The organism is uncultured Psychromonas sp. (genome assembly GCF_947489755.1).
Classification (GTDB): Bacteria; Pseudomonadota; Gammaproteobacteria; order Enterobacterales; family Psychromonadaceae; genus Psychromonas.
On the sequence record NZ_CANLFB010000012.1, the window covers coordinates 57,672 to 115,342 of the forward strand.

Below are 57,671 nucleotides of genomic sequence, written 5' to 3' on the forward strand. Positions count from 1 at the left end.
ACTCACAAAACCAAATAAGGATTTCTTGGTAAAAATGTATTCGAGCAGTTTTTCTTTTTGTTGTGCAACACCACCTATTTTGTAAGACAATTGGCGCTCATAAGCGGATGTATATTCAGAGGTTTCAACGCTAGCTGCCATTTTTGCTCTCACAGGGTTTAAATCAACATAGGCCATACAAGTAAGCAATGTATCTTCGTCTAATAAAGCTTGCCTCACGATTTATAAGAAAGTAAAACGCCCTTCCCACTAATTTGTAGGGAACAAATTAGAACCGCTTTAGCTGGCCTGAAGGGTGAGCGCCATGGATGGCAGCGAATAAAAACGCCCAGTGCATTCATCTTCTTTATTCGCTTTACGCGCAATGAATTCATTTAAACAGCACATAAACCATGATATATCAGCTAGCCATCCTTCGATGATGGCTAATGCTGTTTTATTTTCTGCTTCTGAGATGGTTTGCTTTAATTCCCAACGTTGAACTAATACGGGTTTTGAATAAAGTTGACACCAACGTTCACAAACAGCTTCATGGCTTAATTGATTGCTATCTACTTCATTAACATGCAATACGAGGTGATAATGATTCGACATAATGGCATACACACAAATAAACACGGCGAACATAACGTGAAATACAATGGTAATAAGGCGTGTCAGTTAACGACACCTGTGATTGGCGAGATTGCGTCATAATAAACTACCTCCAACATGAAAAAAAAAGCATTTAAAAAAGATAGTTTAACTCTTCAATTAATTCAAAGTAGGTAGGTGTCCAGATCTATTTCTAAGAGGTAAATAATCAGTTCGTTAAAATAAGCGAGGCACGAGCAAAAAACAACTATCATTTGTCCTGTTTGAGCAACTTGTTATGCCTTGGTACTCATAGTCCGTGGACTTATAGTCCTCTTTATCTAATCATGTTCGGATGAATGAAAATACTAAAACATCAATAACTATTTCTTTTGGGAATAAAATCCGGGAACTAAGAAAATCACGTGGGCTATCTCAAGAGTCTCTTGCTGATCTTGCTGAGTTAGACCGAAGCTATATCGGTGGTGTAGAACGTGGTGACCGTAATATAAGCCTGAATAACATACAAAAATTATCAATCGCTCTAAAAATAGAGATTGCTGACTTCTTTAAGGACAAAAATGACTAATTTATCGGATACTTTTAAATACATCTCTCATTTTCGCCATGCAGGCCATCAAGTAGGACGAAAAGTCGGTGATATGCTTGAGGTTTTAACATATGCAGCTATTGCGAGAGATCAAGAAATGTTAACAAGGCTTCAAGTTGAGCCAAAACTTCATGGATTCTCTAATGCAGGTCATAAAGTAGAGTTTATTTTGTTGTCTTCCACTAATATTGATGAGAGTGGCAATCCTGTTGTTATAAATGGAGGTTCAATAACTGACCCATCTAATGTAATTAGTTTTATTGAATGTAAAAAGGTTGGTGTTGAGCAAACTGTAAACGGTAAGTTTAAAAAAACATTTCCTAAAAATGGAAACAACAAGGGCTATAAAGTTCCATACAATAATGAATTCACTATATCTTTTGCGCCTAGAGGTAAAGAAAGACACACTTATAATATTTGCTTCTCGAATGACAGAGCTATAAACATAACAAAAGCAGAAGACTCTACTTTTTCTTTTCAAGAAAATATAGCTGATGATAGTAGAATTATTTTTACACTAAGTACAGAAGGTGACTCTCAAATTATTGGCAATGAAAGTAGTTTACGAGATTATAATCCGTCATTATCTAATTGTAGGATTCTAGAAATAATATCCGTTAATGACGATCATGTGGTTGCTCTGTTAAATGACTGTTTAGCTGGCCCTCAAACTCCTGAAAAAGCTAAGCAGGCTTCTTTCGTAGCCTTAGATGTCAGAAAAAATAGATTTGATAGCTTTGATAAAAGAGAACCTGAAACAGAAATGGTTAGTGTTCTTGTGTTAACTGAATTCTCTCATTGGGAAGAAAAAAGTCAGAACATGATAAAGTCATGTATTGATAAGAATTTTGTAGTACATGACGATATCATCGTTGAAGCTTTCGAAGCCTTTGAGGAACGTTTCGGAGAATCCTTTTACGATAAAGTAACTAAAGAAAACTTTGAAAAAAATGCTGACGTACGTGATATTGCATTAGCTATTGTAAATCAGCATGAAGGTAAAATATTTTTTGATATTGAAGATAGTACTTATAAAAAGTTTGTTATAAATAACAATCTATTCACTACGGTTTCTTAAATATAAGTATTCCATCTTTTTTCTCTTCTTGATCACCGTGATAATCTGCACGGTGATTATATGCGTATTTACCTAACCCGTAATGAGTTGTTCTATAGTTTAATTCCTCAAGTTTATATCCTATGGATTCAACTATATCAATCGTTTTTTTAAGTACAGGAACTAACTTTCCATTTCTCGTACAATCACCTATCACGACAGCTAAAACCCCTCCCTGATTTTGTATTTTGAAAACTTCTTCATAGCATGACTTTAAATGATTAAAATATCTACCTTGAATGCTTTCATTTGCAGGGTGCGCCTTCATTTCAGTTTTATATAATTTACTATTACCTTGTGTATATTCATCCTCAAATACTTGCCCCCAATAAAACTCTAAATTGAACACTGGTGCATAATTAAAGCTATTTAGGTATGGGGGGTGACTAATAACTAGATAACATTTCCCGTCATCAAACTTTTCGGGAAGATTCAAATTATCCCCTAGACAGCATTCAGAACTCGTCTCTAATATATTTTTTTGAAAATCATCGTGGTCGCTACACATGTCATTAACTTTTTTAGAAAATGCAGATATTACATCACGTTGTTTTTTCTTTTTGTTAATATGGGGTCTTACTTCACCATTATGTGCTTTAGAAACTCTTCTAACAATCCCAATGAAAGCTACGATTAAGAAATCACGTATAGTAGACTTATCTAGAGTTAGGAGGTATTGCTGAATAACTAGTAAGTCTCGAGATGCCATGTCTTCAAACCACTTCTTAGTGAAGTCAATTTCAGGCACGTTAAAAGAACTCTTATTATTCTCAAACCAACTTACTAATTCATTAAGCTCTTTCTTAATGTTAGCGATATCGACAGTAGTTACTTTTACATTTGATGCAAGAACTGAGAGCCAACTAATATCTAAACCATAAGATTTAATTCCTCTTAATTTTGCTTCAACTAGTGTAGTACCCGAACCACAAAAATTATCTAATACATAATGCTCCTCTGAGGGTGAGGGGAATTGTTCAAGTATTTGTCCAGCAACAGCTGAAGGGAATTTCCCATAATATCTATAGTGACTATGAACAAAATATGATAATTGTTTAATCGTTGATGGGATATCCCATTCATTAATAATAGGTGTACTATCATTTAATCTAGTAATTGTAGGTAGAAACTGTTTAAAAATCGGTTGATTTTCAGGGAATAGTTCTAAGGATTCTTCTAGTGTTGACATATAAGTTGAACTCTGATTTATGGTACTTATAGTAATCATAACATCGTGAGCGATTATAGCAACCTATGCAGAGAGCCTAAGAAAAACATAACGAGGCTGTAGAATTTCTCCATTTTAGGAAAACACAGCCATTTTTGAAATTTAATAATCAATTAAAACAATATTTTAAAAACTTAAATTTACTATTTTTTGTAAAAAACTAGTTATTCTACAGCCTCAACGCCTCATTCAGAGGCTTAAAAAGTTAGCTATAGTATTGAGCGCAGCGAAAAAGCCAACTGTTTTAAGTCCACTGCAATGACTTGTTATGTGTGTACCCAAACTATCGCAGTTACGCGTGTAACTTGAGTGCTTGATTAAACACATAACAGATAATTAGACTCCTCCACCTAATCCTACTAATATAAAATTAGTAATTTAATCGCTTATGGAGAAATAATATGAACAATACTACGATTGGTGTTGATTTAACAAAGAATATTATTCGAGAGTTTTTCCTCATAAAAATAAAGTCATCTCTAGCTCTGAAATGAATATTATTGACTTCACTAGTTGGCTAGCTCAAAGAAAACCATAGACTATTGATTTGAAGTCCGTGGCACTTCAAGTTACTGAATCCTAAACTGGGGAGCTGAGTGGTAAGATTCAATTGTTTAGAAGACGAATATACATTATTGAACAACGCTACCTAATTAACCGTGAATAGCCATAATTAGCTAATTGCCACTTATATTATTATTTGAATCCAAGGGGCAAAATATCGCTGTACTTACTTTTTTAATACCATTCCGTCTAATTAGCTGATCAGATTAATCCAATCCCTAGCGCACATTTTTATTGCTCTTTGACTATCACTTACAAAGTCATTCCATGCATCACAAACAGCATCCACAATTGATTCATAGCCATTAAACAACGATTAGCTAAATGATGTTGACGCAACCAGCTCCATACTTGTTCTATCGGGTTTAATTCTGGCGAGTACGGAGGAAGCTTAATAACACTCACGTTATTAATCTCTGTAGCAAGAACTTCTGTGTGCCAACCTGCTCCATCTATAATGATGAATGATGAATGATGACAGCATGTCGATCTTCGGCGGTGCTCATGGATATTTCTTTAAGGTGAACATGCATAATATCTTTATTTACATAAGGTATCACCATCGCTTGTGACTACCCATTGGCAAACAAACAGAGTCAAATAAATAAGCATATTCAAACTGTTGCTGTTTTACGGCTAATGGCCAGGGATCTTAAGAATCGTTTTTATTTGGAATTTTTTTAACATCTTCTTGAACTTCAAGGGACTATTTTGGGTGTTTAGAGCGAGAGGTTATCCATGAAAAGCCTAAGCGGTAAAGTGATTTTTAGGCACTTGAAAGAGGGTATTTATGGCCAAAATTCTCAGCAATAAACAACTGGATATCAGTTCCTACTAATCGCCCACCCTTATCATTTTTTTTATATTCATTTATATATTCAATTAGTTGACGTGATTGGGCTTTAGATAATCGTAAGGGACGACCCGTTGTCTTTTTATCAACTAATCCAACCAATCCATTTTGATGATATTAAGATATCCATTTATTAACACTAGTCCGACTCACTTTAAGAAACTTAGCGATATCAGTACGAGAGCTGCCTTATTGAAAGTGTGCTAATGCAGAATAACGCAGTCTCATACAAACACTTTTATGTGTTTTGGCCAATTCAGAAAAGTCATGTTTTTTCATACGTCACCCAGAGAATACAATTAGTTAACAATTGAACACATTAGATCACATAATTAGGCGGAATGGTATTACCCCCTCTATACCGTTTATTGTGTATTGTTATTGTTATTACGTAATGCAGTTAACACCTTCATTGCAGTCGGTGATGGGGTTAATCGCATTTCTTGATAAGCCGCTTCTAATTTATTTAAAAATGCATCTGATGGCGGTCTTCCTGAAAAGTCATCGATACTCGCTGAAAACTTGAGCTCCAGTATTTCACACATGATTTTTTCTAAGCCCTGCGGCCTTGCTTCTACTAATTCAAATTTTGTCTGTTCTTCCGCACTTCTCCCACAGGGTGAATACCAATAACCAAAATCATCTAACTTTCGTCTGCGATCGCCCGCTAAACAGTAATGAGACAATTCATGTAATAGACTTCTTGGGTAATTATCTCTGAAATAAAGAACGGCTTTGACATTGCCTTTTGCTGCTTGATAAAAGGGTTCATCTGCTCCCCCTTCTATAATCAAGTGAGGGAAAATGCTTGCTAATATGTTAATTAAATATTGGCAATATTCATCATCGGTAAAACGGTCATGCATTTATCTATCATCCTAGTACGACTGAAATTAGGTCAAGTGTGTCATTTTATTGATTTAAAGAGCATTTTACGTAGATAAAAAACAATAAGTTCGACAAAAATTAGCACAAATTATACACTTCACTCACTGTTCAATCTAACTAATAAAGATAAACCATGTCATTACTCAGTAAACTTCGTTGCGCATTCACCTTAGGACAAGGTGTCTTAATTGAAAATAAAGCCCTCACAACCACGAGTGACCCGATTCAGTTTTTTGATACTTGGTTAAAAGAAGCTGAAAGTACAGGCGTTGTGCTGCCTGAGTCGATGTCGGTTTCAACTTGTACGGCTGAAGGACGCCCTTCTTCACGTATGGTGTTATTAAAGGAAGTCGATCAAAATGGTTTTGTGTTTTTTACTAACTATGGCAGTAGAAAAGCGGGCGAGTTAGAGGAAAACCCTTTTGCCGCTTTATTATTTCATTGGAATATTTTACAACGCCAAGTACGTATCGAAGGTAGAATTGAACGCATTAGCCATGAAGAATCTGAAGCCTATTTTCATTCTCGTGGGCGTGGCAGCCAAATTGGCGCGTGGGCTTCAAAACAAAGCCAAGTGTTAGATGAACGTCAATCATTGGTAGACAGTGTGAAGTTTTATGAAGAAAAATTAACAGGTAAAGTCGTTCCTTTACCTGAGTTCTGGGGCGGTTACCGCGTTATTCCTGAAAAAATTGAGTTTTGGCAAGGTAAAGCAGATCGACTACATGATCGCTTTGTTTATACTAAACAAGGTGCTGAATGGGCGATTACTCGCTTGAACCCTTAATTTTTATACTACAGGGATTTGATTCTCATCTTCATATACATTGTGCTTTATTCATTCCAATAAAGCACAAGCGTTGCACCACTGATTGAACTACCATAATTGATAGAGACACCAATACCAATATTATCTAGCAAAGGTATTTGGTTGTTGGTATCAATAACCCAACCAAAACTGGTTTCATAGTAATAGCCATTATCGGCAATCGCTGTTAAATCACCAATCAAATCGATTCGTTTAAAATCAATGGTCAAAAAGTCACCAACACCCCATAGATCTGGCACACCAACAGTAAATTCAACACCGTTAGTGATACGCCACCCTTCGGGATTAATGCTATAAGGGTCATTAATAGAGCCTGCTAAACCTTGCCCATAAATATAGTTATTATTATTATGTGCTCTCCATGATCCCCAGGTTTCTTCTCGTTCATAACCGATACCGACTTCAGGCTCTATAATCGCGGCAAACGTACTAATGTTAAATTCACTATCATCGTATAACGCTTTGGTTTCTTCAGGAAAACCGTCACCATAGTTATAATCATTTTTATAATAGATAAGATGCAACCCCAAAGCAGAGGTAACGTACCAATTATCCGTGACATGATAAAATTGAGAGTAACTGCCATAGATACCATAGGTATCTTGCTTTAACTCATCAGTAATGCCGGAAAATATCTCACTATCCCGCTCAGAATTAATATAAAAAGCACGCACGGTCAATGCATGATCCCAAGCTTCACTTTTAGGCGCTAAGTCCCATGTATAAGGGATAACAAACACACTTAAACTGTTTTTTAAATCAACGGTATTTTCATCACCAAATCCAGGATCATCAACTTCTAAATCAAAATTAGTAAAACCAAAAGTTAACGCCCCACTGTCTGACATTAACGTGGCAATGGCGAAAGCTTCTTCAACTGAATCGAAAGGTGAACTGTCAGCGGCTTGTGCATTACCAACCATCAATCCCGTTGATAAGGCAATCAGTGTCAGTTTATTGTAAGGTTTAATATTCATTGCTATAACCAACCGTGCTCTTCAAACATATTGGCTAATTTATCTAACTCTTGATCGATATGTGCTTTCCAACTAATACCATTTTGAGCTGCACCTAGTTGTTGCATAAACCAGTTATAAAAAACAGCGTTATCAAATAATCCATGTAGGTAAGAGGTATAAACGTTAGCTTGTTGCCACCCCATATTATCATTGATAAAGGGTTTAACGGCATCACTTAATACAAGACTTTCTCCGTGATGAATTTCATAAGCTTCTATTGTTTCACCTACCCAATCGAAGTTTCTTTGCAGTGTTGCTTTGTCATGGGCTAAGGTGGTACTCAAATCAATAATACCTAAACCTTGTTTATTGCCATCTTCAAGCTGTAATGGATCATTAATACTGTTACCGAGGATCTGTAATCCACCACAAATACCCAATATTAATTTATTGGTTTTGCTAAATTGTTGAATCGCTTTATCCAAGCCGGTTTCTTGTAGAAATGCTAAACTTTTACCGCTATTTTTACTGCCCGGTAGAATTACAGCATCAAACACCGAGAGGTCTTGGTTTTTCTGAACAGGCACTAAATTAATATCATTCTGGTAAGTTAGCGCATCAAACTCATCCATATTAGAGGCATAAGGATAATAGATAAGCGCAACATTGATAGCACCATGTTGCCAAGTTGTACCTAAACGGAAGCTATCTTCTTCTGGTAATTGATGACGATGATAAGGCAAGTTCGCTACCGTAGGAATACCGGTCTTTTCTTCTAACCAATCCATCGCATTACCTAACAATTTAGGATCGCCACGGAATTTGTTGAGTACAAATCCTTTAATCAGTTTTTGCTCTTCTTCTGCCAAACATGCCCAAGTCCCTAATAGATGTGCAAAGGAACCCCCGCGGTCGATATCTGAGACTAAATACACATCTGCCTGACAAGCTAGGGCGACACTCATATTGACGATATCACCTTGACGTAAATTGATTTCCGCAGGACTGCCCGCCCCTTCGATCACTATTTGTTGATGCTCACCTTGCAGCGTTTCTAATGCTTCTAGAACCTTTGGCCAAAGCAGTTTTTTACGCGCCATCCAAGGCATATTAGAAATCTCAGTATCGACTTTACCGTTAATGATAACTTGGCTAAAGGTATCAGCACTTGGTTTTAATAATATGGGGTTCATTAATGCAGAAGGAGTGACTTTAGCGGCGATCGCTTGTAGATATTGTGCACGACCTATTTCTAAACCATCTTCTGTAATAGCGGCATTATTACTCATGTTTTGTGCTTTAAAAGGCGCAACATTAACACCTCTATTGGCCAGTAACCGACAAATGGCTGTGACGATCAGTGATTTACCTGCATCACTAGTACAACCTAGAATCATGATGGGTTTATTTTTTACGGTCATTAAGTCTCGCTTGAATCTATTTGATAATGTTTATAAACGAATCACAATACAAAATAGTGTATTTAATTGGCAATAAAAATCATTTTTTGAATAATTTATTCTACATAAGATTAACAGCGATAATCTAATAAAAAGCCTATAGGTGTTTAATTTTATAAATATTTTACTTCTTGCTTAAATTCAAAAAAAAGCAAAAAAAAAGCACTGTCTTCACAGTGCTTTACCATAAGCTACCCTATCGCTGATAACAAGTTATTAGCCACGACGAGCAATAACGGCAGCCGATAAGTTTGCTAATAATGTTTCAGTTGCATCCCAACCAATACATGCATCGGTAATACTTTGGCCATAAGTTGCAGCAACACCTTCACATAAATCTTGGCGACCTTCAACTAAATGACTCTCAACCATAACACCTGAAATCGCTTTATCACCACCAGAAACTTGGCTACAAACGTCATCACAGACTTTCATTTGGTTTTCGAATTTTTTCTCAGAGTTTGCATGACTGAAATCGATCATTAATGTTTCAGCTAAACCAGATTTTTTCAAATCAGTTTTAATGGCAGCAACATGTTCTGCACTGTAGTTAGGCGCTTTACCACCACGTAAAATGATATGACAATCTGGGTTACCCGCTGTTTCTACGATAGCACTGTGACCAAATTTGTTTACCGATAAAAAGTGATGTGAAGCATTAGCTGCACCAATCGCATCAACGGCTACTTTAATCGTACCGTCTGTGCCATTTTTGAAACCAACTGGGCATGAAAGACCAGATGCTAGCTCACGGTGAACTTGTGATTCAGTAGTACGAGCACCAATTGCGCCCCATGACATTAAGTCAGCAACATATTGTGGTGTGATCATATCAAGGAATTCTGTTGCAGCAGGTAATCCCATTGCATTGATATCTAATAATAATTTACGTGCAGTACGTAGACCTTTGTTGATATTAAATGTGCCATTTAATTCAGGGTCGTTAATGAGTCCTTTCCAACCGACGGTTGTACGTGGCTTTTCAAAGTAAACACGCATCACAACTTCTAATGAGTCTTTATATTTTTCACGTAATGGCATCAGTTTAGCTGCATAGTCTAGCGCCGCTTCTGTATCATGAATTGAACAAGGTCCGATGATCACTAACATACGGTCATCTTCGTCACTTAAAATTTTGCTGATAGCATTACGAGAACCAGAAACAGTACGGCTGATTTCAGATGTAGCTGGAAATTTCTCTAATAGAGCAATTGGGGGTAATAGTTCTTTGATTGCTGTTATATTCACGTCATCTGTCTTAATCATAATTTGTCCTGAAGCACTTCGTTGTGCTGGTAGTTAGTTTTTAATTTATCTTTTACGTCTATTATAAAAATATTGTTATTGATAATGTTATTAGTACTATTATTTATTGTTTCATGCACTTGTTTTGTTTAACTTTTTGCTTTTTACTTTTTACTTTTTATATCAGTCAGTTTATTTTAAACATCAATCCATCAAAGGACTATACGGTTCAACCACAACCGTTTCTCCTGCCGTAATATTACCTCGGTCTTGCTCAAGTACAATAAAGCAATTTGACTGGCTCATTGAACTAAATACACCAGAACCTTGATTTCCTGTCGTTGAGACAACAAGTTGGCCTTGCTCATTAGTTGAGTAGGTGCCACGCTGAAAATCAGTTCTTCCCGGTGCTTTTGACAATGCATCGCTGCATATTGCATTCAAGCGTAGCGCAGGTTTAACAAGCTCACCACTCATTTTAGCCATTGCTGGTACAGCTAATTGATATAGAGTTACGATAGCGGAAACCGGATTTCCTGGCAACCCAAAAAAGACGCTGTTTTGCAACTGACCAAAAGCGAACGGTTTGCCCGGTTTAATGGCGAGTTTCCAAAACCCTATTTCACCTATTTCATTAAGCACTTCTTTAATGAAATCAGCCTCTCCCACTGATACACCGCCACTTGTTATCACAACATCTGCCAGTTTATCTGCTTTAAGCATTGCTGCTTTAATTAAGGCGTAATCATCTTTGATAATACCGAAATCAATCACTTCAACATTCAAACGAGACAAAAGCGCCATAATACTATATCTATTACTATCGTATATTTCGCCTTGTTGTAATGTGTCACCTAAACTTTTTAACTCATCACCAGACGATAATACTGCCACTTTAAGTTTTCGATAAACCTCGACATTAGCGATACCTAATGAAGCAAGTAAAGGAATATCACGTGGCGTTAATTTATGCCCTTTTTGTAAAACGTGCTGTCCAATACTTAAATCTTCGCCGGCAAAGCGAACATTATTATTGATTTCAGAAGCACTGCTAAAAGTAATCAACTCACCTTCAGCTAAACATTGCTCTTGCATGACGACACAATTTAATGAATCAGGTATTAATGCACCTGTCATTATTCTAATACAACAACCCGCTTCAACTTCTCCATTAAAAGGCACACCTGCAAAGGATTTACCAACTAACGTTAATTTAACTGGATTGTCTGTAGAGTAATCTTTTAAATCATCAGCGTGTAATGCATAACCGTCCATTGCTGAATTGTTAAAAGGAGGTACATTCTTTTGTGAAATAATATTTTCACAAAGTGTAAAGCCCAACGCGTCCGATAATGGTAACGTGATTTTGTCACATACTATCGATAACGCTTCTTGCATTGTTTCCAACGCATCAGCTAACGGCATTAATCCTTTTGCATTACAACAGCTCATATGGGTCACTCTATTTTGATTAGTTAGTTTTTAATAATAATTATTAGTTATTACTTATTAGTTTTTGCTTATTGATTATTGGATATTGATTGGTATTTCATTATGTATTGCGTTGCGCACAGGTGCAATATTATAATTTAACTAAACATTATCAAGACAGTATCAAGATCAATGAATATGCATAAAAAGATCTAAAATATAAATTTAGGACCAAAAAACACGCCTAGCTTATTCACTTTGCTCAGCACTTATACCCTCATTTATTTCCGTATTTATCCCATTAGGGATCGCATCTGGTACTTTAATCCCTTTTAAGTTACTAAAACAGCTTTCAATGGCCGTTGTTATAAAATCTTCTATAAAAGCAAGTGAATGTTGCTCCTCTCTCACCGCTGCATACAGTGTTTTCCAAACGCCCTCTTTGCCCAAACGTCTCGCGACGACATAATCTTTTTGCAAATATTCATACAATGCCCAATTGGGTAAACCCGCCACACCTCGACCACTAGCCACCAACTGCAGCATCATTAATGTCATGTCTGCCTGACGTATTTTTGCAGGAGCAACGCCTTCTGGTGTTAGAAAAGCATTAAAAATATCTAAACGCTCTTTCTCAACAGGATAAGTGATTAGGGTTTCTCCACTAAGATCTTCTGCTTCTATATACGTTTTATTGGCTAAGGGATGATGTCGACTTAATGCGAGCATCGATTGATAGCTAAATAAAGGAATATAACAGATCCCTTCTATTGGCTGAGGATCTGACGTAACCACTAAATCTAAGTTACCGCGTTTTAAGGCAGGTAAAGGTAAGAAACTAAAACCACTTGAAAAATCTAGCTCAACTTCAGGCCAGCTATCACGAAACTTATCAATAGCAGGCATTAACCATTGAAAACAAGAATGACATTCTATCGCCATGTGTAAACGCCCTGCATCACCAGAAGCAAAGCGTGAAATATCTCGCTCAGCCTGACGAATTTGTGGGAGAACTTGATCTGCTAATTCTAGGAGACGTAAACCAGAAATGGTAAAGCGAATTGGACGTGATTTACGAATAAATAACGAACAGTCCAAACGTTGCTCTAATTCTTTTAGCTGATGTGATAATGCTGATTGTGTTAAATGTAGTTGTTTTGCGGCCTCTACTAAACTGCCTGCTTTATTCAGTGTTGATAGCGTTTTTAAGTGTTTTAGCTCAATCATGGTTCACCTTAATAAAGCGTTAAATAATATGAGTATTCCATAAAAGTTAATAATTTTCACATTTTATAGCCAATGATTGAATAAAATTAATCATTATTTAATAATACCTAATCATATTGTTGATTTCATCTTCACTAAATCAATCAGATAAGGTACTTTAAGAGACTGTTTAAAGCATCAAAGAAATTAGGATTTAAGGGGTTTAAATGTATTCAATTGTTCGTTCAAACAAACTAGATAATGTCTGCTATGACATTCGTGGACCTGTATTAAAACAAGCGATGAAATTAGAAGATGAAGGTCAACGTATTCTTAAATTGAACATTGGTAATCCCGCCCAATTTGGTTTTGAAGCGCCAGAAGAAGTGCTGATGGACGTGATCAAAAACTTGCCCAATAGCCAAGGTTATTGTGACAGTAAAGGCCTTTTTTCTGCGCGTAAAGCGGTTATGCAACATTACCAAGCTAAAGGTCTTTTATCATTAGATACCGATGATATTTATATTGGTAATGGTGTCAGTGAGTTAATCGTGATGGCGATGCAAAGTTTACTGAATAACGGTGATGAGATTTTAGTCCCGTCACCTGATTATCCATTATGGACTGCAGCGGCTAACTTGTCTGGCGGTAAAGCGGTACATTACATTTGTGATGAAGAATCAAACTGGTTCCCTGATATCGATGATATTAAGTCAAAAATCACCTCTCGTACTAAAGGCATTGTGTTAATTAATCCAAACAACCCAACGGGTGCAGTTTATAGTAAAGAGTTATTAGAACAAATTGTAGAATTAGCACGCCAACATAACTTGATTGTTTTCTCTGATGAGATTTACTCAAAAATTGTGTATGACGATGCCGTGCACATTCCATTAGCTACCTTAGCCGATGATATTTTGATTGTGACCTTTGATGGTTTATCAAAAGCTTACCGTGTATGTGGTTTCCGTGTCGGTTGGATGATGATCAGTGGTGCTAAAAAACAAGCTCGTGATTACATATCAGGCATAGAAATTCTAGCGAGTATGCGTTTATGCGCCAACGTGCCGATGCAACATGCCATTCAAACATCATTAGGTGGTTATCAAAGTATTAATGAGTTAACTGTCCCTGGCGGCCGTTTATATGATCAAACGCAAACCGCGTGGAAATTATTAAATGACATTCCGGGTATCAGTTGTACTAAACCAAATGGTGCTTTGTATCTTTTCCCTAAATTAGATCAAAAACGTTTTAATATTAAAGATGACCAACGTTTTGCGATGGATTTATTAGTTGAAGAAAAAATATTAATTGTGCAAGGTACTGGCTTTAATTGGCACAAACCAGATCACTTCCGTATTGTTTGTTTACCACGTGTCGATGAGATGGCAATAGCGATTAACAAAATTGCTCACTTCCTTGATGGATATAGTCAATAAGCTATATAAAATCAGATAGCTATACTGAGAAGTTATATTAAAAAATGTCGAACTTAATCATCATTAACGATTGAGTTCGATATTTTCAATACTATTAAGCTATTTTTTATTAACTTCCTTTCTATTAACCTCCTTTCTATTCAAGAAAGCGATTAACATAATGACCTTAAACAACATAGCGATGAACGGATTTCAAGAGTCGTTAATATGTTGTCACAGCATTAATACTCATCTCCATTAAGTAATCACTCAACCTCATTTAGCTTTTTAGCTTTTATTAATTTTGACGCTTATTTCTTTTGTAAGTCAATAAAAAGTAATGATAAAATCAACTCCCCTTTCACTATTTTCTTTATTTCACATAAGATAAAAATGTTTAAAAAAATAGCGCTTTCGACCATTTCATTATGTTTTTTCTTACTCTTATTCATTGATATTCAAACTATTATTTCAGACCGGTTAATCGATGCATTATGGCCTATTGGGCACGTCACTGTCTTTGCTTTTTGGGGATCGTTATTCCTGCTTTATCAACCCACTATAAAAGCCGCGCCGCTCAAAAAACAATTTTTATTAATGACTGCTTTTTGTTTCATTTTTGGAATATCGATTGAATTAATCCAACCTTTCTTTGGACGATCTAAAGAGCTAGCCGATGTGTTTTTAAATTATGTAGGTTTATTGCTCAGCATCATTTTATTCAGTCGCCATTTTATTCACTGGTGCTATAAGCTATTCTATTTTTGCTTACTCGGTTATCTACTTTCCCCTTCTGCACTGTGTATTTATGATGAAATTAAAGCAAAGGTTGAATACCCAGTATTAGCCTCTTTTGAACACGACGTTGCATTAACACGTTGGAAAGCAGATCAGCCTTTATCTTTAGCAATACCAGAGTCATTAGATAAGCCGCTCAATAAACAACTAAGTCAGTTGTCGCCAAGCATCAATAAAATGATGAAAGTGACTTTTGTGCCTCGTGAATATAGTGGCGTAGCTTTACGTTATTTCGAAGGTGATTGGGGAGCTTACAAAGAGTTAGTGATACGTTTTTATAATCCCAATACAGCTTCTGAAGCAGACACTAATGCAATGACAACAGAGCCTAACACCTTACCCGTCACGTTATTGATCACAGATAAGCATTACGATAAATCAAAACCCAATTATAAAGATCGTTACGAGAAAAAATTAAACATTGAACCGGGCTTTAGCAAAATAACCATTCCATTAAAAGCAATCAAGGAGGGAGTTCAGCTAAGAGAGATGGATTTAAGTAAAATGGCGGGAGTCGATTTTTATATGTATGAATTAGATGGGCCAGTTAACCTTTACATTGACCAACTCTATTTGCAGTGAGCTTAGTCACTACTTCTAACAAAACATTAATCCACAACTCAATATAAAGAGAGATTAATTAACCTCTCTTTATATTGATAACCGTTCACCACATTTATTAGTACAATATTTTATTAAGGCTATATGGGCTATGTGTGATTTTATAAGCTTTATAGCGGGCCGTAGATTTTGTCAGTTAAACGTACATGTACGGTAATTTCTTCACGGTCATGATATAGATGCTTCGCTTGTAGTTCGTAATTGAACCCCGCTTCTTCGATCATATCGGTCAATAATTTCAAATCATCCGTTGCTTCTTGGTAACGTTGTTTCATTGGTAATTTAAGATTAAAGATCGCTTCTTTACACCAACCATCAATTAACCACTGTGCCATTAATTTAGCGACGCGTTTAGGTTTTTCGATCATGTCACAGACTAACCAATGAATATTTTTACGCTCAGGTTCAAACTTAAAACCATCTTCCATATAGTGAGTGACCTGTCCGGTTTCCATCAAACTATCAGCCATCGCACCATTATCGACACAGCTAACAAACATGCCACGTCGTACTAATTGGTAAGTCCAGCCACCAGGACAAGCGCCAAGATCAACAGCACGTAAACCTGAATGTGCTCGTGCTTCTTGTTCTTCTTTGGTTAAGAAGGTTTGGAAGGCTTCGTCTAACTTAAGGGTTGAACGGCTAGGTGCTTCATTAGGAAAACGTAAACGAGTGATACCCATGTGCAATTCACTGCGATTGTTAGGCAGAGAATAACCGACATAGGCAGTTTCATAATCCATAAAACAAACATGTGTGCGTCGTTTTTTTAGGTTTTCTTTGTTCGTTAAATTATTGTGTTTTTTAAGCGCTTGTCTAAAAGGAACCGTAAACTTACGACAAAAAGTTAATAAAGGTTTAGTTTCATCACCTTCAGGACATTCAACATACACATCACCAGCCATCGGTAAGTTACGGGTAATGTCTAAAATAGGTGCGATTCGGTCTTCTGCAGGTAAATCTTCAACTAAGGCAACAGCGACAATCATTTGACGAGCAAAAATAAGTTGAGAAAAATTAATCTGTTCTGCTAATGCTTCGACTTGTGATGGTTCGTAACAATGGTATAAAACAAAACCACTATTTTTAAGGGTTTTAATATAACCAAAAACTTCTAACTCACTCGCTTTAGCTTGGATTTCATTTGCACAGTCATTTTCAAAACCTGGGCGACAATATAACAGAATACCTAACATACAGACTTAAACCTTTATTTTCTTTGTGTAAATAGCATGGCTACAGCAACTAATAACCAAGCGAGTATGAGTAATAAACCACCTAATGGGGTCACTAATACTAATGATTTTGAACCTAAAAATACTAAGTAATATAAGCTACCGCTAAAACATACGGTGCCCAATGTGAAACAATATAAGCTGATCGTTAGTAATCGGCTTGTAAACGCTGAACTTAGTAGTGATATCACGATTAAAATGATCGCATGGAACAGTTGGTATTGTGCAGCAACTTGCACTTGAGAGACTTGCGCTGTACTTGCCCAAGTCGATAAACCGTGACTTGCATAAGCGCCAAACATAACCGCTGTTGCACCTAATAAGGCAGCAACGGCAATAAAACAACGTGATTGTTTAGAGGGCAGCAATGTTAATAACCTTATTTAGTTCAGAAATTAGTAACCGCTTGTAATAACAGTGAGTTAATCATTGCTATTAAGGAATAAAAACTTAATAGCAACTATTTAGCGTCATTATGGCTAATGGCAATTGTTTGGTAAGACCCGTCACTAGCCGTTATTCAGTGACAATAGGCTCTAAGCTTTTTGCTAAGTCATCCATTTGTTTCATTTGTGTTAAGAATGGGACTAATTTATCTAGTGGTAATGCACATGGTCCATCACATTTAGCATTAGTCGGATCTGGATGAGATTCCAAGAATAACCCTGCAATACCTTGAGACATACCCGCTAAACCTAGTTGTACTACTTGGCTACGGCGACCATCAGCACTATCTAAACGTGCACCTGGTTTTTGAAGTGAATGCGTTACATCAAAAATAACTGGGTAACCGGTTTCTTTCATTGTGCTGAAACCTAACATATCAACCACTAGGTTGTTGTAACCGAAACAACTGCCTCGTTCACATAGGATAATTTTATCATTACCCGCTTCTTTAAATTTAGTAATGATATGTTGCATTTCATGTGGTGCTAAAAACTGTGCTTTTTTAACATTAATAACCGCATTGGTTTCAGCCATTGCTTGTACTAAGTCTGTTTGACGACTTAAGAATGCAGGTAATTGAATAACATCAACGACTTCAGCAACTGGTTTTGCTTGGTATGGTTCATGTACGTCTGTAATAATGGGTACATTAAAAGTAGATTTAATGTCTTCAAAAATGCGTAAACCCTCTTCTAAACCAGGTCCACGATAACTATTAATTGAAGAACGATTTGCTTTATCAAAAGAAGCTTTAAAGACATAAGGAATATTAAGTTTAGAAGTCGCTTCAACATACGTTTCAACCATCTTCATTGCTAGATCACGTGACTCTAAAACATTCATTCCACCAAATAAAACAAATGGACGATCGTTTGCAACATCAATATTACCTACTTTGATAATTTTCTGGCTCATCTTTACTCTCTTATTTATTAACAACCTTAACGATAAAATTTGGCTGTAAAAAAGTTATTTAGTTTATTTAATGGATGGTTTGAGCATTATGCTCATCATTCATTTGTTTAATTTGTCGTTTTAATAAATTAACGATTGGATCTTCAGGACATTGCTCAATGAAGTAAGTAAAATCATTACAAGCAAGCTGAAAACAATCTAACTGTTGAAACAAAAATCCACGGTCTCTGACTTCAAAAGCATCTTCAGGGTCTAAACGTAATAAAATATCACTACACAATAAGGCTAATTCAATATTTTCAGCTTGAATATAAGCAGCTTTTAAGACACTGACATAACGTTTGATAATGGTTTCGTTACTATCTGCTTGTAACATTTCATTTGTTAAACGCGCATGATTACCTAACTGGCCACGTACTTTTAATTCTAATTGTTTTGTATCAACGACCTCACCATTAAAAGGGTCAACATAAATAGGCCCATCTTCTAGCTCAACTTTGACAATAAAACCACTTGGGAAACAAATACCCGACGCAGTAAAACCCGTTTCTTTTAGCATTTCAATCAAAAGAATACCTAAACTAATGGGCACACCTTTTCGACGTGATAACACTTTTGATACCAATGCATTTTTAACTTTGAAAAACGCTTTCCAATCACCTTTAAAGCCTTGGTCCTGATAAACACTGTTTAATAACGTTTGCAGTTTATCTAGATTCTGTTCTGTTTTCTTCCCGACTTGAGACTTAACAATAATGAGCTGTAAACGCATTGAATCTTGAAATTGTACGATTGATTGTCCAGTAATTTCAGCTTCAGCCATACTTGCTAACTGTAAAAGAGAAAACGCACAATAGTCGATCCCTTCATGAATAATACTTGTATTAACAACGGGTTGTTCAATAACACCCTGTTCGTCTAATTCCACTGTCTACCCCACTAATAAAATGGCTTGTTTAGTGAATGCTAATTTAGCGATGTACGCAAGCCAACCGAAAGCACCAATAAACGCTAACCATTGAATGTGTGTTTTTGTATTAGCATTAAGTGCAACTTGTACCATTGAGAAGTAAGCAACAAAAGCAATCATTTTTTCTAGTAACCAGTATCCACCGGTAGCAAACGGATTGAAGTGCAATAACCCCATTAACGCTAAACCAAGCACAATAATGGCAACATTGGTATGGATGTGTATTTTCTTAAATACGGCTTTTTGTGCGTTAGCATGGCCTGATTTAAGCCAGTAAAATCGAACGATAAACATGACGATAGCTAATAAAATAAAAGTCATGTGTGTATGTTTTAAAATTGAATACATAGTTGTCCTATTGGTAAGCGACTACACTTACTGTTGCTTTATTACTGGCTCTATTAGACAGTAATATAAAGTTGCTTATTCATTATAAATTACGCCAGATGACCTAAAGTAACGCGGTCATTTTTCGCATAATCTTGCTGTGTTTCGATCTTAATGAAACCATTTTCTTGTAAAATTGCTTGTACTGAAGCACCTTGCTCAAAGCCATGTTCAAACAGTAAACAACCATTTTCTTTTAAATAGCTTTTAGCTTGTTCGCATATATGGCGGATGTCCGACAAGCCTTGTTCATTTGCCACTAGCGCTGACAAAGGCTCAAAACGTACATCACCTTGTTTGAGGTGCTCATCGTTAGCATCAATATAAGGGGGATTGCTAACAATAATATCAAACTGACCTTGCACATTTTCAAACCAATTACTTTGCTCAATACTGACATTATTGAGTTTTAAGTTGTCACGGTTTTCAATCGCTAATTGAACCGCTTGCTCACTAAAATCTACCCCAGTACAAACTGCATGAGGTAATTCGCTAGCAAGTGCAAGTATAATGGCACCAGTGCCCGTTCCAAGATCTAAAATATGCGCGTTAATAACACTTTTAGCTAGCGCTATTTCAACTAATACTTCTGTATCAGGTCTTGGAATTAACGTGCTGTTATTGACCTTTAAAGGTAAAGACCAAAATTCACGCTGTCCGGTTAAATGTGCAACAGGCTGACCATTGACACGTTTTTCAATTAAATCTTCGAACTGTGACTTTTGCTGTGCACTTAAATCGCGTTCAGGCCAAGTCATTAGATAAATCGTTTCTTTATCTAACACAAAGGCCAATAACACCTGCGCATCTAATAAAGCAGAGTCGCTATTTACTAACGTGTACTCTGCCCAAATTAACGCATCATCAATACGCAATTACAAACCACCCTGCGCAAGTGCCGCTAATTTATCAGCTTGGTCTTCCTGTAGGATTGGATCAAGTAGCGCATCTAACTCACCTTCTAATACTTCGTTTAGACGGTAGATTGTTAAGTTAATACGATGATCACTTACACGCCCTTGCGGGTAGTTATAAGTTCTAATACGTTCACTACGGTCACCACTTGCCACTAAGCTACGACGAATATCTTGCTCTTCAGCATTATTTTTTTCATCTTCTGCTTGTTGTAAACGTGCTTGTAATACTGACATCGCTTGCGCACGGTTTTTATGTTGTGAACGTTGATCCTGACATTCAACGACAGTACCTGTTGGTACGTGCGTAATACGAATAGCAGAATCGGTTTTATTAACGTGCTGACCACCTGCACCCGATGCACGGAAAGTATCTACTTTTAAATCAGCAGGATTAATTTTAATCGCTTCAGATTCTGGAATTTCAGGCATGACTACTACAGTACAAGCTGACGTATGAATACGACCTTGAGATTCAGTTTCAGGCACACGTTGAACACGATGACCGCCAGATTCAAACTTCATTAAACCGTAAGCACCATCACCTTCAATTTGCATAATAACTTCTTTATAACCGCCTTGTTCACTGGCATTGCTGGTCATAATTGTCATGCGCCATTTTTTTGTATCACAAAATTTGCTGTACATACGGAATAAGTTACCCGCAAAGATAGCCGCTTCATCACCACCCGCACCAGCTCGAATCTCAACAAAACAGTTGCGATCGTCATTTGGATCTTTTGGTAATAATAAGATTTGTAATTCGTCTGCTAACTTTTCAACGGTATTTTTAGCTTCAACAACTTCATCTTGCGCCATTTCACGCATATCTTCATCGTCATCTTCGAGCATAAGTTCTGCAGCAGCTAAATCTTCCTGTGCGGTTTGGAATGCTTTAAATGACAATACAACTTCTTCAAGTTGCGAGTATTCTTTGGTTAATTCACGGTATTTTTCTTGGTTGCTAATCGTGTCAGGATCACCTAATAACGCTTGAACTTCTTCATAGCGTTCAACTAATATCTCTAACTTTGCAACAATTGATGCTTTCATTTTTATCTCTTCTTATGAATAGGTAAATAGCCTAGCTATTCTTTTTGTTCTTATAATTCGTCTGTTTGGCTTAAGCCTAATGTCAGTCTAATTAGCGTTAAATCTTGCTCGTTACCAGATTGGCTAACCGTCGTTAACGCTTGACTTGGATGATGTATAAGCTTATTGGTTAATTTAAAGGCCAATTCTTTTAATACTTTTTCACTGTCATTACCATTCGCTAATGAAGCAATAGCACGTTGTAATAATTCATCTCTTAATTGCTCACTGTTTTGACGATACAATCTTATGCTTTCCACTGCTTTTAATGATTCTTGCCAAGCCATAAAATCACGAACACCGACTTCAATAATTTTTTCAGCTTCAATTGCAGCTTCCACTCGGGCTTGTTTGTTTTCTTCGATAATGCCTTGTAAATCATCGACACTATAAAGATAAGCATCGTTTAATTCTGAAACTTGTGGTTCGATATCGCGAGGGACAGCAATATCGATAAATAACATAGGTTGATGACGGCGATCTTTTAATGCACATTCAACCATGCCTTTACCAATAATAGGTAACTGGCTCGCTGTGGAAGAAATAATAATATCTGCTTTGGATAATTGATCTGGAATTTGCCCTAATGTAATCGCTTTCGCATTAAACTTATCAACTAACTCTACTGCTCGCGCTAACGTTCTATTGGCAATAGTAATATTAGGGACTTCATGCTCTAGAAGATATTTACCAACGAGTTCAATGGTTTCACCTGCACCAATCAATAATACACGGCTTTGTTTTAGGTCACTGAATATTTGTCTTGCTAAACTCACCGCGGCAAAAGCAACAGAGATGGCATTGGCCCCTATTTGAGTATCAGTACGGACTTTTTTAGCGACTTTAAAGGCATATTGAAACCATTTGTTTAAGCTTTTATTAACTGACTTGGCATGACTTGCTACAGCAAAAGCTTGCTTAATTTGCCCTAATATTTGTGGCTCACCTAACACTAGTGAATCTAATCCACAAGAAACACGAAATAGATGAGAAACAGCTTCCTGATCTTGGTAACAATAGAAGTTATCATCAAAGCTACCTGCTTCGATATTATGGAAGTCAGTTAACCACCGTAAAATAGCACTACTATCATCACCTTCGAAGTTGCAATAAATCTCACATCGATTACAGGTGGAAATGATAACTGCTTCTTTCACAAAAGGTTGTGCTAATAAATCGCTATAAGCAGCATTCAAAGAGTCAGGTGCAAAAGCAACTTGTTCTCTTAGTTTTACTGGTGCAGTTTGATGATTAATTCCTAACGCAAATAATGACATTTATATAATTCACTGAGACAAGAAAACGGACTAAAACAAAAGAGCTGAATTCTACGTAAATTTACGCTAAATTTAAAGCTAACTCTGTTTCTACGCTGTATTTAGTTTTATTTTTAACCAATTAAGCGATAACTTTGCTCAATAAATCAGAATAACAAGATTTCTTCGCTAATATTTTTACTTGTTAGGCTTGCTTGGGTATTATCAGACACAGAATTTTTATCACCTAATTTTTTATCACCCAATTATAGATGAGCCAATGACTATTAAAAAAATACTTGCCAGCCTTATTGTTACCTTCTCTCTTTCTGGTTGCTCTTACTTATACGATACCTTTGTATATCAAATTGATGTTGTACAAGGAAATTATATCGACGACGAGAAATTAGCTAAAATAGAAGTCGGTATGACGCAGCAACAGATCATTTATGTATTAGGGTCTCCAATGTTAATTGACCAATTTGATTCTTCAAAATGGTATTACATTCGTTACATCAAACCAGGTGGTGAAGACGTACAACAATCACACATATTTTTAACATTTGATGGTAATAAACTGATTGAAATAAGCAGTGAAAACACCTCTGCGCCAAATCCTTTAGTAAAAAACCCTAAAGTAAAAGAAGAGCCGAATGAAGCTGCACAGACAGGTGATACAAAAGTACCGTTAACCTCAGAGTAAATAAAGCTCTTCATTACTTTAAAAGGAATGCCATTATCGCATTCCTTTTTTATTACCTTTTAAAAAATGAGTTCCTTCATCGCTGTCATTTACCTGCCTATTTAGTGCGCCAAATCACCTTTAATAACAGAAGTTTATCGAGAATTGATCTAGCCCAAACTCCTATCGAGTAATTTTTGCTTTTTAGAATCCAACGTTTATGATGAAAATTCCTTAACATAATAGAAGTGAATTAAAAGATGATTAAAAATTACTCTGATACTTTTTTAGAAGAAATGAAATTACTTGCTAAATTCCCTGAAACATCACAATTAGAAGGATTAAAGATTCATAAGGAAGCTGCACATTCGGTCATTCAAGCAGCTCAATCTCTTTTTGATAAAGGACTTATCTCTCAACATGACGGAGGATATTTAACTGATAGTGGGTTAGAAACCGCCGAGCATTTACGCCATGTTATAACCACTTTAAATTAAATTCGACGTTGATTATTACGAATGTCATTAATGGCAAAGCGTTAATAGTAATAGAATCAACATAAACAGAATAAACAAAAAGTGAGCTCAAGTACTTTAAAGAGCTCACTGTAAAACCCGACTTTACCTTTATACACTTCAATATCATCTTCTCGCATTGATGACTCATTGCGATTTCACCAGACTATTCGACATAGCTATTGAACATATCTATTTAACATACCTATTTAACATAGCTATCGAATAATAGTATTTTTATTCAATGGCAGTACAAACAACAATCTCCAGTAATCTATTCAAGATAATTTACAAAAAAACATGTTAATTTCTACACTGAATTACATCAATATTTCTATTACTCAGTTGAGTAAATAAGCGCAACAAGGTACATTCATCGTTTCGATTCTGTAAAGGCTATTTTCTATGAAAGTTATTTCATTCAACATTAACGGGCTTCGTGCGCGTCTTCATCAATTACAAGCAATTATCGATAAGCACCAACCGGATGTGATCGGTCTGCAAGAAATCAAAGTTCATAATGATGCTTTCCCAGTAGAAGCAGTAGAAGCAATGGGATATCACGTTTATTACCATGGTCAAAAAGCCCATTATGGTGTTGCTATGCTGTGCAAACAGAAGCCGACCGATGTTCAATATGGTTTTCCTACCGATAACGAAGATCATCAGAAACGTATGATCATGGTCACTGTACCTGATGAAGATGGACAACCTGTACGCATTTTAAATGGATACTTCCCTCAGGGAGAAAGCCAAACTCATGAAATTAAATACCCTTATAAACGTCAATTTTATAAAGATCTGAATACGTACCTTAACGAAAACCACACCGCTGAAGAACAAGTGATCGTCATGGGTGATATTAATATTTCTCCACAGGATTTAGACATTGGTATTGGTGAAGTTAACGCAAAACGTTGGTTACAAACTAAAAAATGTAGTTTCTTACCAGAAGAACGTGAATGGTTAGCGACGCTAATGAGCTTTGGTTTTACCGATACATTCCGCTTATTACACCCTGAAGAAAATGAAAAATTCAGCTGGTTTGATTACCGCTCACGTGGTTTTGATGATAATCGTGGCTTACGCATTGATGTAGTACTCGCGACGCCATCATTGGCAGAGAAGACGGTAGAAGCCGATATTGATTACGAGCTAAGAGGGATTGATAAACCGTCTGACCATGCGCCTATCTGGACTGAATTCGCTTAATAAGCTTTAAACGTTCAATAAAGCAATATTGTCAGATAAAAGATGAGTCATGACATTGAGCCTGTAAATAATTCAGCTCACTAAATAGCAAGTATTGTTATTAGAGTATTGTTATTAGAGTATTGTTATTAGAATCTTGCTATTAGAGTACTGCCTTACAAAATTGCTCTAAAAACTTAAAAGGCTTGTTTACAATCGTAAACAAGCCTTTTTTATATCCATGATGTCTTATCACTGCATTTAGATTTTAGGCCACTTCAATAAACTACAATCCGTTAACGTTGCTAATTTAGCTTGGCAGGCATCAGATAAAAACTCCGCTCCCGTATCGGGTAATGCCGTAAAGTTAAAGGTTTGCTCCGCATAGGTAAATTGAATTTGATAAGCATGTAAATAACCGCGATCATAACGATAAGACTCTTCAGCAGCATAAATAGAGTCACCAATAATAGCGCTGCCCACACTTTTAAGTGCGACACGAATTTGGTGTGTTTTACCGGTTTTAGGTTTAACAACAAACAGTCGCTTACCTTCACCTAAGGAATAACTAAAAAATTGCGTAATAGCGAGATTATCTTGGTTCCGCGTTAATTTCCACATCGATCGACGTGACTTTTCCATACCGCCTTTAATTAACCCTTGTGATTTTTTAGGTTTCTTATCAGAAATAGCTAAATAATACTTTTGAATTTGTTGTGTTTTAAATAATTCAGATAAACCACTCGCTACTTGCGATGATTTCGCCAGTAATAAAAGGCCCGACGTCATTTTATCGAGACGATGTACGCTGAATAACTTTTGCTTTAAATATTTTTCAACCGCAACAACAACACCAAACTCGCCATCTTCGCTGTGGAAATTAATACCTGCATGTTTATTAATAACAACAAAGTCATCATTCTCTGCTACTAATGAAAAGTATGCATTTGTTGCTTCTATTTTTTCAAGCATTGTTTATTCCAATTATGATTTAAAAAACTAACTTTAACGATATGGTATTCAATAATAAACGTTAGAGATCAGCTTGCACATTTTGTGCGGTAATATGACCCGCATTATAAGCTAAATTACTTAATAGTTGCGGTAGTATGCGTAATATTTCAACCGGCTCAGGCAATTGTGCTAAGAGCTCTGTATGTTGCTGATCGATATTGTCAGCTGGTGCTAATTTACTTAATAACAAAATAGTGGTTTGAAATATATTGTGAGTATCAACGTCTTGTTCGACCAATGCCCATTGTTCGTTAAAAATCTCAATAGCAACTAAAAACCCAGTGGCAAATTGAATACCCTGCTCGGTTAGTATCCCTTCTTCGCTTAACCATTGATCACAGTTTAAATTATCCAATGGAATGGCTTGTTGATATATTTTTTGAATGTCAGCAACAATATTTAATACCTTTTTTGCATATTCAGTAGCTTGTTCTTCGTCATCAAAGCTAACATCTACATCCTCTAACCATAAATAAGATAACCATTGTTCAAGGTCAACTAGTTCAGGTTGTGCTTGAACACTACAAATAAAACCAAGCTGATAATAAGGTGTTTGTAAACTCGCTGATTGCACATGGTTTTTATTAAAAGTAATAAAATCCATAAATACATTATTTAGATGGTTAGGCATGATAAATCTCATTCTTGAATGTTAGTCGATGGTAATTAGTAATATCTAATAGTATTGCTTTATAAAAGTACTTTTCCAACGTGTTTAATGATCAAAATTCTGTCACTTATTTTCATTAAGATGATAGGTAGCAAAGTTACACATACAAAAAAGCCTACCCGAGGGTAGGCTAAATCTAATTATCTACTACGTTCTAGTATAAAACGTCTGATAAATTATATAAGTCTTGACGGAATGGACGTTTCATTTCTGTTAAGCATTCAACGATATCATGGTCAACCATATTACCGCTTTTAATACCAACACAGCGTGCACTTTTTCCTGCTATTAAAATATCAACAGCATAAGAACCCATGCGGCTTGCTAAAATACGGTCGAATGCCATTGGTGAACCACCACGTTGGATATGACCTAATATAGTTGCACGAGTTTCACGCTTAGTTCTTTCTTGAATACGTTTAGCTAACGCATTAACATCAGTAATATGCTCTGTGATGGCAACAATCGCATGCTTCTTGCCTTTTTCTTCACCCAATTGAATTTGTTTAATGAGTTTTTCTTCATCGAATTCTTTTTCAGGTACGATGACGTATTCACTGCCACCAGCAATAGCGGCCCATAGTGTTAAATCACCACAGTAACGCCCCATCATTTCAACAATTGAAATACGGTTATGCGAAGAAGATGTATCACGTAAACGGTCAACTGCATCTACGATTGTATTTAAACAAGTCATGAAACCAATTGTAAAATCAGTCCCTGCTATATCGTTATCAATGGTGCCAGGAAGACCAATACACGGGTATCCCATTTCACTTAATTTCAAAGCACCCATGTATGAACCATCACCGCCGATCACGATCAATGCTTCAATGCCCACTTTTTCTAATTGTTTAATGGCTTCTTTACGAACACTTTCTTCTTTAAATTCAGGGAAACGAGCAGAACCTAAAAATGTACCACCACGATTAATAACATCAGATACTGAGTGACGATCTAATTGTTCAATTTTACCTGCATGTAATCCTGCAAAACCATCGTAGATACCAAATACTTCGACATCGTGTGATAGACAAGTTCGAACGACTGCTCGTACTGCACAATTCATACCTGGCGCATCGCCACCACTTGTTAGAACACCAATTTTTTTAATCACAATTTACCTCAACCAATTACACTAATTGACAAATATTATAAAACTAAATTATGACAGTTTATGCATAATTTAAGATCATAATTATCATCTATAAAATTAAAACTTTATTATTTTAACGCAAGTTAAATGCAGCTTTCTATAAGAAAGATAGACACTAAATGACTAAACCGCATGTTCGTTTCATTAAAATAGCTATTATTTAATCACTGGTTTTTCATGTAAACAACCTATGACGCCTCGTTTAACAAGCATACAATAAGAGCCCGCTGTAGAATAACAATATTATTCATATTCTTGTTAAAAAGCTATTTCTTTGCTGTTTTATTAATTTGGATCAGTTATCTTTTTTTATATTGTCACAAATTTGCAATAAATAAGCATTAAGGTAACTGAAAATTAAAAAAGGAGAAGAAGATGAAAAACAAAAAGAAAACATTAAGAAATAAACATGTTTGGTTTTCAGTATGGAATCCAAAATCGAGCCAACTTAGTCCAAAATGTGATGCGGAATACCGTCCTATTCGTCAATCAACGCGTTAAAAAAAACATATTCACGTTTCATTAAAACTGTATTGTTCAATTCCCATTAAATTAAAAAACAAAAAAAGCAGGCGATTAACCTGCTTTAAATATCTTTGAAATTTATTGTTAACTTATCTTTTTGAGCAACGATAACCCCGACCAACAAGTTTAATAAATGACATTAACCTAATTTGTCTGATGCGACTGCATATGATGGATCTTCAATCACATTCATTTCAACCAACACACCTGCCTTATGTAATAACTTACGGCAATCTTTACTTAAATGACGAATATGTAATTTTTTACCTTCTTTTACATAACGTTCATTCAATACGCTAATCGCTTCAATCGCAGAATGGTCAGCGACTCGTGACTCAGCAAAATCAACAACAACATGTCGAGGGTCATTCTTAACATCAAACAACTCTAAGAAGTTACTCACTGAACCAAAGAATAATGGACCATTGATACTATAAGATTTTTCAGTTTCATCTTTATTTTTATCTATTTTTGCGTGGATATGACGAGCGTGTTCCCATGCGAAGACTAAAGCAGAAACAATCACACCAACAAATACAGCGATAGCAAGGTCAGTGACGACAGTAACGGCACTTACTAAGACAATAACAAAGGCATCTTTAACAGGTACGTTGCGCATCATTTTAAATGAAGCCCATTCGAAAGTACCTAATACGACAATAAACATAACACCAACTAATGCAGCAAGCGGCACCATTTCGATTAAACCAGAAGCAAATAAGATAAAGGCCAGTAATGCGAGTGCAGCAGTAATACCCGATAAACGACCACGGCCACCTGAATTAATATTGATCATCGATTGACCAATCATTGCACAACCGCCCATTCCACCAAATACACCGTTAATCATGTTAGAGGCACCTTGCGCAACACATTCTTTATTAGGGCGACCACGTGTTCCGGTCATTTCATCAACAACCGTTAATGTTAGTAGTGATTCGATTAAACCAACTGCTGCTAGAATTAACGAGTAAGGTAAAATGATCTGTAATGTTTCGAATGTGAAAGGGACAACAGGCAATGCAAAAGTAGGTAACGTCCCTGCAATCGTTGCGTTTTCATCGCCAGTCATACTTTGTAGAAAATCTAATACCGTACGTGTATCTAACGCAGGAACAAAATACACTAACAAAGTCACGACTAAAATAGCCACTAAGGTAGAAGGAACAGCATTAGTTAATTTTGGAAGAAAGTGAATAATCGCCATGGTTAATGCAATTAACCCTAGCATGATGTACATAGCCTCACCCTGTAACCAACTTAAATTGCCAGCTGCATCTTTAACTTTAAACTGACCAAGTTGTGCCAAGAAGATCACAATCGCTAAACCGTTCACGAACCCTATCATGACTGAGTGCGGTACCATTCGGATAAATTTACCGAGATGAAATGCACCAAACAACACTTGCAATAAACCGGTTAACAGTACAGCCGCAAAAAGGTATTGAACGCCATGTTCACTCACTAATGCAACCATCACCACCGCCATCGCGCCCGTTGCACCCGAGATCATACCAGGACGACCACCGAATATAGCAGTAACTAAACCCACCATAAATGCAGCGTATAAACCAATCATTGGTTCTACACCTGCAACGAAGGCAAAAGCCACCGCTTCAGGAACCAGTGCAAGTGCAACAGTTAAGCCTGAAAGCACATCATTTTTAACACTGCTTTTATTAATTTGGGGGAATTCGAACACTGCTGTAGTTCCTTTTTAAGACGTAAAATATAGGGCGCGCATTATATCGTCCATTCAGGCTAACAGCAAAAAAAACACGTTTTTAAATATAAATACGTGTTTATGTTTCATAAGTCTCTGTTGTGAGTGTAGCGACAAGCAAAAACATTACTTATGCAACGGCTTCTCTGTCCGCTTCACTTTGACAATGAATATCAATATATCGACGTTGTTTTTTTTCTTTTAAGTAACTTAAATCGACCACGACTAAACCATCAATACAATAATTAAAATCCGGATCAATATTAAAATCTACAAACTGCACACCACCTTCATAACATAACTCTGTATATTGTTTATAAAGTGTCGGTACACTGACTCCCATATTATTCATCATGGTTTTCAATTTCATAAAGTCTTTTGCGTAATTATCACCGCCAAAATAAGTAAGCAATTCATGATCTAACTCTTCTGATAATGAATAAGCATTTTTCGCCGTCGCTAAATGCCCCTGAGCAGGAAAATACAATTGATAAAAATACACTAAAAATGCATGTGCTTTTTTCGGTAAAGAAGCACTTAATGAAACAGGACCAAATAAATAACGAATGTCGGGGTTCATCGCTAAATAAGCTCCAATACCCTGCCATAAATAATCTAAACTACGTTTTCCCCAGTAACGGGGTTGTACAAAGCTTCGTCCCAACTCAATACCTTGCTCAAAGTAAGGTTGCATCTCAGGTTGGTAATTAAAGAGTTGAGCACTGTAGAGCGCATTAACGCCTTGTGCTGATATTAAATGCGAAGTTGTTGTAAAACGATATGCACCAACTAATTCTAATTGTTCTTTATCCCATAGAATAATGTGCATGTAATCAAAATCGAATTTATCTAAATCACGTTTTTCACCTGTGCCCTCACCTACCGCTCTAAAAGTGACTTCTCTGCAACGGCCTAACTCTTTTAGAATAACCCCGTGTTCAGGTTTTTCTAATAAATAGATACACTTACCATCGGACGTATTACCCAATAACTGACACTGCTCGATAGCTTGTTTTAATTCAACTCTGGCGACGGGATGAGCAATGACAGTTTCAGTTTTAAAGTAACTCTGCTGCCCTTTAGCAACGCGATACACTTCTTTTTGTAACAGGTTAACTTTGACCTTAGTCGACAGCTTATTTTGGCCATAACTACTGAAAGGAATTAATTTTCCAATACTGACTTGAATACTTTGTTGATTATGTTTAAACATCTCTTTCACTAATAACAAACCAGCTAACGGTTTGTAAAAAAATGAAGAAGCATAAAAGGTCCAAGAGTTTCTGGCTTTAATATGAATCGGCAATATTGGCGCTTTGGCTCTCGATGCTATTTTCAAAAAACCTTTTTGCCAGGTGCAATCTTTAATGCCTTTTGCAGTAAAGCGCGATACTTCACCAGCAGGAAAAATAATAATGGCACCGTCTGCTGATAAAAACTCATGAATACTAAGTAAATCTTGCCTAGCGGTATTACCAGACATGTTATTAACGGGTAATAACACATTATGTAGTGGCTTTATTTCCATCAATAATTCGTTAGCCACAACCTTTACATCACTTCTTAATTTTTTAACTAAATGTAATAAGGCCAACCCATCTAAAGTACCAATGGGATGATTTGCCACAATGACAACTCGCCCTGTGACAGGGATTCGTTCAATTTGTTTGTCTACGGTGGCGAAACTAAAATTAAAATAATCGAGGGTTTTCTCGATTAAATCAAACCCTTTCAAATTAGGATAACGCTCAGCAAATTGTACAAACTCTGTTTCATGTAAGAGGTTTTTACACAACGAATTTAACACTTTATGTTGCAATGAATTTTCGACTAGTTGAGGAAAATATTTTTTAAATATCTGCTGACTTGAGATCATTTTATTATCATCCTTTTATTCTGTTTAAAATAGAATAAGAACAATCGATGACAGTCAGGTTACAAAAATAAGACGTATTAATGACGCGGCTAAACAATCAAAAAGCATATGACTCTGGATAAGGCACTAATGATAAAGAGGTAATGTTCAATTAATACACTTAACAAATTGAAATTAATGCAGTAAATGAAAATAGCAAAAAAATTGAGGAGGTTAATTTAAAACCCTTACATAGATTTTTATAAGGGTTTTAAATTATTTAAGAATATATCATATTAGTTAGAAAATTCAGTTTCCACTTCCCATGCTTTTTGATGATATTGATACAGAGCATTAGTCCCCAAAAAGTTAACCTTGATTTTATCTTTATCTGCATAGAAATTTTTATTAAATTCAAATGCGCCAGTTAATAAAGGTAATGTTAACCATTTAGTCGGTACATCAACCTGCTTAAATTGCGATAAACGTTGTGATGGTTTTTGACCACTTTTACTGGCGATAGTCCAACCCCATTCACCAAAAGAAGGCACATTTTGGTGATACTGCTCAGCATTAAATCCAGCTTCGTGCAATGTTTTGCCAATCGAAATAAACGCTGATTGTGCATGAAATGGTGAAGTGGACTGCACGACAATCACACCGTCTCCACTTAATAAATGCTTCAAGCGATAATAAAAATTAACACTGTACACTTTATTCAAATCTGGGTGACTAGGATCAGGTAAATCCACGATAATGGTATCAAAGCTTTGTTTTTTTGCTAACAATCGGTCAATAGCAATAAAAGCATCATCATTAATAACCTTCACGCCGGGTTGGTTAAAACTATTCTGCGTTAAACGTTCAATTTTATCACTAAGGTGAGGTGGTAAAAATTGCTTTGGACTTTTAAATAGTGCCGTCAAATTAGGGTCTAAATCAACCAAGGTAACATGTGATGGATTCCATTTTTGTACTTCTCTCAATGCTAAACCATCACCACCACCAATAATTAAAATATTATCGTGACGAGCAGAAGCTTGCATTGCGGGATGCACTAAAAACTCATGATAAATATGTTCATCTAAACTAGAAAACTGTAAACGCCCATTGATATAAAAGTTATAGATAGGCTCATAACCGCCACCTAACAATCGCTCTGTAAAAACTAGGTTTTGATAAGGTGTTTGGGTTTGATAAACCACTTTATCTAGATACAACATGTTCTGCATCTGTTTTTGCCAATGCCCACCTGATACAAAAATTAATACAATGAAGACCGCTAGTATTAAGTGACCGATGATCAACTTCACTTTATGACGTAAATAGCGTTTAAAACGAACGAGAAAGATAAACCCTGCAATCAAGTTAAGTGAAGCGGTTAATGCAGCTGCTTGGCTAATCTCAATATTGAGCATAAACAACACCCATATAGCCGCACCAACACCAGCCCCTATATAGTCGGCACCATAAATAGTCCCTGCATTATGTGCTAGATGATGGCCATATATGGTTTCACGAATACGTGCAATTAATGGAATTTCCATACCAATTAAAAAGCCTAATATAAAGGCAAATAAGTAAGGTAAATTGATACTAAACCAACTCAAACTAGCTAAAAAATCACCTTTTAATAAAACGTCATTAGGAATTTGGTAAGTATCAGCAATGATTTGCGGTAATGTCTGGCTAAAGCCAATCACTGATGCAATAAATAAGGTTGCACTACAACCGATTAATGCAACCGTTAACTCTAGAATCACAAAACCTTGAAAAGCATCTTTAATTTTTTTAGCGGCAAACGCCCCTAACCCCATCGACACAATCATAATGCCAATAATGGCATAAATAACCGTTTCGACACTGCCTAAAATACGTGCTGAATAATGAGAGAGAAGATACTCATAAATTAAACCACAGCAAGCTAATGTCGCCATGATTAAAATGAGTAACGCATCATCAATCACTAGTTTGATTTTTTTACTATTAAGTGAGTTTGATTGCATAGCTTGTTATTCGCTTATAAAAAAAGCCATCTAATAGATGGCTTAATAGGTTCAGATAAAATGCGTGTTGTAAATTAAGACATTAAGCCCATCAATAACAATGCAATTGAGAATGATACTGCTAACTCTATTGTCGCGATACCAACGTTCTGTTGATCTTCCACTTCTTCACGACGATTAATGCCCCATAAAACAAGAAACTTAGCAATCGCAGTGAGTACCGTTAACAACGCCATTAATATGATGCTAATAACAACCCATTGAGCAATACCAAGCCATAATGCATTGGCATCAAAAATGATAAAGTAACTTGCTGCTGTTACTGACATTGCAGTAGAGATTAAGTAACCGCTGTAACGTAACGATAATGCAATATGGTCATTAACCAATGCAGTTTGGAAAGAAATGCCATTATTTTTTGCATATTTCCATTCAAAAAGACGAGTAATGATGACAAGCATAACCTGTGAAACAATCCATGCAGCAATCAACGCAGTAAAGGTATCTATTGTTAATCCGTCAACCCACATAATGGCAGCACGTACAACAATCGCTGTCGCAATCACAGAAGCGGCATCCACCAATGCAACGGCAATGTTACGGTCTAAAATTAACTCTTGTTTATTAAAATCAGGTAACGCAAATTTATCATGAATATAACGTCCTGCTTTGATTAAAATTAAACCCGCTAGACCGTAGCTGAGCATACCAATAAACTCTATTTGGTATGAACCCGCTAGTTCACCGGTAATCGCTCCACTTAACGCGATACCCATAGCCGCGACACCACCAGCCATGCTGATACCGTAAGCAAAGTTATCTTTTTTGGCTAATTCATCTGCGGTATCAACCTTGCCTAGCATGCCCATGGCATAACGGATACAACCTAATAATAAGATGGCAACGGCCATATCAATTGCTAAATAACCTATCAGCGATCCACTGAGATCTAACGTTGTGATTAATTCATTCATATTACTATCCTATTTACCGCGTCTAACGCCACGTGAAGTGGTCGATGTGCTATTTCTGAAACTACTCGATGATGATTTTTGCTTAGAGTAACTTGATTTCCCTGAAAAACTTGGTGCACGTTGTGCTTGTTTACTGGCAGTAGACATGCTGCTGGCACCGGTTTTAGATTTGGCATAAGGACTATTAAAACCGCCTTTATTACCAAATTTTTTCTTGGTGCGTTGCGCTAAATCATCTTGTGATTTTTTTTGCTGCGGTGAGGTATAACGATTACGACCCACATCATTATAGTAGCTATAATCTCGACGAGAAGACCAACGATCGTAACCTATTTGACGAGGTGAAATAGCAGAGAACAACGTATAAGCGGCATACCATTGCCAAAACGAACCACCACTACTATTTGATTGCCATTGACCGTAACCAGGGTTACCGACTAACTGACTACCGGCACCATTACTTTCAGCCCCATTTGCTTGTAAGCTTTGTGCTTGGCTAATCGCATTAACACGAGCTAATTTGCCACCGGACATATCAGCAATAACATTAATAGGATCTGACAATGCATCGCTATATAGGTTTGGGTCAGATGCTTCAACTAAGGTTTCACTTTCGTATAGTTGTGCTTCAATATCACCTAGTACATCAGGTCTTGATTTTAACGTCGATAAACGATCAGTTAATGAACGAAACATAGGCCCATTTCGAGTCGCATCTTTAGACAATTCTTTTAATAATGGACTAAGGTCAGGTTTTTCTTTAGCTAATAACGTTGCGTATTGCTGCAAGATAATCGCATTACGAATACGATCGGTATCTAAGTTATTACCTAAGTTCTCAATTAAATAATCGGCTGTTTTAATATTTGCTTGCAGTCGATCTGCACGGTCATCGCCACAGGCAACGAGCAACAAACTAAAACAACAGATAAGAAAAATGCGCATATGCTTTATGATTCCTTACTGTTAAACATTCTATCGGACAATACATTAATGACTCGTTGTAAGTCATCAGCGGTATCTACACCTGCCGGTGGTAATTCACAGGCAATATCAACATGTATTTTATAACCATGCCACAATACACGTAATTGCTCTAATTTCTCTATCATTTCTAAAGGTGATACAGATAATTGTGCGTATTGTTTTAAAAAGCTAACACGGTATGCATAAATACCAATATGTCGTTGTAAATGTTGCAAATCAACATTTTTTGCTTGTTGATTTTTTACAGTGAAATTATCGCGATCCCAAGGGGTGGTAGCACGACTAAAATATAAAGCGAGTTTATTTTTATCCGTAACAACTTTAACCGCATTAATGTTAAATGCATCTTCTTGGTCTGTGATGGGCGCACTTAACGTCGCTACACTTGCTTGTTCATTGGCAAATAAATTAGTGGCGACTTGCTTTATCACGCTTGGGGGAATTAAAGGTTCATCGCCCTGCACATTAACGATGATTTCATCATCTGCAAATTGGTAAATAGTACAAACTTCTGCCAATCTGTCTGTGCCTGATTCATGATCTTTAGAGGTTAAGCAAACATCGATATTGTCTACTTCCTTTAAAACGTCAACAATACGTTGATCATCAGTAGCGACAATCACTTGTTTAGCACCGCTTTGTAGTGCTTGTTCTGCAACACGTTCAATCATGGTTTTACCCAAAATATCAGCCAATGGTTTCGCTGGTAATCGCGTTGACTGATATCGTGCTGGAATAACAACAATAAATGACATAATTATCTCTCGTCCGCGCTCAACTTACGTGCTTCAACTTGCAATAAGGCTGGAATACCATCTCTTACAGGGTAAGCTAGGTGGTCAAACTTACAGATCAATTCATTATCGGCTTTGTTATAAGCGAGTTTCCCTTTGCATATTGGGCAGGCAATGATATCCAATAATTTAATATCTAACATTTTAATTCCTTAATCTGTTTTAATTTTTGTAAAAATGGTTGAGTAAATGTATCTGGTAGTTGACCATCAATCGGTAAATACCACCAATTAGCTTGTGCAAATCCAGTACACTTTACTGCATCTTTTTCTGTCATTAATAACGGTATCGTTGATTCAAATTGCTTAAAATCTTCCTCTACATAAGCATGGTGATCCGCAAACGCGACCTTTTTTTGTAGTATGAAATTTTGTTTTGTAAGTGTATCAAAAAAACGTGGAGGATAACCTATTGCAGCACAGGCATTAATCGGTTGGTCTGATTGAGCTGCTAATGTGCCAGCAATTCCATCAACTCTTTTACATTCAGATGGCTGTAACAACATGGTAAATTCATCAGCATGAACTTCACCATTGTTAATAATATAATCGACTGCTTTTAAGCGACTAACTGGCTCTCTGAGAGGTCCCATTGGCATGATGTGTTGATTACCATAACGGCGCTTACCATCAACAACCACAATTTCAATGTCGCGTTGCAAAGCATAATGCTGAAGTCCATCATCGGTAATAATCACATCAACATCACAATGTTCAGCTAAATAAGCAGCGGCATTAGAGCGAATGGGATCAACTACGACAGGAATATGTAAACGCTTATGAATTAAAACAGGTTCATCACCCGCTTCCTTGCCAATGGTACCTTGACCCACTAACAATGGATACGTCTCTGACTTGCCACCATAACCACGGCTAATCACACCAGGTTTATAACCTTGTTTAATCAGTAGTTCACATAAACTGATCACAAACGGCGTTTTACCATTACCGCCTACTGAAATATTGCCAACAATGATCACAGGTAACGGGCTTCGATAACTTTTGAGCCACCCTTTTTGATAGGCATAACAACGGACAGTACTAATGCACTGCATTATCAAAGCGAATGGCAATAAAAACCATGCCCACCAACGAGTTGATTGATACCAAAATGGCATTACAACTCCCCTGATGCTTGCATCTGACTTAAGCTATGATAAATCTTTCCTTGTGTGATTAATTCAGCATGTGTACCACGTTCAACCACTTGCCCATGATCGATCACTAATATTTGATCAGCATGTTCAATCGTTGATAAGCGATGCGCAATCACAATTGACGTTCTATTTTTTTGCAACTCATCTAATGCCGCTTGAATATGACGTTCAGATTCAGTATCAAGTGCAGATGTTGCTTCATCTAAGATTAAGATAGGCGCATCACGTAATAATGCACGTGCAATCGCTAAACGTTGGCGTTGTCCACCCGATAACATCGCACCATTTTCGCCAATAATGGTGTTTAAACCTTCTGGGAAACCTTCAATAAATTCCATCGCGTGTGCTGTGGTCGCCGCATCGATAATATCTTGTTCCGTAAATTTCCCTTCGCTAGCGTAGGCAATATTATTCGCGATCGTATCGTTAAATAGATGTACATTTTGCGACACGATAGCAACTTGATTACGTAATGAACTTAAACTGTAATCTTCAATGTTTTTGCCATCTAATCTAATTTCACCTGAGTCAATATCGTAAAAACGCGTGAGCAAATTAGCAATAGTCGATTTACCACTGCCAGAGCGTCCCACTAAAGCCACTGATTGGCCTTCTTTAACTTCAAAACTGACTTTATTTAAAGCAGGTTTTTCAGCGGTTGGGTAAGTAAATATGATGTTATCAATGGTGATATCGCCTTTCGCACGCTCGACTTCATATTTCCCTTCATCTTTTGCTTTGGTCATATCTAACATAGCAAACAAGCTATGGCTGGCTGAGATTCCTTTTTGAATCTCATTATTAATTTGAGTAACATTTTTAATGGGTTTCATTAATGCCATCATAGAGCTTATTATTACCACAAACGTACCCGACGATAATGTATCCATAATTTGTGGGTAAGTCGCTAAATAAAGGACAAACGCTAATGCGAATGAAGCGATTGTCTGTATCACAGGAACACTGATGGCATTCGCACTGGCCATTTTCATATTTTGTGTACGAACCGTGTTACTAACACGTCTAAACTTTTCATTTTCAAGTTTTTGACCACCAAACATTAAGACTTCTTTGTGCCCTTTAAGCATTTGTTCAGAGGAGGTTGTCACTAAGCCCATCGCATTTTGTAAGTTTTTACTGATTTTTCTAAATCGCTTACTCACAATACTAATTGCAATAGCAACAAAAGGACCAACTACAAAAAACACTAATGATAATTGCCAACTTTGATAAAACATTAAAGCAACTAGACCAATAACAGTTGCGCCTTCACGAAATATTTTAACCAATGCATTACTAGCAGCATTTGATACTTGACTTGCGTCATAGGTTATTTTTGATAACAAATCACCTGTATTGGTTTTGTCGAAGAAAGAAATGGGTAACAGTATCAATTGCGCAAATAACTGACGCTGTAACTTCATTACAACGTTTGTACCTACCCAAGCCATACAATAAGAACTTAAGAATGCGGAAACACCACGAATGGCAATAACGATCACTACAAAATATGGCATCATTTCAAGTACAGAGGGATCTTTACCCGTGAAACCATTATCAATTAATGGTTTTAATGACCAAATAAGTGCCATATCAACCAAGGCATAACCAATCATGCCAATAATGCCACCCAATAAGGCAACTTTAAATTCTTTAACATAGCTAACCAAACGCTTTAATACTGCCCAGCCGTTGTCTTTTTCGTTTTTCATGAATACACCAAATGATAGATTTAGAATGCAAGATGTCGATGATACCAATAAGAAGCGAGATCTTCTCTATAAGTTTTTACGTCAATATGCTGATTTTCCACATTAAAGCGAATAAATCCAGTATTTGCGGTTGTTAAATGTTCAACATTGAGTAATTGATAGCGCTCGACCACTGATAAAATTGGAAACCGCCATCGATTTTTATAGCCCGCAGAAAACACAACCCAATCAGGTTGAACCTGTTTTATAAAAGCTAAACTAGAAGACGTTTTACTGCCATGGTGAGGAGCGATTAAAATATCAGCTTTTAAATTTGCTTCTTGGTTCGTTGTATTTTCACTCACTAATTTTTGCTCAACTACCTTACTGATATCTCCCGTGAGTAAAACACTTTTATGCCCATCGCTAATTTTTATTACACAGGAATTATCATTATTGTTTTTACCGACCTTTGAAGGTGAGAGTACCTTTAATGTTAGTTTACCTAATCTGAAAGACTGCCCTGCTAGACATTGCTTAAATTTTCGAAAAGAATGTCCTTTTACTATTTGTTCACGATGCATTAATGCAGCTTCACCAGCATAAGTATTTTTTATCGTTAACTTATCTTGTATTGCAAACACACCTCCGGCATGGTCATTATCACTATGACTAACAAATAAATAATCTAATTCAGTGATGCCACGCGCATTCAGGTAAGGTAAAATAGTTGAATCGGCGACTGCATAATCTGACGAGTAGCTTGGACCAGTATCATATAATAAAACCTCCCCTTCACTTTTAACTAACACCGCTAAGCCCTGACCAACATCAAATACTTCAACCTGCCATGTATTTTGTTCATCCCATTTTAATTCGGTTATTCGCAAAACAATAAAGCTAAAAAAAGTGATGATAAGAATACTTAAAAGCGTTTGACTAACAACAAAAAATCGCTTTAAAAGCCATAAAAATAGACATAATAAAATGCAAAGGCCAGTACTTAATATGAGTGAAACAGTTAAGTCAGAGAGCGCTAAATAACCGAGTGTCAATCCACTGGCGTAATCTAAGAAGATCTCTAATAAATTATTGCTGATACTTAAAAACAACACACCGATAGGTTCAATAATCAATAATATCAAGCTTCCTAACAAAGTGAACGGAATAATAAACCAAGAGAAGAGAGGAATAGCAATCAAATTAATGAATAAAGAAAAAAGGCTAATAGCAGAAAAGTTAACTAGCTGAATGGGTAACATAAATAAGGTTAAAACAAGCTGTAAAAGTACTAATCCTTTAATAAAAGTGATGGTATTTTGCAATAACGTTTTCCACCAAGGTAAATCCTGACGATTTAAATGTTCAGTCCGATGCATTGACCACATGAACACTAAAATACTACTCATAGCAACAAATGAGAGCCATAAACTGCTACTTAAAATGGCTAAAGGATCGAATAACAACATAAACCAAAAACACAACACTAATAGGTCTAATAAACTCACTTTTCGTTTACTAGATAACATCAATATACCTAAAAGCAACATCAATAAGGCGCGTTGAGTAGGTAAAGAAAATCCAGAAATATAGCCATAACCAATACAAACAAAGAAACTCAACGTATTGACTAAACGCCAAGAAAACCACCCTAAGAATCTACCTGGTAATACTTTTTTTAATAAACCATTGAAAATAACAAAAGAGAAAATAAATAATAAACCAATATGCAATCCAGATATCGCAAATAAATGGGCAATGCCCAGTTCCTTAATACTATTTTTATTGCTCACACTCATTAAACTTTTATCAGCGAAAATAAGGGCAATAAGTGATCCTTGTTGTGACATAGAATCAGTGACTTGTAATATTTTTTGATATAATTTAGCACGCAATGATAAACTAGGGTCGATGGTGTTTAAGTGTGTTTTAATGCTAGCGATATAAGCTATGTGTTGTGAATAACGCCATTTTTGTCGATCAAACCCACTGGGATTTGCATTGCCCTGTAATGCTTTTAACCTCACTTTAAATTGGTGTATTTGCCCTGCTTGCACTTGTAAGACAGGTCTAAACCAACGCATTTCAATTAATGGACAATAATGACAGGCTTGACCATTGAAAGCGGTAATACGAGCAATAAAATAACCACTATTTTTTGTATTGATTAATGATTTAATACGCACGGTTATGTTATTGTCTTGGGCATCAAGCGCGTCAGATATAAAATTAACAGATGATTTATGATTATTATTATTTAATAAATATTTGTTTTGAGCGATACTATTCGGATTCACGAGTGCTACAGACCCTCCTAAGAAAGTCATGTATACGAAGGAACTGAAATACAGTGCAGTTAACGGAATAGCGGATAGATACCGCCACCTTGGCCAGCACAAAAATACAAAAAGAACCAACGCACAACTAAGCATGCCGCTAGTATTCAATAACTGTGGCCAATAAAGTGTGCTAATAAAAGTAACAATAGACAACCATATTGTTATGCGCATTTTTTTCCGTTTGAGTAGATAAAGCTTAATTATATGCCAAAAAATTTTATTAAACGTTTTACCCCTAATCCAGAGAAGTTGAAAGCTCACCCGCATTTGAAACGTTTTGGATCTAAATTACTGAATCCCAATCTATGGCATTTAAATAGACGAGGCGCAGCTGGTGCAGTGGCGGTTGGTTTGTTCTGTGCATGGATGCCAATGCCTTTTCAAATGGTATTGGCTGCATTTTTAGCAATGTTTTTTTCTGTTAACCTGCCGATATCAGTCGCATTAGTGTGGGTTTCAAACCCTATTACGATGCCTCCGTTATTCTATGGCGCATATCGTTTAGGTGCTTTTGTTCTTCAAGAGCCACTATTAGATTTCCATTTTAAACTTTCCTATCATTGGATAGTGAATGCGTTTGAAACCATTGCCCCGCCTTTATTTGTCGGATGCTTAATTATTGGTAGTATTTGTGCTTTTCTAGGTTATTGGGCAGCAATGTTATTTTGGCGTTATAGCTCAATTCAAAAATGGAAAAAGCGTAGATATTATAAAAAGCGTTAATAACTCTAGAACAGTATCTATAGAATAGATAAATAATAGATAGAAAATAGATAAATAATTCGAATTTCAACGGGATTTAATTTATTCTATTGATAATTATACCAATTTCATTCAATGAGTAAAAAGCTAGCTTATTGTGAATAACATTATTTGATAATATGGATATTTCATGAAAATACGTCAACAACTTATATCAGCTTTAGTATTAAGTACTTTTTCAGTACCTGTATTAGCAGAAAGATTAATTAATGCAGAACCTTACACTAATGATTATTTAACTATTACTGGCTTTTTAGGTTCACGTTTAGACATCGATTTTGATAATGGTACAGGTGAAAATGATCCTGGTGATGGTGTTCACTTTGCACAAGCGATTGCATTGAACTGGAATTACAAAGAGAACTCTGAAGGTGAATTACTATTTTCTAATAGTTTACGTACCGATGGCGATCAAGATATCTACCTTCAATACTTGCATGTAGGTGGACGTATTTTATTCACTGACACAACACCTTTTTCAACTAGTATCGCACTAGGTTTAGGTGGGACTTACATTAATCCAGCCGGTGATACATACGAATCTAACCTTGCGTTTTCTGCAAGTATGGCCGCGGGTATTCGTTATCAGTTTAATGATAAGTTTGCATTCCGCAGTGACTTAAGAGTGTACGCAACGTTATTACGTGAAGGTCATAGTGAATCGTTCTGTAGTGGTGATAGCTGTTCAGACGGTTATCTAATTGAAGGTGAAATTTTAACGGGTCTAGAATACAAATTCTAAACCTATAGATAATTCATCATGCAATAAAATTGCACAATAAACCTTTTACATTGCTTAATAGAAATCATTTATTAAGACTAAAAATGTAAAAGGCTTTATACCAAACATACTACTATCCCTGCTAACTTGATTCCTACAATCCATTTTTAAAAATACACTTTTAATCGATTCTCTATCCCTTCATATTTTACCTGTTAGTGTTAAGTCCTCTCTGCTTTATAGTCAATGAAACTCACTTTATCCTGAACCTATACCAATCTAAGTAATTATCTCGTCATTTATGCTTGTTAAAATGAATCCTAGCTTCGTTGTTGGTTTTGCAATGAGAATAACTAGTTACTGCAATCAACGCGTTGCTATCATTCATTTCCCCTAACGCCTAAATAGACCCTTTATTTATCCAGATTGGTATTAAATAGCCGATTATAATAAAAAACAGTAAAATTTTTGATCAAAAAAGCCTTTCTAATAACATTAGAAAGGCTTAACAATGACTACGCAACAATCAACTAATCAACTAATCAAATTGAGAAAATTGAGAAAATTAAAAGTAGTGCTTATAAACTCATTTATTGCGCTAACGCTTTAGTGACTTTTTCATATAAATCAACTGCCAAATCAGGTAATGCGAGTAAACGATTTAGCTGCGCTTTAATCAATTCAATACGTACTTTATCTAAGTTTTTAAATTGAATTAACGGCGTAATTAAACGCGAAGCCACTTGTGGGTTTTGGCTATTTAATTTAATTAATTGATCTGTTAAGAACGCATAACCACTACCGTCAATATGATGGAAACGATAAGTATTAGTCTGAGCAAAGGCCCCGACTAATGAACGTAAACGATTAGGATTATTAAAATCAAAACTACGATGATTAAATAATGCTTCAATATTATTTAACACATTATCAGAAGGCATGCTCGCTTGTAATACAAACCATTTATCCATGACTAAACCGTTTTCAAACCACTTATCATCGAAGGTTTGCATTACAGCGGCACGACAAGGTAATAAACCACTATTTGCTGCATTTAAGGCACCAAGATAGTCCGTCATGTTATTGCATGATGCAATCTGTGCTAACACGTATTCATCAGCAACTTTTTTATCAACACGCGCAATAAATGATAACGCACTATTTTTTAGTTTACGTTTAGCGATGTCTTCAACGTTGGGTTGATAAGCTTTAAGTTGGTTATGACGTAAATAAGTATCAACAAATAATTCATGTAGTTTGGTCGCAATTTCTTTTAACATAAAATCACGCGCATTATGAATCGCATCAATATCCACTTGTTCAAATAGTTCACGCGCACCATTTTCACTGGTGAAAGCAAACATATCAGCGACCAAAGAAGGATCTAGTGTTTCGCTAACCAGTACTGATTTAAAACCATCAATGAAAATGTCAGGTAGCGTCAGTGCAGCTCCATTTTGTAATGCTTTTACATTGTTAACCAAGTACTTGTTAAATAACGTTTGGCCTGCATCCCAGCGAGAAAACTCATCGCTAGCAAAACTCATAATATCCAACAACTGTTCATCTGTGTAAGCGTATTGATATTTTACAGGAGCTGAGAAGCCTCGGAATAAACAAGGGACAGGCTTGCTTGAGATGTTTTTGAATACGAATGTTTGTTCTTTTTGCGTCAAACTTAGTACACGGTTTTTCTTGCCTTCTAATAATTCAAGCGAATTACCATTACTGTCTAACAGCTCAATATCAATTGGAATATGTAGCGGTAACTTTTTCTTTTGGTCTGCCGTTGGTAAGGTTTTTTGTTTAAAGGTAATTTGATAAGCTTTATTAACACTGTCGTAATGGTCAGTCACATAAACCTGTGGTGTACCCGATTGAGAATACCAACGTTTAAATAACGTTAAATCAATTTCACTTGCATCTTGCATCGCAGCCACAAAATCATCACACGTTACTGCTTGGCCATCATGGCGTTGAACGTAAAGTTGCATTCCTTTTTGGAATTTCTCTTCACCTAATAAAGTGTGCAACATACGAATAACTTCAGATCCTTTTTCATATACCGTTAAGGTATAGAAATTATTCATTTCCATCACACTTTCAGGTCGAATAGGATGTGACATAGGGCCAGCATCTTCAGCAAACTGGTGATCGCGCATGGTCATGACGTTGGCGATACGGTTAACACTGCGGCTACCCAAATCTGAGCTAAATTCTTGATCACGGAATACCGTTAACCCTTCTTTCAAGCTTAACTGGAACCAATCTCGACAGGTAATACGGTTACCCGTCCAGTTATGGAAGTATTCATGTCCAATAACCGCTTCCACCCCTAAGTAATCTTGGTCTGTTGCACTTTGTTGATTCGCTAATACAAATTTAGAGTTAAAGACATTTAAGCCTTTATTTTCCATTGCGCCCATATTGAAGAAATCAACAGCAACAATCATGTAGATATCTAAATCATATTCTAAGTTGAAACGCTCTTCATCCCACTGCATTGATTTTTTAAGTGAGATCATCGCATGCTGTGTTTTATCTAAGTTACCTTTATCAACAAAAATAGCTAACTTAACATCACGTCCACTTTTAGTAATAAAGTTATCTTCTACTAAATCAAAATCACCTGCGACTAACGCAAATAAATAAGCAGGTTTAGGGAAAGGATCAACCCAACTTACAAAGTGTCGACCGCCGTCTAAGTCACCTTGATCAACTTGGTTACCATTAGACAATAAGTAAGGATAAAGCGTTTTATCTGCAATCACTTTAGTGCTGAATTTAGCCAATACATCAGGGCGGTCAAGATAGTAAGTGATACGGCGAAAACCTTCCGCTTCACATTGTGTACAGAATGCTTCACCAGACTTATATAAACCTTCAAATGCATGGTTTTTAGCAGGATCAATTTCAGTATTAATTTCTAATTTAAATGCGGCGGGTAAATGGTTAATGACCAATCCATCTTCTACTAATTCAAAGTCAGTGTAATCGACATCATCAACTAAAATAGAGATTAAATTTAAGGCTTCACCAAATAAAAATAATGGCGTTACTTCTTGGCTAACACGTTGTACTTGGGAAATTGCTTGCACTTTTGTTTGGTGATCAAATAAGTCAAACTCAAGATCAATCGTTGAAATTGTATAATCTGATGGGCGGTAATCGCTAAGGTGTTTTTCTTGCGGACTTCTTTCAATAACTTCTTCTAGGAGAGAGTCTGAATTGCTCATTATTTTTGCACTCTTAAATCAGGAAAATGAATACTGTTAATATACAAGAAGGCTCAATAATTACTAAGCCTTATTTGCATAAAACCTCAACACATAATGATATTAACAATAATTTTTCAAAATCATGAGTTTTACAACTTGCAGCTCATTTTCGTTGTAATTTATAACATTTATATCGCAATGATAATGTTCGTCGTTATAACGAGTATTATCATTCTTTTGATTCAAATATCAGACTAATGGTGCTTTTTTAAAGCCATGTGCATATTAATAATCCCCTCTTCAATATCTCGCTCAATACTAAAACCGACTTTCTTCGCTAACATCGCCATCCCCGTATTACTAAGCATCGTCATACCTGCAAGGTATTCAGTGCCTTTACTTTGTTGATAATCGATTAGCTTTTTCAACATAATAGCGCCTAATCCAAACCCTTGTAACTCAGCGCTTACAATCATGCCAAATTCAGCTTCTATATTATCAGGGTCGGTCGATGCTCGAATAATCGCTAATATTTCCTGCTCTTCATTTTGTTGATCAATTCGCACCGCAATAAAAGCCATTTCTCTTTCGTAATCTATTTGCGTTAACATCGCCATCTCTTCATGTGTCATTGAACCGCGTTGAGAGAAATAACGTTTATAACGATCTTCTTTACTTAACCCATTATCAAAAACATGATGCCTTGCTTCATCTTCTGCAATAATCGGGCGTAATAACACCGTAATACCATTTTTTAAGGTAATACTTTCTTCTAGCTGTTTTGGATAAGGGCTAATAGCAAAACGACAAGGTAAATTTAACTCGGTCGGTACTAGCGTGACTTGGCTATCAACGATGGTGACATTTTTGCCTGACACTAATACAGGGTTTAAATCTAAATCATTAATTTGTGGGTTATCCAATAACATTTGTGAAAGCTGAGTCAACATCAAACATATTGCTTCCATATCAAAATCTTTGGCATGTTGTTTGACTTTAATTTTCTTATCTTTAATGCCTTGAATCACAAGGTATCGTGCTAATGCCATATTGAGTGGAGGTAACGCGACGACGGCGTTTTCTAATGTTGTTTGTAAGTCTCGACCATCACTGTCTTGAGAAATGGCAATAACAGGTCCAAAAATAGCATCCTGTTTAATCATCACGCGTAACTCTAACGCTAATCCCGATGCCACCATTTTTTGTAATGTAAAACCAGTCAGTTCAGCATCAGGTAATGCGGCTTTAACCCGCTTTGTAATTGACGTTAATGCAGAATCAAGTTCGCGTGCATTATTGATATTCAACATCACGCCATGTACTTGAGATTTAAATTGGATGTTTGGCGAGTTAATTTTAACGGCTAATGGATAGCCGATGATTTTAGCTTTTTCAATCGCCTCACCAATATCCAACGCAATATCTGTATTAATAGTGTTTAGATGATAGGCATCTAATAATGGTTTAGTACAATAAGTGCTTAATTTAACTGACTTATCTAATTCAAAATCACCTCGTTCAATGAGACTTTGTTGGATAAATTCTGCCGCAGCTTGCGCATCGTAAATAAGATGTTCAGGTAAACTAGTGGGGGTTTCCATCAATAACTTTTTATTACGACGATATTGAACTAAATGCATGAACGCCGTTATTGCACCATTAGGCGTTCTAAACGTAGGGATCTTTGCATTAGCAAATATTTGCCTTGCGGGTCTAGCCGCTGCTTCACCTGTCCAATTCGTTAAGATATTAATTTGTTTACGTTTAGGGTGTTTACTAATAGCATCGACAATCGCTTGCGCCGTTTCTTCACTGTCTGATAACGCAGAAGGTGAATGCATTATCAAAACAGCATCCACTTTATCACTGTCCATCAAATGGGTTAACGCCGTCGCATAACGTTTTGGATCCGCATCACCGATCATATCTATCGGATTATTGTGCGACCAATTATTGGGTAAACAAGCGTTAAGCTTATCCATTAAAAGTGCATCTAACTCTGCGAGTCGGCCACCCTCTTCTACTAAGTTATCAACAGCTAAAATACCTAGCCCTCCACCATTACTAATAATAGCGAGACGTTCCCCATGTAAATAGTTTGAATAAGCTAAAGTTTCGACTGCCGCAAATAGTTTATGAAAATCATGGACTCTCAACATACCAGCACGTTTGAACGCAGCATCATAGACACTATCATGCCCGTATGCTCCGCGAGTATGTAAAGCCGCCGCTTTTGCTCCTAATACAGAACTACCGGATTTAATCACCAACACCGTTTTATGTTGTGAAATAGCACGAGCCGCAGACAAAAACTCTCTCGCATTATCAATATTATCGATATACAGCAGAATAGATTGTGTTTTGGAATCACGCGCTAAATAATCTAATAGCTCTGCAAAAGAGATATCCTGTGCATCACCTAATGATACAAAAGCAGAAAACCCAATACCTTTACTCGTTGCCCAATCTAATACGGTAGTACAAACCGCTGCAGACTGTGAAATAAAAGCGATATTGCCAGGTAAGGCGTTACAGTGAGCCAAGCTTGCATTGACTAAATTATGAGGATTAATAATACCTAAGCTGCTCATCCCTAATAGACGAATTTTATTAGCCGCTGCAATCTCATAAATACTTTGTGAGATTGCAGGGTCACTTTCTGTGGTAACAATAATGGCCGCAGGACAGCCTTTTTCCGCGAGAGCCAGTAATATCTCTGGAATACGGCATTCGTTGGTACAAATCACCGCTAAATTAGGCACAATGGGTAAATCACTGACCTTTTTATAAGCGAGTACACCGTGCACTGAAGTGTATTTTGGCGTCACTGGCATTATCGGCCCATTAAATCCTGCAGCTAATAAATTATTCATCACTAAATAACCTGCGCGTTTTACATTCACTGACGCACCGATAACAGCGATAGATTGAGGATTAAAAAAGTGTTTAAGTAGCTGCAAACTCATAATAAACTCGCTTAATATCAATAATAAAGAACATTTAGTTTACTCCTTCAAATGAATCCTGCTTTATTTTTTCAAGGAAATAAGATACCTATCATTTAATAATCTTTGCGAATTCAATTGCACCCTGTTAACGCTCAGCATACACTCCATAATTTTCCCTTATCGGAGTGAGTAGTGCCTTTTCTTTTTGAATCTAAAAAAATCATCAAACTCAGTGTGCCTCTATTTCTTGCGCAGTTTGCGCAAACGGCAATGGGCTTTGTTGATACGGTTATGGCAGGTGGAGTGAGCTCTACTGATATGGCGGCAGTCGCCATTGCATCGAGCATTTGGTTACCTTGTATTCTTTTTGGTGTCGGTGTTTTAATGGCCGTTGTACCGTTAACCGCACAAGCCCATGGCGCCAATGATTTAGAACAAATCCCTAAAACCGGCCAACAAGGTTTGTATTTAGCATTATTGTTGTCTATTCCGATCGGGGTGATCTTATTTAATGCCGGTATGTTAATGACATTAATGGACATAGAAGACCTATTGGCATTGATCACCATAAAATATCTCTATGCGATGATCTTTGCCATTCCAGCGTTCTTATTATTCCAAGCATTACGAAACTATATTGAAGGTCTATCACTGACTAAACCGGCAATGGTGATTGGATTTTTAGGCTTATTGCTGAATATTCCATTGAACTGGATGTTTGTATACGGCGAATTAGGTGCACCAGCAATGGGGGGTGCTGGTTGTGGTGTTGCCACTGCCATTGTGTATTGGTTCATGAGCATGGCATTAGCGGGCTACGTTTATTACACCAGAAAATTAAAGCATTATCCGTTATTTATCAATTTCACTAAACCCGACATGAAACATATCTTATCGATCAGTAAATTGGGATTACCAGTTGCTGTGGCGATGTTTTTTGAGGTCACTATCTTTGCTGCAATTGCCATTTTAGTTGCTCCGTTAGGCGCAAAGGTTGTCGCTTCACATCAAATTGCAATTAACTTTTCTTCGATGATATTTATGTTGCCAATGAGTATCGCTAATGCCGTCAGTATTAGAGTAGGATTCAATCTAGGTAAGAAAAGTAACAATGGTGCAAAACAAGCCAGTTACGCAGGATTTGCCATTGGTTTAGGCGCATCCATTATCACCGCCCTTTCCACGGTGATTTTTAAAGAGCAGATTGCGTTATTGTATTCTGATCACCGAGAAGTGATTGACCTAGCCATTGCCTTAATTCTTTTCTCTGCGATCTACCAGTGTATTGATGCAATCCAAGTCGTAGCAGCAGGCGCTTTACGTGGTTATAAAGAAATGAATGCTATTTTCACTCGTACTTTCATCTCTTATTGGATCGTAGGGTTGCCACTAGGCTATGTGTTAGGAATGACTGATTTATTAACTGAACCTTTAGGCGCGGTAGGTTTTTGGATTGGTATTACTGTGGGGCTAACGGTTGCTGCAATATTATTAGGGCAGCGTCTTTACTTTATACAAAAGACGCGTTTTGCATAATGACTGTTTACTCAGATATTTTAGGCATTTCTGCTTTATTGCTTAAGTCTTTATAATGTAAACACACAACATCAAACATATTAAAGGCGTTGATTAGAGATGATCTATTCAACGCCTTTTTATCTTTTATAGCCATTAGAATTTTGTATCTCCTTTACCCTTACCATTTACCCGTAATGGTTAAAGAAATGCCTTTGTAAAAAAATAAACCTAAAAGTAAAAAACTCGCCAGAATAATGCCAATAAAATACAACATTGACGTCATGTTGATAATACTTTTAAATTCAGAAAACCAGGTTAGCTGTAATAATTGATTAAACATCATGAGTGTTAGGGCTAAAAAAATAAAGATAAAAAATCCTACCCAGGCACCTTTTAAATCTTCTTTTGAAGGTGATAAATGCAAACTAATCGCCGCGCACAAATAAGCCCAAATAATGACCTTAATAGGCGACACAATATAGGCACTTTCAATAAACTGAAAAATCTGCTCATTGAGTAAAACTAACTGAGATAATTGTATATTTGCTAAGTTTTGAAAAGTGGATACTCGTAATAAATTGAAAAAATTAACGGCATCATCTAACAAAAGCCAAGTCACTAAATAAAGGCCTAATAAACCACCGAATAAAGGCGCAATACCGATGAAAAAATTGCCCATCACTTGCCATAAATTACGGTTATTATAAGAATGCGTGACGTAACCTAAGGTGCCACGTTTATCCGGATTAAATAACACCATTTTTTGGATTTTATGCCCAAAAATAAAACAAAATAACGCATGACTTAACTCGTGAATAGGCGTTCCTATCCAAGCACTCAGGTAAATAACTTTACCATCTAATATTTTGGCAGATAATAAAAAGACTAATCGTTGTAAAACAAACAACGTTAAAATTAATATTAAAAACAATACAAGATGATTCCCTAAAACAATAAATTGTTCGCCTAACCAGTTGCCCCATTTTTCAGGCGTGTCTGGTACATGAGAGAATGTTATTTTTATCTCTGTAATTAATTGATTAAAATCCATATTAACGTGTATCCGTTTGCCATATTTTTACATACAGGCTATTTATACATTAATTGCTTTGATTCTGGCCACTAAAAAATCCACGGCCGCTTTCAACTTAGGCACCTGATAACGTTGTTTTTGATATAATAAAAACAACCCCAAATTAGCGTTTTGAGTAATGGTCAATCTTGGCTTAATATCTAATTCAACTAACTGACCTGACGCGAGGAACCTACTTAATGCCCAACGTGGCATCATTAAAATACCCTTTCCAGCAATCGCTTTTTGTAATAACCAATCGCCATTATTAGAGACTAAATAAGGTTCAGCTGATACATCACGCCACTGCCCTTTTATTTCACATAACCAAGGCGTCGGGCCCATTGGAGTGTTGAAGTATAACCCTTGATGTTCCTTTAAATGCATAGCATCTATTGGATAACCAAACTCTTCAAGGTAACTGGTCGCGGCAACGGGAATAAAGTTATTATCCATTAATTTTATCGCCACCACTCGTTCATCAGGTGCATATCCACCGCGAATAGCAAGATCAACTTCATCTCTTCCCAGTGTTGTTAACTCATCACTTAAGGTCACATTCAACGTTATTTTGGGATATAAAGTAGAAAATTCATCCAATAAAGGTAATAAAATTTGTTCACCAAACCCAACCGTTGAGCTAATTTTCAACATGCCCATTGGTGTCGTTTGATAGGAGCGCACCGATTCATCAGTCACTTCTAAGGTTTTTATAATTTCACTGACTTGTTGATAATAACGTTGGCCGATTTCAGTTAACGTCAATACACGTGTGGTTCTTTTTAATAAAGTCGCCCCTAAACTTTTCTCTAAGTCGGCAACGCGACGAGATAATGAAGAAGGTGGCACAGAGAAAAAAGTAGCCGCTTTAGTAAAACTGCCCGTTTCAACAACCTGAACAAAGTATTTAAGCGCGCGTAATTGATCCATATTAATCCTAATAACGATTTTATTGTTGTCTTTATGACAATAAAGATTAGCGAATTAGGCAATATATCTTACCTTCCTAAATCGGCATAATAGTTTTACTGATTTCAACCAACATATATTTAATTAGTGTTGGGATAAACAAGAGGAACATATAATGACAACATTTACTGCAATCAATCTAGTTCAACACCACACTGGTGGCGATGTCGACAACTCAATGTTTAACGTGGTTGAAAAAGAAATTCCAAATATCGAACCAGGCCAAATATTGGTCAAACAAAATTATATGTCCTTAGATCCAGCCATGTTTGGTTGGATGACGCCAGATACCAATAGTTACATTCCACCAGTTGAATTAGGTGATGTAATGCGTAGCTCTGGTATTGGTGAAGTCACTGTCAGTAATCACCCTGATTTCGCTGTTGGCGACAGAGTCATGGGCATGATGGGATGGCAACAATATTATGTAGGTGATGGTAAAGGTCTCAATAAAGTCACTGCACCATTAGATGATGAAAGTATTCTGTCTGTATTCGCCTTACCTGGTTTAACGGCCACACAAGGGCTATTTAACGTCGGCAAACCGCAAAAAGGTGAAACCTTAATTGTTACTGGTGCAGCGGGTTCAGTTGGCTCTATTGTTGGCCAATTAGCAAAAGCTGACGGTTTACGCGTTATTGGAGTTGTTGGCAGTCAAGAAAAAGCAGATTGGATCGTTAATGAACTTGGATTTGACGCGGCAATCAACTATAAAAGTGATGATCTTGATGGACAATTAGCCATTGCGGCACCTGACGGCATTGATGTTTTCTTTGAAAATACGGGCGGTCCTATTCAAAGCTTGATCGTAGATCGTATGAATGCTCACGGTAGAGTCGTAGTGTGTGGTTTGATTTCAGATTATCACAGCGATGTACCTGCACCCGGTCCAAGCTGGTTAAATGTGATTAAACGTCGTATCACTATCCAAGGTTTTACTATGCCAGACCACTTTCATAAAGTGCCTGAGCTATTAGAAAAACTGACTCCTTACGTGATGGCAGGTCAAATTAAACACCGCTCACATATCCTTGAAGGTTTAGAGTCTGCGATTGATGGATTGAATTTATTCTCTACCGGTGCCAATAAAGGTAAATTAATCGTTAAACTATTTGATGATAAAAAATAATAGCTAATAACGTTATCTATTAGCTACATAGCAATTATTTTACTAAAGCTACACAGACTCTTGTGTAGCTTTTTTTATGCTCTGACTATCTTGAGAATATGGCGTTGAATGAAAGGTGAATATAAGCATTAATCTAAACATTAACGTAATTATCATGTCGTTATATAAGCTTATCTGAACTTACTCTATTGAATAAAATACAATTTAAACCTTGAAAATTTAACTGACAAGATTAGACTATTTCATAACTAACCGATTGTTTAGGTAAAAATATTTAGGTGTAAACGATGGCGCGTAAAAAAAATTATGAAGACAATGATGTGATTGAAAAAGCGACTGAGCTTTTCTGGCGTAATGGCTATGAGAATACATCAATGAGTCTTTTAGAATCGACAATGGGCATTAATAAGTTTTCTATCTATTCTAGTTTTGGCAGTAAGCAAGGCGTTTTTTTACGAAGCCTAAGGTGTTACAGAAACAAGCTGTCACCTGTTGTGATAAAACTTAAACATAGCAATGATGGCCGCGCAGCCATTAAACAATATTTTTATGATTGCCTCGCAACTTATACAGATGCAACGTGTAGTAAAGGTTGTTTAATGACCAACACACGAGCTGAGCTTAGTGGTAATAACAATAGCAATACAAGTGCAGAAATATTGAATGAAATAGAGTCTTTTGTTACTTATCAAAAGCAACTTTTCATTGAGAAACTCATTTCTGAAGGGGAAGATACGACTTCTGCAGCTAAAAAAGCTAATTACCTTATCATTGCTAAACAAGCAATATCTGGTGCTTCTAAAGTACACTCGTTACACGAAATTAACGACTTTATCGATATGACTTTCAGTTCAATTTAACGATTAATAATTTAGAGTCTAAAACCATACTTTATTTCTAACCAATCGTTTAGAAATAATTGAATTTTAGAAGTTAGAAACTAGGAATTAAAGTTTAGAATTTATTTAAAATATTATTAAAACCTAGCGCTGTTAGTACTTATAAACCATAACATTTTCAATTATATAACGGATAAATCCATGAGTGATAAATTAGTAACTAATACAGTTATATTTTTGTTTGGATCATTACTCTTTTTAGCAAACGGTGACAACTACGCAGCAGCGCCATTAATCGTGAATATAGCTGAAGATTTAAACTTTTCAGTTAATGCAGCCGCCTCTTCGGTTACTGCTTACATGCTGGCATTTGGTGTTTTTACAATTCTATTCGGCCCGTTATCTGACCGATATGGCAAAGTATTTATTATCCATATTTCCACTATGGGAACCGCTATCTTTAGTATCTTAGGAGCACTGGCTTATGATCTTCCTTCGTTAATCTTTTTCAGAGCAGTTAATGGCGCCTTTGCAGCAGGCTTATTACCTGTTGTACTTGCTTACTTAGGTCAAGCTAGCAGCGACAGTGAGCGTCCACAAGTGCTGACTAGAATAATGTCCTATGGCTTTTTAGGCACTGCGACAGCAACATTGATCGGCGGTACCATTGCTCATTTTGGCTCTTGGAAGTTAGTTTATTTATCCTATGGAATTATGGAACTGATCTTAGCTATTCTAATGTTAAAGATGATTAAAAGAGATAAGCCTGTAAGCGATAAGATTAATATTCTGGCGACTTATAAAAAAGTGCTCAGTCACAAAGGCGTGCTTTCATTATTGCCTTTATTCCTATTAATGGGGTTTACCGTGTTTGGCATTTTCACTTATATGGGGCAATTAATAACAGAACGATTTGGTTATGACATCTTTACTGTCGGTGCAATGCTATCGCCTTTTGGCTTAGGGATTATTGCCGCTGGCAAAGCAATGCCAACGCTTAGAAGAAAATTACAACAATATTACATGCCCTTTAATGGCACCCTGATCGCTTTAGCGTTGCTAGGTTTATCGGCATCCAACAACCCTGTTTTATTTTGTTTATATTTATTTATGTTTGGTGCTGGTTTTATCTTATTTCAACCGGTTTTTATTGCCAAAATACAAGAGCAAATACCGCATATGAAAGGCTCAATTATGTCGATGGCTTCATTTGGTTTATTCACAGGTGGCGCTATTGGCACGACATTAAATGGGTTTATTATTAGTACTTGGGGTATGACAACGATGCTTTATAGCTCAGCAGCGATCATTTTTATCACAGGGTTTATTGCAAAATCAGTCATGGTCAAACTTGACATGCCGGTTACAGCTAAAGCATGCTGTTAACGAATAGCAGTAGATAATAAAGCCGAATCATTTTTTAAATGCACTACAAAGGAAATACCATGAAACGTAATACAGTATTATTTGATATCAATGAAACGGTCCTTAATTTAAACAAGCTTAAACCGAAATTTGAACAGGCCTTTGGAGATGAATCAGCATTAGGGCTATGGTTTTCAACACTATTACATACATCGACTGTTTGTGCAGTCACAGGCTTAAAAACTGAATTTGCAGCATTAGCAGGCGATATACTTAACAATGTAGCAGCGCGTAAAGGTATTAATTTACCAAATGAAACACGTGACGATATTTTAGCGACCTTCGCAAGCCTCGAGTCACACGAAGATATCAAACCAGCATTAACAAAGTTACGTGATAGCGGTTATCAAACAATTGCCTTTTCGAACTCGTCATTAGATCTTATTAAAAAACAGATCGAGAATGCCGGCTTAAACGATTATTTTTCGAAAGTGGTTTCAGTAGAAGAAACAGGCAGCTTTAAGCCAGATCCTAAAGTATATCGATTTGTAGCCGATCTTTTAGAACAACCTATCGGTTCACTTCGTTTAGTCGCAACACATGACTGGGACACTCATGGAGCAATGTCTTCAGGTATGTTAGCCGCTTATATTGATAGAGCAGGCACGCCTTATAACCCTCAATACTTAAAACCAGCTATTATTAAAAATAATATGAATGATATCGTCGATCAAATAATTAAAGCCGACCAAAAGAGTTAATAACGTTTAATATTTTGAGTGAGAAAGTCAGTATACAATTTAATAAGTCTAATTTTATAAAGCACTTACAAT

51 protein-coding genes and 1 pseudogene (1 of these 52 only partly in view) are annotated in these 57,671 nt (G+C 36.4%); 16 read left to right on the forward strand and 36 right to left on the reverse strand.

The annotated features are described in order from the left end of the window. From Q0794_RS08675 to Q0794_RS08685, 3 genes are all read right to left on the reverse strand, one after another. Positions 1-141, reverse strand: partial view of a hypothetical protein gene (locus tag Q0794_RS08675; RefSeq protein WP_298941324.1) — the start only. The gene continues 291 nt to the left of window position 1, outside the view; 141 of the gene's 432 nt are visible here — the first part of the coding sequence; its start codon is at positions 139-141; its stop codon lies off the left edge, out of view. 138 nt (positions 142-279) lie between these two features. Then, on the reverse strand, positions 280-594 hold the full coding sequence (locus tag Q0794_RS08680) for a hypothetical protein (protein WP_298941325.1): 315 nt from the start codon (positions 592-594) through the stop codon (positions 280-282). Continuing rightward, a complete protein-coding gene (locus tag Q0794_RS08685) occupies positions 560-694 on the reverse strand; it encodes a hypothetical protein (protein WP_298941326.1) in 135 nt (44 codons plus the stop codon). The genes Q0794_RS08680 and Q0794_RS08685 overlap by 35 nt, the downstream gene beginning before the upstream one ends. A 234-nt stretch (positions 695-928) precedes the next feature. Between Q0794_RS08685 and Q0794_RS08690 the strand changes: the two genes are divergently transcribed. Then, positions 929-1,162, forward strand: a complete 234-nt coding sequence (locus Q0794_RS08690; RefSeq protein ID WP_298941327.1) for a helix-turn-helix transcriptional regulator — start codon at positions 929-931, stop codon at positions 1,160-1,162. Next, a complete protein-coding gene (locus tag Q0794_RS08695; RefSeq protein ID WP_298941328.1) occupies positions 1,155-2,261 on the forward strand; it encodes a hypothetical protein in 1,107 nt (368 codons plus the stop codon). The genes Q0794_RS08690 and Q0794_RS08695 overlap by 8 nt, the downstream gene beginning before the upstream one ends. Here the strand turns inward: Q0794_RS08695 and Q0794_RS08700 are convergent. The 3 genes and pseudogenes from Q0794_RS08700 to Q0794_RS08710 form a co-directional block, all read right to left on the reverse strand. Further along, positions 2,248-3,489 carry a DNA methyltransferase gene (locus Q0794_RS08700; RefSeq protein ID WP_298941329.1) on the reverse strand — a complete coding sequence of 414 codons (1,242 nt, stop codon included), beginning with the start codon at positions 3,487-3,489 and terminating at the stop codon, positions 2,248-2,250. The genes Q0794_RS08695 and Q0794_RS08700 overlap by 14 nt on opposite strands. Positions 3,490-4,285: 796 nt before the next feature. After that, positions 4,286-5,224, reverse strand: a pseudogene (locus Q0794_RS08705) (transposase). Positions 5,225-5,310: 86 nt separating this feature from the next. Then, positions 5,311-5,811, reverse strand: coding sequence for an elongation factor P hydroxylase (locus Q0794_RS08710; RefSeq protein ID WP_298941330.1), 501 nt, complete (start codon positions 5,809-5,811; stop codon positions 5,311-5,313). 155 nt (positions 5,812-5,966) lie between these two features. Between Q0794_RS08710 and pdxH the strand changes: the two genes are divergently transcribed. Next, entirely contained in the window at positions 5,967-6,620 is a 654-nt protein-coding gene (gene pdxH, locus Q0794_RS08715) for a pyridoxamine 5'-phosphate oxidase (protein ID WP_298941331.1), read from the forward strand. A gap of 47 nt (positions 6,621-6,667) precedes the next feature. Here the strand turns inward: pdxH and Q0794_RS08720 are convergent, their stop codons facing one another. The 5 genes from Q0794_RS08720 to Q0794_RS08740 form a co-directional block, all read right to left on the reverse strand. Further along, positions 6,668-7,639, reverse strand: coding sequence for a Solitary outer membrane autotransporter beta-barrel domain (locus Q0794_RS08720; RefSeq protein WP_298941332.1), 972 nt, complete (start codon positions 7,637-7,639; stop codon positions 6,668-6,670). A gap of 2 nt (positions 7,640-7,641) precedes the next feature. Continuing rightward, on the reverse strand, positions 7,642-9,042 hold the full coding sequence (locus Q0794_RS08725) for a cobyric acid synthase (protein ID WP_298941333.1): 1,401 nt from the start codon (positions 9,040-9,042) through the stop codon (positions 7,642-7,644). A gap of 255 nt (positions 9,043-9,297) precedes the next feature. Next, on the reverse strand, positions 9,298-10,350 hold the full coding sequence (aroG, locus tag Q0794_RS08730) for a 3-deoxy-7-phosphoheptulonate synthase AroG (protein ID WP_298941377.1): 1,053 nt from the start codon (positions 10,348-10,350) through the stop codon (positions 9,298-9,300). A 180-nt stretch (positions 10,351-10,530) separates the two neighbouring features. Beyond that, positions 10,531-11,778: a molybdopterin molybdotransferase MoeA gene (gene moeA, locus Q0794_RS08735; protein WP_298941334.1), complete on the reverse strand. Its 1,248-nt coding sequence runs from the start codon at positions 11,776-11,778 to the stop codon at positions 10,531-10,533. Between the two features lie 228 nt (positions 11,779-12,006). Then, the gene (locus Q0794_RS08740; protein ID WP_298941335.1) at positions 12,007-12,984 is read right to left on the reverse strand and encodes a LysR family transcriptional regulator; all 978 of its coding nucleotides are present in this window, start codon (positions 12,982-12,984) and stop codon (positions 12,007-12,009) included. 206 nt (positions 12,985-13,190) lie between these two features. Here Q0794_RS08740 and Q0794_RS08745 point away from each other — a divergent pair, with 206 nt between their 5' ends. Together Q0794_RS08745 and Q0794_RS08750 are read left to right on the forward strand one after the other, a co-directional pair. Then, positions 13,191-14,405, forward strand: coding sequence for a pyridoxal phosphate-dependent aminotransferase (locus Q0794_RS08745; RefSeq protein ID WP_298941336.1), 1,215 nt, complete (start codon positions 13,191-13,193; stop codon positions 14,403-14,405). Positions 14,406-14,759: 354 nt separating this feature from the next. Next, positions 14,760-15,764 (forward strand): VanZ family protein, encoded by a 1,005-nt coding sequence (locus tag Q0794_RS08750; protein WP_298941378.1) that lies wholly within the window; start codon positions 14,760-14,762, stop codon positions 15,762-15,764. Positions 15,765-15,913: 149 nt separating this feature from the next. Here Q0794_RS08750 and rlmM read toward each other — a convergent pair whose 3' ends face one another. The 8 genes from rlmM to hemA form a co-directional block, all read right to left on the reverse strand. After that, entirely contained in the window at positions 15,914-16,999 is a 1,086-nt protein-coding gene (gene rlmM / locus Q0794_RS08755) for a 23S rRNA (cytidine(2498)-2'-O)-methyltransferase RlmM (RefSeq protein WP_298941337.1), read from the reverse strand. Between the two features lie 14 nt (positions 17,000-17,013). Then, positions 17,014-17,406, reverse strand: coding sequence for a DUF423 domain-containing protein (locus Q0794_RS08760; RefSeq protein WP_298941338.1), 393 nt, complete (start codon positions 17,404-17,406; stop codon positions 17,014-17,016). A 148-nt stretch (positions 17,407-17,554) separates the two neighbouring features. Continuing rightward, complete coding sequence (gene kdsA, locus Q0794_RS08765; RefSeq protein WP_025565595.1) at positions 17,555-18,400, reverse strand: 3-deoxy-8-phosphooctulonate synthase; 846 nt, start codon at positions 18,398-18,400, stop codon at positions 17,555-17,557. A 67-nt stretch (positions 18,401-18,467) separates the two neighbouring features. Beyond that, on the reverse strand, positions 18,468-19,328 hold the full coding sequence (locus Q0794_RS08770; protein ID WP_298941339.1) for a tetratricopeptide repeat protein: 861 nt from the start codon (positions 19,326-19,328) through the stop codon (positions 18,468-18,470). 3 nt (positions 19,329-19,331) lie between these two features. Continuing rightward, positions 19,332-19,718 carry a SirB2 family protein gene (locus Q0794_RS08775; RefSeq protein WP_298941340.1) on the reverse strand — a complete coding sequence of 129 codons (387 nt, stop codon included), beginning with the start codon at positions 19,716-19,718 and terminating at the stop codon, positions 19,332-19,334. 89 nt (positions 19,719-19,807) lie between these two features. Further along, positions 19,808-20,632, reverse strand: coding sequence for a peptide chain release factor N(5)-glutamine methyltransferase (gene prmC, locus Q0794_RS08780; protein WP_298941341.1), 825 nt, complete (start codon positions 20,630-20,632; stop codon positions 19,808-19,810). Continuing rightward, a complete protein-coding gene (gene prfA, locus Q0794_RS08785; RefSeq protein ID WP_298941342.1) occupies positions 20,633-21,724 on the reverse strand; it encodes a peptide chain release factor 1 in 1,092 nt (363 codons plus the stop codon). A 50-nt stretch (positions 21,725-21,774) separates the two neighbouring features. Continuing rightward, positions 21,775-23,040 carry a glutamyl-tRNA reductase gene (gene hemA, locus Q0794_RS08790; protein WP_298941343.1) on the reverse strand — a complete coding sequence of 422 codons (1,266 nt, stop codon included), beginning with the start codon at positions 23,038-23,040 and terminating at the stop codon, positions 21,775-21,777. 259 nt (positions 23,041-23,299) lie between these two features. On the opposite strand from hemA, the gene bamE reads away from it, so the two are divergent. From bamE to xthA, 3 genes are all read left to right on the forward strand, one after another. After that, the gene (gene bamE / locus Q0794_RS08795) at positions 23,300-23,722 is read left to right on the forward strand and encodes an outer membrane protein assembly factor BamE (RefSeq protein ID WP_298941344.1); all 423 of its coding nucleotides are present in this window, start codon (positions 23,300-23,302) and stop codon (positions 23,720-23,722) included. 239 nt (positions 23,723-23,961) lie between these two features. After that, positions 23,962-24,198 (forward strand): TIGR02647 family protein, encoded by a 237-nt coding sequence (locus Q0794_RS08800; protein WP_160062009.1) that lies wholly within the window; start codon positions 23,962-23,964, stop codon positions 24,196-24,198. A gap of 423 nt (positions 24,199-24,621) precedes the next feature. Further along, complete coding sequence (gene xthA, locus Q0794_RS08805) at positions 24,622-25,428, forward strand: exodeoxyribonuclease III (RefSeq protein WP_298941345.1); 807 nt, start codon at positions 24,622-24,624, stop codon at positions 25,426-25,428. Between the two features lie 240 nt (positions 25,429-25,668). Here xthA and Q0794_RS08810 read toward each other — a convergent pair whose 3' ends face one another. The 3 genes from Q0794_RS08810 to pfkA all read right to left on the reverse strand — a co-directional run bounded on the left by Q0794_RS08810 (position 25,669) and on the right by pfkA (position 28,208). After that, positions 25,669-26,379: a TIGR01621 family pseudouridine synthase gene (locus Q0794_RS08810; protein WP_298941346.1), complete on the reverse strand. Its 711-nt coding sequence runs from the start codon at positions 26,377-26,379 to the stop codon at positions 25,669-25,671. 61 nt (positions 26,380-26,440) lie between these two features. After that, complete coding sequence (locus Q0794_RS08815) at positions 26,441-27,052, reverse strand: UPF0149 family protein (RefSeq protein ID WP_298941347.1); 612 nt, start codon at positions 27,050-27,052, stop codon at positions 26,441-26,443. Positions 27,053-27,245: 193 nt separating this feature from the next. Beyond that, positions 27,246-28,208 (reverse strand): 6-phosphofructokinase, encoded by a 963-nt coding sequence (gene pfkA / locus Q0794_RS08820; protein WP_298941348.1) that lies wholly within the window; start codon positions 28,206-28,208, stop codon positions 27,246-27,248. A 414-nt stretch (positions 28,209-28,622) separates the two neighbouring features. Between pfkA and Q0794_RS08825 the strand changes: the two genes are divergently transcribed. Then, positions 28,623-28,748 carry a hypothetical protein gene (locus Q0794_RS08825; protein WP_298941349.1) on the forward strand — a complete coding sequence of 42 codons (126 nt, stop codon included), beginning with the start codon at positions 28,623-28,625 and terminating at the stop codon, positions 28,746-28,748. A gap of 163 nt (positions 28,749-28,911) precedes the next feature. Here the strand turns inward: Q0794_RS08825 and Q0794_RS08830 are convergent, their stop codons facing one another. The 10 genes from Q0794_RS08830 to Q0794_RS08875 form a co-directional block, all read right to left on the reverse strand. Then, positions 28,912-30,474 (reverse strand): SulP family inorganic anion transporter, encoded by a 1,563-nt coding sequence (locus tag Q0794_RS08830; RefSeq protein ID WP_298941350.1) that lies wholly within the window; start codon positions 30,472-30,474, stop codon positions 28,912-28,914. A 151-nt stretch (positions 30,475-30,625) separates the two neighbouring features. Continuing rightward, complete coding sequence (locus Q0794_RS08835) at positions 30,626-32,371, reverse strand: GNAT family N-acyltransferase (protein ID WP_298941351.1); 1,746 nt, start codon at positions 32,369-32,371, stop codon at positions 30,626-30,628. A 275-nt stretch (positions 32,372-32,646) separates the two neighbouring features. Further along, positions 32,647-34,356 carry a polyamine aminopropyltransferase gene (locus Q0794_RS08840; RefSeq protein ID WP_298941352.1) on the reverse strand — a complete coding sequence of 570 codons (1,710 nt, stop codon included), beginning with the start codon at positions 34,354-34,356 and terminating at the stop codon, positions 32,647-32,649. A gap of 74 nt (positions 34,357-34,430) precedes the next feature. Next, the gene (locus tag Q0794_RS08845) at positions 34,431-35,330 is read right to left on the reverse strand and encodes a DUF350 domain-containing protein (protein ID WP_298941353.1); all 900 of its coding nucleotides are present in this window, start codon (positions 35,328-35,330) and stop codon (positions 34,431-34,433) included. A 9-nt stretch (positions 35,331-35,339) separates the two neighbouring features. Next, positions 35,340-36,275 (reverse strand): hypothetical protein, encoded by a 936-nt coding sequence (locus tag Q0794_RS08850; RefSeq protein ID WP_298941354.1) that lies wholly within the window; start codon positions 36,273-36,275, stop codon positions 35,340-35,342. Between the two features lie 5 nt (positions 36,276-36,280). Then, positions 36,281-37,072, reverse strand: coding sequence for a 3-deoxy-manno-octulosonate cytidylyltransferase (kdsB, locus tag Q0794_RS08855; protein WP_298941355.1), 792 nt, complete (start codon positions 37,070-37,072; stop codon positions 36,281-36,283). A gap of 2 nt (positions 37,073-37,074) precedes the next feature. After that, positions 37,075-37,254 (reverse strand): Trm112 family protein, encoded by a 180-nt coding sequence (locus tag Q0794_RS08860; protein WP_160062031.1) that lies wholly within the window; start codon positions 37,252-37,254, stop codon positions 37,075-37,077. Then, complete coding sequence (lpxK, locus tag Q0794_RS08865; protein WP_298941356.1) at positions 37,248-38,228, reverse strand: tetraacyldisaccharide 4'-kinase; 981 nt, start codon at positions 38,226-38,228, stop codon at positions 37,248-37,250. Before lpxK ends, Q0794_RS08860 begins: the two co-directional genes overlap by 7 nt. Further along, the gene (msbA, locus tag Q0794_RS08870; RefSeq protein WP_298941357.1) at positions 38,228-39,979 is read right to left on the reverse strand and encodes a lipid A ABC transporter ATP-binding protein/permease MsbA; all 1,752 of its coding nucleotides are present in this window, start codon (positions 39,977-39,979) and stop codon (positions 38,228-38,230) included. Before msbA ends, lpxK begins: the two co-directional genes overlap by 1 nt. Positions 39,980-39,999: 20 nt before the next feature. Then, positions 40,000-42,468 carry a DNA internalization-related competence protein ComEC/Rec2 gene (locus Q0794_RS08875; RefSeq protein ID WP_298941358.1) on the reverse strand — a complete coding sequence of 823 codons (2,469 nt, stop codon included), beginning with the start codon at positions 42,466-42,468 and terminating at the stop codon, positions 40,000-40,002. A 33-nt stretch (positions 42,469-42,501) separates the two neighbouring features. On the opposite strand from Q0794_RS08875, the gene Q0794_RS08880 reads away from it, so the two are divergent. Together Q0794_RS08880 and Q0794_RS08885 are read left to right on the forward strand one after the other, a co-directional pair. Continuing rightward, positions 42,502-43,020 (forward strand): DUF2062 domain-containing protein, encoded by a 519-nt coding sequence (locus tag Q0794_RS08880; RefSeq protein WP_298941359.1) that lies wholly within the window; start codon positions 42,502-42,504, stop codon positions 43,018-43,020. Between the two features lie 169 nt (positions 43,021-43,189). Beyond that, a complete protein-coding gene (locus Q0794_RS08885) occupies positions 43,190-43,801 on the forward strand; it encodes a hypothetical protein (protein ID WP_298941360.1) in 612 nt (203 codons plus the stop codon). A 569-nt stretch (positions 43,802-44,370) separates the two neighbouring features. On the opposite strand, the gene pepN is transcribed toward Q0794_RS08885, so the two are convergent. Both pepN and Q0794_RS08895 read right to left on the reverse strand, forming a co-directional pair. After that, complete coding sequence (pepN, locus tag Q0794_RS08890) at positions 44,371-47,016, reverse strand: aminopeptidase N (RefSeq protein WP_298941361.1); 2,646 nt, start codon at positions 47,014-47,016, stop codon at positions 44,371-44,373. Between the two features lie 236 nt (positions 47,017-47,252). After that, the gene (locus tag Q0794_RS08895; protein ID WP_298941362.1) at positions 47,253-49,964 is read right to left on the reverse strand and encodes a bifunctional acetate--CoA ligase family protein/GNAT family N-acetyltransferase; all 2,712 of its coding nucleotides are present in this window, start codon (positions 49,962-49,964) and stop codon (positions 47,253-47,255) included. A gap of 174 nt (positions 49,965-50,138) precedes the next feature. Between Q0794_RS08895 and Q0794_RS08900 the strand changes: the two genes are divergently transcribed. After that, positions 50,139-51,482, forward strand: coding sequence for an MATE family efflux transporter (locus tag Q0794_RS08900; protein ID WP_298941363.1), 1,344 nt, complete (start codon positions 50,139-50,141; stop codon positions 51,480-51,482). Between the two features lie 160 nt (positions 51,483-51,642). Here Q0794_RS08900 and Q0794_RS08905 read toward each other — a convergent pair whose 3' ends face one another. Together Q0794_RS08905 and Q0794_RS08910 are read right to left on the reverse strand one after the other, a co-directional pair. Next, positions 51,643-52,515, reverse strand: coding sequence for a hypothetical protein (locus Q0794_RS08905; RefSeq protein ID WP_298941364.1), 873 nt, complete (start codon positions 52,513-52,515; stop codon positions 51,643-51,645). A gap of 42 nt (positions 52,516-52,557) precedes the next feature. Next, positions 52,558-53,466 carry a LysR family transcriptional regulator gene (locus Q0794_RS08910; RefSeq protein WP_298941365.1) on the reverse strand — a complete coding sequence of 303 codons (909 nt, stop codon included), beginning with the start codon at positions 53,464-53,466 and terminating at the stop codon, positions 52,558-52,560. A gap of 154 nt (positions 53,467-53,620) precedes the next feature. Between Q0794_RS08910 and Q0794_RS08915 the strand changes: the two genes are divergently transcribed. The 4 genes from Q0794_RS08915 (at position 53,621) to Q0794_RS08930 (ending at position 57,599) form a co-directional block, all read left to right on the forward strand. Further along, on the forward strand, positions 53,621-54,634 hold the full coding sequence (locus tag Q0794_RS08915) for an NADP-dependent oxidoreductase (protein WP_298941366.1): 1,014 nt from the start codon (positions 53,621-53,623) through the stop codon (positions 54,632-54,634). Between the two features lie 287 nt (positions 54,635-54,921). Next, positions 54,922-55,494: a TetR/AcrR family transcriptional regulator gene (locus Q0794_RS08920; RefSeq protein WP_298941367.1), complete on the forward strand. Its 573-nt coding sequence runs from the start codon at positions 54,922-54,924 to the stop codon at positions 55,492-55,494. A 180-nt stretch (positions 55,495-55,674) separates the two neighbouring features. Further along, entirely contained in the window at positions 55,675-56,859 is a 1,185-nt protein-coding gene (locus Q0794_RS08925; RefSeq protein WP_298941368.1) for an MFS transporter, read from the forward strand. Between the two features lie 59 nt (positions 56,860-56,918). After that, on the forward strand, positions 56,919-57,599 hold the full coding sequence (locus tag Q0794_RS08930; RefSeq protein ID WP_298941369.1) for a haloacid dehalogenase type II: 681 nt from the start codon (positions 56,919-56,921) through the stop codon (positions 57,597-57,599). Positions 57,600-57,671 lie beyond the last annotated feature (72 nt).

Excerpts from the sequence above, each read along its gene's own strand:
- Q0794_RS08680 (WP_298941325.1), bottom strand. The coding sequence starts at position 594 with ATGTCGAATCATTATCACCTCGTATTGCATGTTAATGAAGTAGATAGC.
- Q0794_RS08685 (WP_298941326.1), bottom strand. The coding sequence starts at position 694 with ATGACGCAATCTCGCCAATCACAGGTGTCGTTAACTGACACGCCTTAT.
- Q0794_RS08690 (WP_298941327.1), top strand. The coding sequence starts at position 929 with ATGAATGAAAATACTAAAACATCAATAACTATTTCTTTTGGGAATAAA.
- Q0794_RS08695 (WP_298941328.1), top strand. The coding sequence starts at position 1,155 with ATGACTAATTTATCGGATACTTTTAAATACATCTCTCATTTTCGCCAT.
- Q0794_RS08700 (WP_298941329.1), bottom strand. The coding sequence starts at position 3,489 with ATGTCAACACTAGAAGAATCCTTAGAACTATTCCCTGAAAATCAACCG.
- Q0794_RS08710 (WP_298941330.1), bottom strand. The coding sequence starts at position 5,811 with ATGCATGACCGTTTTACCGATGATGAATATTGCCAATATTTAATTAAC.
- pdxH (WP_298941331.1), top strand. The coding sequence starts at position 5,967 with ATGTCATTACTCAGTAAACTTCGTTGCGCATTCACCTTAGGACAAGGT.
- Q0794_RS08720 (WP_298941332.1), bottom strand. The coding sequence starts at position 7,639 with ATGAATATTAAACCTTACAATAAACTGACACTGATTGCCTTATCAACG.
- Q0794_RS08725 (WP_298941333.1), bottom strand. The coding sequence starts at position 9,042 with ATGACCGTAAAAAATAAACCCATCATGATTCTAGGTTGTACTAGTGAT.
- moeA (WP_298941334.1), bottom strand. The coding sequence starts at position 11,778 with ATGAGCTGTTGTAATGCAAAAGGATTAATGCCGTTAGCTGATGCGTTG.
- Q0794_RS08740 (WP_298941335.1), bottom strand. The coding sequence starts at position 12,984 with ATGATTGAGCTAAAACACTTAAAAACGCTATCAACACTGAATAAAGCA.
- Q0794_RS08745 (WP_298941336.1), top strand. The coding sequence starts at position 13,191 with ATGTATTCAATTGTTCGTTCAAACAAACTAGATAATGTCTGCTATGAC.
- rlmM (WP_298941337.1), bottom strand. The coding sequence starts at position 16,999 with ATGTTAGGTATTCTGTTATATTGTCGCCCAGGTTTTGAAAATGACTGT.
- kdsA (WP_025565595.1), bottom strand. The coding sequence starts at position 18,400 with ATGAGCCAGAAAATTATCAAAGTAGGTAATATTGATGTTGCAAACGAT.
- Q0794_RS08775 (WP_298941340.1), bottom strand. The coding sequence starts at position 19,718 with ATGTATTCAATTTTAAAACATACACACATGACTTTTATTTTATTAGCT.
- prfA (WP_298941342.1), bottom strand. The coding sequence starts at position 21,724 with ATGAAAGCATCAATTGTTGCAAAGTTAGAGATATTAGTTGAACGCTAT.
- hemA (WP_298941343.1), bottom strand. The coding sequence starts at position 23,040 with ATGTCATTATTTGCGTTAGGAATTAATCATCAAACTGCACCAGTAAAA.
- bamE (WP_298941344.1), top strand. The coding sequence starts at position 23,300 with ATGACTATTAAAAAAATACTTGCCAGCCTTATTGTTACCTTCTCTCTT.
- Q0794_RS08800 (WP_160062009.1), top strand. The coding sequence starts at position 23,962 with ATGATTAAAAATTACTCTGATACTTTTTTAGAAGAAATGAAATTACTT.
- xthA (WP_298941345.1), top strand. The coding sequence starts at position 24,622 with ATGAAAGTTATTTCATTCAACATTAACGGGCTTCGTGCGCGTCTTCAT.
- Q0794_RS08810 (WP_298941346.1), bottom strand. The coding sequence starts at position 26,379 with ATGCTTGAAAAAATAGAAGCAACAAATGCATACTTTTCATTAGTAGCA.
- Q0794_RS08815 (WP_298941347.1), bottom strand. The coding sequence starts at position 27,052 with ATGCCTAACCATCTAAATAATGTATTTATGGATTTTATTACTTTTAAT.
- Q0794_RS08825 (WP_298941349.1), top strand. The coding sequence starts at position 28,623 with ATGAAAAACAAAAAGAAAACATTAAGAAATAAACATGTTTGGTTTTCA.
- Q0794_RS08835 (WP_298941351.1), bottom strand. The coding sequence starts at position 32,371 with ATGATCTCAAGTCAGCAGATATTTAAAAAATATTTTCCTCAACTAGTC.
- Q0794_RS08840 (WP_298941352.1), bottom strand. The coding sequence starts at position 34,356 with ATGCAATCAAACTCACTTAATAGTAAAAAAATCAAACTAGTGATTGAT.
- Q0794_RS08845 (WP_298941353.1), bottom strand. The coding sequence starts at position 35,330 with ATGAATGAATTAATCACAACGTTAGATCTCAGTGGATCGCTGATAGGT.
- Q0794_RS08850 (WP_298941354.1), bottom strand. The coding sequence starts at position 36,275 with ATGCGCATTTTTCTTATCTGTTGTTTTAGTTTGTTGCTCGTTGCCTGT.
- kdsB (WP_298941355.1), bottom strand. The coding sequence starts at position 37,072 with ATGTCATTTATTGTTGTTATTCCAGCACGATATCAGTCAACGCGATTA.
- Q0794_RS08860 (WP_160062031.1), bottom strand. The coding sequence starts at position 37,254 with ATGTTAGATATTAAATTATTGGATATCATTGCCTGCCCAATATGCAAA.
- lpxK (WP_298941356.1), bottom strand. The coding sequence starts at position 38,228 with ATGCCATTTTGGTATCAATCAACTCGTTGGTGGGCATGGTTTTTATTG.
- msbA (WP_298941357.1), bottom strand. The coding sequence starts at position 39,979 with ATGAAAAACGAAAAAGACAACGGCTGGGCAGTATTAAAGCGTTTGGTT.
- Q0794_RS08875 (WP_298941358.1), bottom strand. The coding sequence starts at position 42,468 with ATGCGCATAACAATATGGTTGTCTATTGTTACTTTTATTAGCACACTT.
- Q0794_RS08880 (WP_298941359.1), top strand. The coding sequence starts at position 42,502 with ATGCCAAAAAATTTTATTAAACGTTTTACCCCTAATCCAGAGAAGTTG.
- Q0794_RS08885 (WP_298941360.1), top strand. The coding sequence starts at position 43,190 with ATGAAAATACGTCAACAACTTATATCAGCTTTAGTATTAAGTACTTTT.
- pepN (WP_298941361.1), bottom strand. The coding sequence starts at position 47,016 with ATGAGCAATTCAGACTCTCTCCTAGAAGAAGTTATTGAAAGAAGTCCG.
- Q0794_RS08895 (WP_298941362.1), bottom strand. The coding sequence starts at position 49,964 with ATGAGTTTGCAGCTACTTAAACACTTTTTTAATCCTCAATCTATCGCT.
- Q0794_RS08905 (WP_298941364.1), bottom strand. The coding sequence starts at position 52,515 with ATGGATTTTAATCAATTAATTACAGAGATAAAAATAACATTCTCTCAT.
- Q0794_RS08910 (WP_298941365.1), bottom strand. The coding sequence starts at position 53,466 with ATGGATCAATTACGCGCGCTTAAATACTTTGTTCAGGTTGTTGAAACG.
- Q0794_RS08915 (WP_298941366.1), top strand. The coding sequence starts at position 53,621 with ATGACAACATTTACTGCAATCAATCTAGTTCAACACCACACTGGTGGC.
- Q0794_RS08920 (WP_298941367.1), top strand. The coding sequence starts at position 54,922 with ATGGCGCGTAAAAAAAATTATGAAGACAATGATGTGATTGAAAAAGCG.
- Q0794_RS08925 (WP_298941368.1), top strand. The coding sequence starts at position 55,675 with ATGAGTGATAAATTAGTAACTAATACAGTTATATTTTTGTTTGGATCA.
- Q0794_RS08930 (WP_298941369.1), top strand. The coding sequence starts at position 56,919 with ATGAAACGTAATACAGTATTATTTGATATCAATGAAACGGTCCTTAAT.